The following is a 56,176-nucleotide window of genomic DNA, read 5'->3' as shown; positions in this document are numbered from 1 at the left end:
CATGAGCGCGGGCATCGGCGGCGGCGGGGCCGACCGGTCGGAGTACATCGCCTACCTCGTCCCGGGCCTGCTGCTGATGACCATCGGCAGCACCACGATCGGCACCGCGGTCTCCGTCTCCAACGACATGACCGAGGGCATCATCGCCCGCTTCCGCACGATGGCCATCCACCGCGGGTCGGTGCTCGTCGGGCACGTCGTCGGCAGTGTGCTGCAGTGCGTGATGAGCGTGGTGCTCGTCGGCGCCGTCGCCGTGGTCATCGGCTTCCGCTCCACCGACGCCACGGCCTGGGAGTGGCTCGCCGCGTTCGGGCTGCTCGTGCTCTTCGCCACGGCGCTCACCTGGATAGCGGTCGGCATGGGCCTGATCAGCCCGAACGCCGAGGCCGCCAGCAACAACGCGATGCCCCTGATCCTGCTGCCGCTGCTGTCCAGCGCCTTCGTCCCCCTCGACGCCATGCCGGGCTGGTTCCAGCCGATCGCCGAGTACCAGCCCTTCACCCCGGCCATCGAGACCCTGCGCGGCCTGCTCCTCGGCACCGAGATCGGCCACAACGGATGGCTCGCCGTCCTCTGGTGCCTGGGCCTCGCGGCCCTCGGCTACCGCTGGTCCACCTCGAAGTTCAACGACGACTCGAAGTAACCGGCATGACCACGCGGGCCCCCTCCCGCACCCCGTCCCGCCCCAGGGCGGCGTACCCCGACACCTCGTCGATGTACGCCGCCCTGTTCGTGTGCGCCGCCCGCCGCCCGCCGCCCGCCGCCCGCCGGGCACTGACGCCGGACGCCCGAAGCCGGAGGCAGGGATGCCGGACCCCGGGACGCCGCCCACCGCGACGACAGGGGTGACAGGGGTGACACAAAAGCAACTGGGACGGCAGGGACGGCAGGGACGACAGAAGGGGCTCCCCGGGTGTCCGGGGAGCCCCTCTTCTCCACACCCTGTGGATCAGAACGTGCCCAGCTTCACGATCGACAGCAGGGCGACCAGTTGGATCGCCGACGCGCCCAGCGCCTTCGGCCACGGCAGGTCGTGGGAGCGGCTGACCATCAGGGTGAGCAGCGCGCCGGCCGCGATCCAGGTGCCCCAGCCCAGCACCTGCACGAACGACGCGTCGCCGCCGAGGAACATCGCGACGACCAGACGCGGGGCGTCGGTGAGGGACGTGATCAGCATCGACAGTCCGACCGTGGGCTGCCAGGCGCCGTCGCCGCCGAGCTGACGGGCCAGCGTGTGGGTGACCACGCCCAGCACGAACGCGCTCAGCACCATCGCGACGGCCGTCGTCAGGACGATCGGGATCGCGTTGGAGAGCGTGGCGTTGATCGCGTCCTCGCGGGCGCCGTCGAAACCGAAGACGGCGAGCAGTCCGTAGAGGAAGGTGACGACGAGGGCGGGGCCCCACATCGTGTAGTCCCGCATCTGCAGGAAGGTCGGGGCGGGGGCGGTCACGACGCCCTTCAGCAGCGCCTTCCAGTGCAGGCGCGGGCCGACCGGGGCCGACGGCGCCCCGGAGCCGGCGTGGTAGGTCCCACCCTGGTTGTACTGCTGGTGGTCGTCGATCGAGAAGGCCTGCGTGTGCCCCGGGTTGTTGGCCGCGTACGGGTCGTGCGGGGCGCCCGGGTCACCGGGGGCGCCGTAGGGGTCGCCGCCGAAGTACTCGGGCTCACCGCCGCCCTGACCGCCGTGGCCGCCGCTGTTCGGCGAGGGCCACGGCCCCGGTCCGCCCCGGCCGCCTGTGCCGCCACCGCCGTACGGCGGCTGCCCGCCGCCGCGGTACTGCGGCCGCGCGGGCTGCTGGGGCGGCGGCGGGTAGCCGTACGACGGCCCCTGGGGCGCCTGCTGCCCGTACGGAGGGTTTTGAGGTCGCGCTTGCGGGCCGCGGCCGTCCCGGCCGCCGCGTCCGATCCTGAATCCAGCCACGTCATCGAACGTACCTGGTCCCGGTGAGCCGCGTGCCGGACCTCGCCCTCCGGGAGCGGCTTTGCGGCCGACCTGTGACATCCCTTAAGGGCAGACCCGTACGACCCTTGAGGGACCCCCTACAACCTGCGCGGGACGGCTGCCGCACCGCGCCCCGCTGCCGCTGACGACCGGCCCGCAGGCCCGACGGCGACGCCCCCCGTCCGCACAGGACGGGGGGCGTCGCAACGCACCGACGGTGCCGGTCACTTGACCGGCTGCGGCTCCGGTTCGTCCTCCGTCTCCGACGTGCCCGCCGGGGGCTCGTCGTCGACCGGCGTCTTGACCGACTCCAGGAGAAGCTGGGCGACGTCGACGACCTGGATGGACTCCTTGGCCTTGCCGTCGTTCTTCTTGCCGTTCACGGAGTCCGTCAGCATGACCAGGCAGAAGGGGCAGGCCGTCGAGACGATGTCCGGGTTCAGCGACAGGGCCTCGTCGACGCGCTCGTTGTTGATGCGCTTGCCGATCCGCTCCTCCATCCACATGCGCGCACCGCCGGCGCCGCAGCAGAAGCCGCGCTCCTTGTGACGGTGCATCTCCTCGTTGCGCAGGCCGGGGACGTTGGCGATGATCTCGCGCGGCGGCGTGTAGATCTTGTTGTGGCGGCCCAGGTAGCACGGGTCGTGGTAGGTGATGATGCCCTCGACCGGGGTCACCGGGATCAGCTTGCCCTCGTCCACCAGGTGCTGGAGCAACTGGGTGTGGTGGATGACCTCGTAGTCGCCGCCGAGCTGCGGGTACTCGTTGCCGAGGGTGTTGAGGCAGTGCGGGCAGGTGGCGACGATCTTCTTCGCCGACTTCGGCTTCCTGGTCGACTCGTCCTCGTCGTCCTCGCCGAACGCCATGTTCAGCGCCGCCACGTTCTCCATGCCGAGCTCCTGGAACAGGGGCTCGTTGCCGAGGCGGCGGGCGGAGTCACCGGTGCACTTCTCGTCGCCGCCCATGATCGCGAACTTCACGCCGGCGATGTGCAGCAGCTCCGCGAAGGCCTTGGTGGTCTTCTTGGCGCGGTCCTCCAGGGCGCCGGCGCAGCCGACCCAGTACAGGTACTCGACCTCGGACAGGTCCTCGAGGTCCTTGCCGACGACCGGGACCTCGAAGTCGACCTCCTTGGTCCACTCGAGGCGCTGCTTCTTCGCCAGGCCCCAGGGGTTGCCCTTCTTCTCCAGGTTCTTGAGCATCGTGCCCGCCTCGGACGGGAACGCGCTCTCGATCATCACCTGGTAGCGACGCATGTCGACGATGTGGTCGACGTGCTCGATGTCGACGGGGCACTGCTCGACGCAGGCGCCGCAGGTGGTGCAGGACCACAGGACGTCCGGGTCGATGACGCCGTTCTCCTCGGCGGTGCCGACCAGCGGGCGCTCGGCCTCGGCGAGCGCGGCGGCGGGCACGTCCTTCAGCTGCTCCTCGGACGCCTTCTCCTCGCCCTCCATGGTCTTGCCGCCACCGGCGAGGAGGTACGGGGCCTTGGCGTGCGCGTGGTCGCGCAGCGACATGATCAGCAGCTTCGGCGAGAGCGGCTTGCCGGTGTTCCAGGCGGGGCACTGCGACTGGCAGCGGCCGCACTCGGTGCAGGTGGAGAAGTCCAGCAGGCCCTTCCAGGAGAACTGCTCGACCTGGGAGACGCCGAAGACGTCGTCGTCACCGGGGTCGGTGAAGTCGATCGGTTTGCCGCCGGAGGTCATCGGCTGGAGGCCGCCCAGGGCCGTCCCGCCGGTCGCCTCGCGCTTGAACCAGATGTTCGGGAAGGCGAGGAAGCGGTGCCAGGCCACGCCCATGTTGGTGTTGAGCGAGACGACGATCATCCAGATGAACGAGGTGCTGATCTTCACCATCGCGGTGAGGTAGATCAGGTTCTGCAGGGCGCCGACGCTCAGTCCCTTGAACGCCAGGACCAGGGGGTACGAGGCGAAGTACGCGGCCTCGTAGTGCTCCACGTGGTGGATGGCGCCCTCGAGGCCCCGCAGCACGTAGATGGCGAGGCCGATGGTGAGGATGACGTACTCGACGAAGTAGGCCTGGCCGGCCTTGGAGCCCGCGAAGCGGGACTTGCGGCCCGGGCGCGACGGCAGGTTGAGCAGGCGGATCACGATGAGCACGGCGATGCCGAGGATCGTCATCACGCCGATGAACTCGATGTACAGCTCGAACGGCAGGAACCCGCCGATGACCGGCAGCGTCCAGTCGGCTTCGAAGAGCTGCCCGAAGGCCTGGGCCAGGGTCGGCGGCAGGGTGAGGAAGCCGACGGCGACGAACCAGTGGGCGAAGCCCACGATGCCCCAGCGGTTCATCCGCGTGTGGCCGAGGAACTCCCTGACCAGGGTCACGCTGCGCGCGTAGGGGTTGTCCGTCCGGCTGCCGGCCGGCACCGGCTGGCCCAGCTTGAAGTACCGGACGAACTGGCCGATCGCGCGTGCGAGCAGCGCAACGCCGACCACGGTCAGGACCAGCGACACGATGATCGCGGCGAGTTGCATGGGGGCTCCTCGGGCCTGCGAGGTGAGGGTTTCGACATTACTGAGCGGTAGCTTATGCAGTCCGTCTGAGACTACCCCTATCCTCCGCCGCACTGTAGCCGGGCGTGCGGTGATCTGCGTCGCTGAGGGTTGCCTCAGGACGCGCCCCGCGACGCGCCTCCGGATACCCCGCGGAATGCCCCTCCGCACTCCTCGGGACGTGCCTCGGAGTGCCCTCGGGGCGTCCTCGGCGCGCACGTCCGGGTGCTCCTCCGGGTGCACCCCGGAGTGCTCGTCCTGGGTGCGCCCCGGGAGGCGCCTCCGAACGGCTCTCCGGACGGCTCTCCCGACCCCTCCGGGGGTCGCCTTCGCGCACCGTCCGGAACGCGGCGGCGATCTGATCGTGTTACTCGTACCAAATTGGTACATTTGAGGCTAATTTATATCCGTGCTCTACGGGATCGTCGCCGCCACCTCCGCCCTGCTCCTCACCGCCCTCCTCGCCGCAGTCCTGCGCGGGCCCGCCCTGCGCCTCGGGCTGCTCGACCGACGCCAGCGGCAGCGTCGCGTGCCGCTGTCCGGGGGCGTCGCCGTCGTCCTCGCCACCTGTCTCGTCGCGGGCACCGGCGACCGGACCGGGATCGCCCCGCTCGGCCACGGCATGGGGGTGCTGCTCGGGGCCGCCGCCGGGGTCGCCCTGCTCGGGCTGCTCGCGGACGTCTGCCGGCTGAACGTCCGCATCCCGGCCTTCGGCACGGCGCTCGCGTCGGCCTTCGTGGTGCCGTTCGACGACACCGGCCCGGTCGTGGGGGTGCTGGCCGTCGCCTGGATCGTCCTGGTCGCGCTCGCCTTCCGGGCCCTCGACCACGCGGACGGCGTGGCCGGCACGGTCGGGGTCGTCACCGCCTTCGGTGTGGGTGCCTGCGCGGCGGCCGAGGTGATGGACGGGCTCGCGGTGCTGCTGAGCGTGCTGGCCGCCGCGCTGACCGGGTTCCTCATGCACAACTGGCCTCCCGCGCGCGTGGCGCTCGGCGGGTGCGGCTCGCTGTTCGCCGGTTTCCTGCTCGCGGCGGCGGCCGTCACCGCGCGCGGGGGGCAGGACCCGGCGGTCGGATCGGGGGTGCTGTTCGCGCTGACGGCGGTGGCCGTCCTCGACGCCGTCCTCGTCCTGGCCGGACGGCGTCTGGCCGGACGGCCGCTGCTGCGCGGCGCCCCGGACCACCTCGTCCACCGGCTGCGGCGGCTCGGCCTCACCGCGCGGGGCGCGGTGGTGCTCGTCGGTGTGGCGGCGTTCGCCGGGGTACTCGTGGGGGTCCTGGTGCACGTCGGCTGGACGGGAGGGCGGGCCGCGCTCTGGGTCGCGGGGGTGGTGGCGGTCGTCGCCCTCGGTCTGCTGCGGGTCCCGGTGCACGGGGCGCGGCGGCAGGGCGGTGCGGGGTCCCGGCGTCAAGCCGTGTCCTCGGTGCGCCCCCCTCGGAGGTCGGCCGAGTCACCCGCGCGAGCGGTCCGGCGTATGGCGTCCGCACCGGTCGAACCGCAGGTCAAGCCAGAGGTCGGGGGATCCTTGCGTGTAAGGAACGGATAAGAGTTGAGTCCGCTCGACTCAGGTCTGTTGACCGGGCGGTGGTCGTCGTGCACACTTGAGTCCGTTCCACTCAAGTCAGCTGGAGGAAGATCACCATGGCACGTGCGGTCGGCATCGACCTGGGCACGACTAACTCCGTCGTCAGCGTTCTGGAGGGCGGCGAGCCCACCGTCATCACCAACGCCGAGGGTGCCCGGACCACGCCGTCCGTCGTCGCCTTCGCCAAGAACGGCGAGGTGCTGGTCGGCGAGGTCGCCAAGCGCCAGGCGGTCACCAACGTGGACCGGACCATCCGCTCGGTGAAGCGTCACATGGGCACCGACTGGAAGATCGAGCTCGACGGGAAGCCCTTCAACCCGCAGCAGATCTCCGCGTTCATCCTGCAGAAGCTGAAGCGGGACGCCGAGGCCTACCTGGGCGAGAAGGTGACCGACGCGGTCATCACCGTCCCGGCCTACTTCAACGACTCCGAGCGCCAGGCGACGAAGGAGGCCGGCGAGATCGCCGGTCTGAACGTCCTGCGCATCGTCAACGAGCCCACCGCGGCGGCGCTCGCCTACGGCCTCGACAAGGACGACCAGACGATCCTCGTCTTCGACCTCGGCGGCGGCACCTTCGACGTGTCCCTGCTGGAGATCGGCGACGGCGTCGTCGAGGTGAAGGCCACCAACGGTGACAACCACCTCGGTGGTGACGACTGGGACCAGCGCGTCGTCGACTACCTGGTCAAGCAGTTCGCCAGTGGCCACGGCGTGGACCTCGGCAAGGACAAGATGGCGCTCCAGCGCCTGCGCGAGGCCGCCGAGAAGGCGAAGATCGAGCTGTCCTCGTCCACCGAGACCTCGATCAACCTGCCCTACATCACCGCGTCCGCCGAGGGCCCGCTGCACCTGGACGAGAAGCTCACCCGCGCCCAGTTCCAGCAGCTGACCGCCGACCTGCTGGAGCGCTGCAAGACGCCGTTCCACAACGTCATCAAGGACGCCGGCATCTCCATCAACGAGATCGACCACGTCGTCCTCGTCGGCGGTTCCACCCGCATGCCCGCCGTCGCCGAGCTCGTGCGCGAGCTGACCGGCGGCAAGGAGGCCAACAAGGGCGTCAACCCGGACGAGGTCGTCGCCATCGGCGCCTCGCTCCAGGCCGGTGTCCTCAAGGGTGAGGTCAAGGACGTCCTGCTCCTCGACGTGACCCCGCTGTCCCTCGGCATCGAGACCAAGGGCGGCATCATGACCAAGCTGATCGAGCGCAACACCACGATCCCGACCAAGCGCTCCGAGATCTTCACGACGGCCGAGGACAACCAGCCGTCCGTGCAGATCCAGGTCTACCAGGGCGAGCGCGAGATCGCGGCGTACAACAAGAAGCTCGGGATGTTCGAGCTGACCGGTCTGCCGCCGGCGCCCCGCGGCGTCCCGCAGATCGAGGTCTCCTTCGACATCGACGCCAACGGCATCATGCACGTGACCGCGAAGGACCTGGGCACGGGCAAGGAGCAGAAGATGACCGTCACCGGCGGCTCCTCGCTGCCGAAGGACGAGGTCGACCGCATGCGCCAGGAGGCCGAGCAGTACGCGGAGGAGGACCACCGCCGCCGCGAGGCCGCCGAGGCCCGCAACCAGGGCGAGCAGCTCGTCTACCAGACCGAGAAGTTCCTCAAGGACAACGAGGACAAGGTCCCGGGCGAGATCAAGACCGAGGTCGAGTCCGCCGTCGCCGAGCTGAAGGAGAAGCTCAAGGGCGAGGACACCGCCGAGATCCGCACCGCCACCGAGAAGGTCGCGGCCGTGTCGCAGAAGCTCGGCCAGGCCATGTACGCCGACGCGCAGGCCGCGGGCGGTCCCGAGGGCGCCACCGCCGGCGGTGCCAAGGCCGCCGACGACGACGTCGTCGACGCCGAGATCGTGGACGACGAGCGCAAGGACGGTGCCGCGTGACGGAGGAGACCCCGGGCTTCGAGGAGAAGCCCGACGTCCCCTCCGGCGCCACCCCCGACGACGCCGAGCCGAAGGCCGACTCCTCCGCCGCGGCGGAGGAGTCGGCCCCGGCCGGGGACGCGAACCAGACAGCCGGGCTGGTGGCCCAGCTGGACCAGGTGCGCACCGCGCTCGGCGAGCGCACCGCGGACCTCCAGCGGGTCCAGGCCGAGTACCAGAACTACCGCCGCCGGGTCGAGCGCGACCGGATCGCGGTCAAGGAGATCGCCATCGCGAACCTCCTGACCGAGCTCCTGCCCGTCCTCGACGACATCGGCCGCGCGCGCGAACACGGCGAGCTCGTCGGCGGTTTCAAGTCCGTCGCCGAGTCGCTGGAGACCGTCGCGGCCAAGATGGGCCTCCAGCAGTTCGGCAAGGAGGGCGAGCCCTTCGACCCGACGATCCACGAGGCCCTGATGCACAGTTACGCGCCGGACGTCACCGAGACGACGTGCGTGGCGATCCTGCAGCCCGGGTACCGGATCGGCGAGCGCACCATCCGCCCCGCGCGGGTGGCCGTCGCCGAGCCCCAGCCCGGCGCCCAGACGGTCAAGGCGGAGGACGCCGAGCAGGCCGACGACAAGGAGAGCGGTGGCCCGGACGAGGGCTGACGTTGAACTGAGAAGAGAGGAGGGACGTCGAGGATGAGCACCAAGGACTTCATCGAGAAGGACTACTACAAGGTCCTCGGCGTCCCCAAGGACGCCACCGAGGCCGAGATCAAGAAGGCGTACCGCAAGCTCGCCCGCGAGTTCCACCCGGACGCCAACAAGGGCAACACCAAGGCCGAGGAACGCTTCAAGGAGATCTCCGAGGCGAACGACGTCCTCGGCGACCCCAAGAAGCGCAAGGAGTACGACGAGGCACGCACCCTCTTCGGCAACGGCGGCTTCCGCCCGGGGCCGGGCGCGGGCGGCGGCTCCTTCAACTTCGACCTGGGCGACCTCTTCGGAGGCGGCGCCCAGGGCGGCGGGGGAGCCGGCGGCTTCGGCGGCGGACTCGGTGACGTCTTCGGGGGCCTGTTCAACCGCGGCGGCACGGGCACGACCCGGACCCAGCCCCGGCGCGGCCAGGACATCGAGTCCGAGGTCACGCTGAGCTTCACGGAGGCCATCGAGGGCGCGACGGTACCGCTGCGCATGTCCTCGCAGTCCCCGTGCAAGGCCTGCTCCGGCACCGGCGACAAGAACGGCACACCGCGTGTGTGCCCGACCTGCGTCGGCACCGGCCAGGTGGCGCGCGGCTCGGGCGGCGGCTTCTCGCTGACCGACCCCTGCCCGGACTGCAAGGGCCGCGGCCTGATCGCCGAGCACCCCTGCCCGGACTGCAAGGGCAGCGGCCGGGCCAAGTCGTCCCGCACCATGCAGGTGCGCATCCCGGCGGGCGTCACCGACGGGCAGCGCATCCGGCTGCGCGGCAAGGGGGCACCCGGCGAGCGCGGCGGCCCGGCCGGCGACCTGTACGTCGTCGTCCACGTCGGCGCCCACCCGGTCTTCGGCCGCAAGGACGACAACCTGACGGTGACGGTGCCCGTGACGTTCTCGGAGGCGGCGCTCGGCGGCGAGATCCGCGTTCCCACCCTCGGCGGCCCGGCGCTCACGCTGAAGCTGCCGCCCGGCACCCCCAACGGGCGCACCATGCGCGCGCGGGGCAAGGGAGCGGTCCGCAAGGACGGCACCCGAGGCGACCTCCTGGTCACCGTCGAGGTGAGTGTTCCGAAGGACCTGCCGGGGAAGGCTCGTGACGCGCTGGAGGCGTATCGCGAGGCGACCGCGGACGAGGACCCGCGGGCGGAGCTGTTCGAGGCCGCGAAGGGAGCATGAGAGTGATGGACGGCCGTCGACGTAACCCGTATGAGCTGACCGAGGAGACCCCGGTCTACGTCATCTCGGTGGCGGCCCAGCTCTCCGGCCTTCACCCGCAGACGCTGCGCCAGTACGACCGTCTGGGCCTGGTCTCCCCGGACCGCACCGCCGGCCGGGGCCGCCGCTACTCGGCCCGTGACATCGAACTGCTGCGCACCGTGCAGCAGTTGTCGCAGGACGAGGGCATCAACCTGGCCGGTATCAAGCGGATCATCGAGCTGGAGAACCAGGTCGCCGCGCTCCAGTCCCGCGTCGTGGAGCTGGAGGCCGCGCTGGACGGCGCGGCGGCGGCGATGCAGCAGCGCGAGGCCGCCGTCCACGCCTCCTACCGGCGGGACCTGGTCCCTTACCAGGAGGTCCAGCAGACGAGCGCGCTGGTGGTGTGGCGGCCGAAGCGGCAGCAGGCGTCGGACTGACGACCCGTGCATTCCCCTGGCGAGGAGAGGTGGACGTACCGCGGATGATGCCGCCGTACTGTGGCGTGTGCAACGCCTCCATGCAGCGTGGTGATCTCGCCTTCGAGGACTTCACCCTGGTGTACTTCCGCGCCACGCGGACGTATCCGGACGACTGGGTCGGCCACCCGGAGAACGCCGTGTGGTTCTGCGCCGACCACGTCTCGCTCGCGGACGGCCTGAGGGACCTGACCGCCGCGGAGGCCTTCGAGCGGATCCGCGCGAAGGTGGAAGCGACCGCGGAAGGCCGGGGCGGGAAGCCCGAGACCTCGGGACAGGAAGCCTGAGACCCTCCCGGGGCCGGGAAGCCGAGACCTGGGGACAGGAAGCCTGAGACCCCGGGGCCGGGAAGCCCGATACCTGGGGCAGGGAACCCGAGACGCGTGCGCGAGGGCCCGGAGGAACCTTTCCTCCGGGCCTTTTCGCCTCCCTGCGGGCTGAGGGGTCCTCGCGCCCTCGCCCGTCAGGGGGGCCAGTAGTCGCTCAGCACGCAGCCGTCGACCAGAGCCGGCTCGGTGCGGTAGCCGGACGGCGGGGAGAAGTCCGGGTCGCAGGTGAAGAAGACCAGCTCGGAGTGGGAGAGCGCCTCCCCCTGGTCGTCGCCGACCGGGACGACCGCGATGTTCTCGCCGATGGCGAACTTGTCGCCGCTCGCCTTGGCCGCGGTCTGGAACTTCCTCATGTCCGACACGGTCAGCAGGGCGATGGGATGCCGGGAGTCCTTGCAGACGGCGCGTTCCGCGATGCCCCAGGCCGGGTCCGACGCCTCCTCGGTCCCCCACGCCTCGGCCGTGCCGTCGTGCCCCCTGTCGTAGGCGTCGCCCGGCTCCACCTCCTTGCAACTGGTGTAGAGGTCGACGTACCGGGCGAGGGTGGCGGTGTCCGCCGCCTCGGGCAGGGCGCCGTCGAAGCCCTGCTCGGAGCTGCCGCCGCCGTCGGACGGCTTGCCGCCCGCGCCGTCGGCCGATCCGGTGGGGCGGAGCCAGTCCGGCGTGGCGAGGGCCTTGTCGGCGCCCTCCGTGCCGCTGCCGCCGGTGTCGTCGTCGCACCCCGTCAGCGTCGCCAACGCGACGACGGCGACGCCCACCGTGAGTGCTCGCTTGATGCGCATGATGTCCGTTCTCCTGCTGCCGATCCGACCGGGCGGACCCTACCTGGCGTCCTGGTCGGGGTGTTCGGGCCGGGGTACGGCCGAGAGCCACGGGTTCTGCCGTTGGGGCGCCGGCTGCCGGGGCGGGAGCGCGTGCGGCTGGGGCGAAGGCGCCGGCAGGGGCCGCGGGGCGGGGGCGGGCTCCGGGGCGGGGACCTCCTGCTGCGGCCCGGGAGCCGCCGCGGGGCCCGCGGGCGGAGCCGTCGGCGGCTCCGTGGCGTCCTGGAGGACGATGTGCGGGTTGCAGTCGCCGGCGTGCACCCGCACCGCGCCGGTCGGCTCCCGTTCCACCACCAGCAGGCCGAACTCGGCGAGCGCCTGGAGTTGGGTGGGTTCCAGGGCGTACTCGTAGACGCGCTGCCGGCCGAGGGCGTGGCTGGTGCTGTCGCTGTCGCCGGTGGTGCGGGTCGCCGCCTCGTTCGTACCGTGGGTGAGGCTGTCGGAGGTGCCGGTCGTCTCGCCGTGGCTGCCGCCCGAGTTGGCGGACCGTCCCGTGGACAGCGGGTTGAAACCGCCCTGGTCTCCGCCCACCACGCCGTCCACCCCCACGACCCCGCCGGCGGTGCCGTGCTCGTCGGCTGGGCACGGCACGCCGCGGACCGGCCGCTGGACGTGGTCGTCGGCGGCGGCGCGCTGCTGGGCGGCCCCACCCAGGAGGGCGCGGGGCCCGACGTCCTGCTGCGGCTGCCCGCCGGGGCACGCGGCACCCGGCAGGAGCCCGGAGCCGCGGCCGCCCTGTTCGGCGCCTTCCCCTGCTGGAGCGCCGTGGCGGTCGTGACGGACGGCCTGCTCGTCGACGACGCCCCGGGCCCGGCCTCTTCCGCGGCCGCCCGGCAGCGGCCCGCCCTCGAGGACTGTCTGCTCGGCGTGTGGCAGGAACCGTTCGCCTGGCTGGTGTTCGCCGAACCGGTCCCGGCCGCCGAACTCGACGAGCTGACCGGGCAGGTCTCCGACGACCGCCGTCGCGCGCAGTCCCGCGCGGACGGCTCGCCCGACCACGCCCTCGCCGCCGCCCGTCTGGAGCGCCGGCACAAGGAGCTGGCCAGGGCGTCGGCCACCGGCCTGTGGCGGATCCGGCTGCTGGCGGGCGGCCGGACGCCCGAGGAGGCGACCCGGGTCGCGGCGCTGCTGTGCGCGTCGGCGGACCTGGAGGGACTGCCGTACGCGCTCCGGCCGACCGGGCGGGTCGGGGACCTGGCCACCGCGCTCGGCGGCGTGCTGCCACCGCCCGAGAAATACCCCGTCCACGCTGGCTCCGACCTGCTGGCCGCGCTGGCCCGGCCGCCGGCGCAGGAGATACCCGGGGTGCGGTTCGCGCTGCGTCCCGAGTTCGACGTCTCCCCGGAGACCGCGGGCCGCCCGGCACCGGCCGGGGCCCCACCGGTGCGGCTCGGCGCGGTCCTCGACCGCAACCGCAGTCCCGTCGGCGACCTCGAACTGTCCCGCTCCACCCTCAACCGGCACACCTTCGTGTGCGGGGCCACCGGTGGCGGCAAGTCGCAGACGGTGCGCGGCCTGCTGGAGTCGGCCACGCACGCGGGCGGCAAGGTGTACCTGCGCAACCCGTGGAACACGGACCATGTCGAAGGGCTGGCCGAGGAGGACTTCATGGACGCGTTCCAGGCCCGTGGCAGTCGAGGCGATTACACCACCCTGTTCTAGAGAGGACGAAGGCGAGTGGCATTCGAGGAAGTAAGGGTGAACCGGGGCACGGTCGCCAGGGCCAGGAACGGAAGGATCGGTGGCAAGGGCAGCAGCCGGGCCACCGAGGAGCGTCCCGCCCAGGTGCAATTGTCCCTCATCCCGAAGGACGGGGAGTCCCGCGAGGTCGTGCTCGGTGAAGGAGAGACCTTCGAGCTGGGCGGCGACACCTACCAGGTCGTGGAGATCAAGCACCACACCTCCTGGACCGCCACCCTGCGCCTGGTCCCGTGACGACGAAGAGCACGGGAGGGCGTCTCGTGGCGATCGACTACCGCAGCGGCACCAACTGGGCCGCCGTCCTCCACCGGCTCCCGTAGGCGTCGACGGCCGGGTGGGGCCGGCCGTCGCCCCTCGGTCCGCCGGGGCCGGGGGCGTGCGGTTCGGCGTCGGGATGGCCGGAGCGGGGGTGGTCCGGCGTCGGGGTGGCCGGAAGCGTGTGGTGCGGCGGGCTCTCGGGGGCCCGTAGCGTGAAGGGTTCGTAGGGCGGTGTTCGCAGGGGTTCCGCTTCGTCTCCATGCGTCTTCACAGGTCGAGCGGAGCGTGATGTTGTTACTTCGTTAAGTAGTTCCGCTTGACGTCGGCGGGCGCTGCCGCGTTGTCTTTTCAGACACCTGGGTCACCATGTCGCACCCATGTCCGAAACGTACCTGAAGTGAGCTCCCGAATGCGTCGTATCGCCATAGCTGTGGTCGCCTCCACGATGACCCTCTCGCTCGCCGGATGCGGGATGCTGAGCGCGACGGAGGACGGCAGCGACGCGACCCCGACCAAGGGCAGCGACATCACCGTGGGCGTGCTGATGCCGGAGAAGACGAACACCCGGTACGAGGAGTTCGACTACCCCATCATCCAGGCGAAGGTCCGCTCCCTCACCCAGAACAAGGGCAGGACGGTGTACGCCAACGCGGGTTCCGAGGCGGACGTCCAGGCATCCCAGATGCAGAAGATGATCGACGACAAGGTCGACGTCATCCTGCTCGACGCGGTCGACTCGAAGTCCATCGCGGCCATGGTGCAGAAGGCCAAGGACGCCGCCATCCCGGTCATCGCCTACGACCGCCTGGCCCAGGGCCCGATCGACGCGTACGTCTCCTTCGACAACGAGCTCGTCGGCCAGGTGCAGGGCCGCTCCATCGTGGAGGCGCTCGGCTCGGCCGACACCAGCGACCAGATCGTCATGATGAACGGCTCGCCCACCGACCCGAACGCCGCGCAGTTCAAGCAGGGCGCCATGGAGGAGCTCAACGGTCAGGTGACGATCGCCGAGTCCTTCGACACCAAGGCCTGGAGCCCGGAGGTCGCCCAGGCCAACATGACCCAGGCGATCGAGAAGATCGGCAAGAAGAACCTCTCCGCCGTCTACTCCGCCAACGACGCCATGGCCGGCGGCATCATCAAGGCCCTGAAGGCGGCGGGCTTCGACAGCGGCGACCTGCCGCCGATCACCGGCCAGGACGCGGAACTGTCGGCGGTGCAGCGCATCGTCAGCGGCGAGCAGTACATGACCGTGTACAAGCCCTACCCGCAGGAGGCGGAGGCCGCCGCGGAGATGGCCGTCGCCAAGGTCCAGGGGCGGGACATCCAGTTCGACGCCCTCACCCGCGACAGCGTGGACAGCCCCACGAACAAGGGCATTCCGGCCCAGTTGGTGCCCGTGGTCGCGATGACGAAGACGAACATCAAGGACACCGTCGTCGCGGACGGCATCTACAAGGTGTCCGACATCTGCACCGCCAAGTACGAGGCCGCCTGCCGGGCCATCGGCCTGAAGTAGTCCCGCGAGGCGGTCACCGGGGGCACACGACGCACGTGCCCCCTTCCCACGCGTCCGGCGCGCGCCCCCGCCTTCCGCGCCCGCGGCGCACGTGTCGTCTTCGCGCACGTGCGCCCTTCGCGCACCCGTTCGCCCCGGGAGGAACCCGGGCGCACGGGGGGTTTTCCCGGGTCCTGGCGGGGGGAGCCGTGTTGCGGAGCCGGTCCGGGGCCGCGCATAGTTGCGCTGCGGAAGAGGCCGACAGCGGGGGTGGGATGGGCGATGGCCGGGCGCGGGACGCAGGAGCATCCACACGGCGCTGACCGACTGTGCGAGGCCGGGGACCGCGTGTACTCGCGGGCCGTGCGGCGGGGGCGGGTGTCGCGCCGGGACGCCGAGCCGGTTCCCTGTCTGCTGGAGCTCGCGCTGCTGCACCCGGACCCCGACGACATGGACTGGCTGGTGCCGACCTCCCCGCAGGAGGTGATGACCCGGCTGTTGCGGGGGCTGTACGACGAGGTCAGCGCGAGCCAGCGGCGGATGGGTTCGGCGGTGGCGGCCTTCGAGTGGTACGCCGGTCTCGGCGGCCCGGCGCCGGCCGGCGGCCCCGGCGAGGGCGCGGCGATCCGCGTCCTCGACGGCGACCTGCGCATCCAGGCCGCCCTGGACGAGGCGACGGACGCGTGCACGACCGAGGTGCTGACCGTGCAGCCCGGCGGCATCCGGCGCGAGCACGAACTGTCGGAGGGCCTGCACCGGGCGCTCGCCCTGCGCGGGCGGGGCGTGCGCATGCGGGACCTGTACAACCACGTGGCGCGGCACGGACAGGGCCTGCTCAACTACCTGGAGCTGATGGGGAACGCGGTCGAGGCGCGCACCCTCGACGAGGTCATCGACCGTCTGATCCTCTTCGACCGCACGGTGGCCTTCATCCCCGCCAACACCGAGCGCACGATGGCCCTGGAGCTGCGCCACCCGGCGCTGGTGGCCTATCTGGTGACGGTCTTCGAGCGCCTGTGGCGCCTGGCCGTCCCGCTGACGGCGCCGCTCCCGAAGACCCGGATCGAGGGTGTCTCGCACCGGGAGCAGTCGATCGCGGCGCTGCTGGCCGAGGGGCACCAGGACGCGGTCATCGCCGAACGTCTCGGCATCAGCGTCCGCACCTGCCGGGCCCATATCGCCCGGCTCTGCGAGACCCTCGGCGCGGCCAGCCGGACCCAACTGGGCGTGCGCATCGCCCAGGTGGGCCTGCACCGACCTCTGACGGGCGGTCCGGTCGGTGCGCCGGGGGCCGCGGGCGGCGCCGCGCAGGGGCGCGCAGGCGGCTCGGTCACTCCTGCCTGAGCAGCCCCGACTCCGCGATGAGGTAGCCCAGTTGCGCGCGGCTGCCGCTGCCGAGGAGGGCGGCCAGCTTGGCGATGTGGGCGCGGCAGGTGCGGACGTTCATGCCGAGGCGGCGGGCGATGGCCTCGTCGACGTGGCCCTCGACGAGGAGTTTGGCGATGGAGTGCTGGATGTCGGTGATGCCGCCGGCGGCGGTCTCGTAGGGGGCGCCGGCGCTCAGCGGAACCGCGCGGGCCCACATGAACTCGAAGACCTTGATGAGGTAGCGGACCAGGCCGGGGTGGCGCAGTTCGAGGGCGACCTGCTGGTCGTCGCGGGCGGGGATGAAGGCGACGCTCTCGTCGCAGACGATGAGGCGTTCCACCACCTCGTCGATGGTGCGGTACTCGGCCTTGCCGTTGGCGAGCTGGGCCACGTACCCCAGTTTCTCCGGACTGTAGCGGGCCGTGTGTTGATACAGCGTGCGTATGCGCACACCACGTTCGATCAGCGGGCGGTCGCGCTCCAGGCCCTGGACGAGGCTGTGCTCGGAGAAGCGGTCGTCGCTCGGCTGGATGGTGAGCATCTCGGTGCGGCACAGGGAGGTGGCCAGGTTGAGGGCCGCGTTGATGCGGGCGCCGCCCTCCAGCACGGTGATCGAGTGGTCGTTGCTCGCCGACTGGGCGCTCAGCGCGAGGAACGGCTCGAAGGCGTCCGCGAGTTCGACGGACATCCGCCGCCGCTCCGTGATCTCCAGCTCGATGGGGTGCAGCCGCTGTGCCAGGGCGACGCTCGGTGGAACCGGTCGCAGACAGTCCGCGTCATCCGGGTCGGGGAGGAGGAGGGCGAGCTCCACGAGACAGGGTGCCGACGCCACGTCCGCCCGGGCCACGCGGCCCGTTCGCAGGGCGTTGGCGTAAAGTCGGCCACCTTCCTCGCACAGCTCGGTCACCGCATGGGGATGCGTCACCTTAGTCCGATTTGCCACGAAATCTCCACCCCCCAGGGTCCTGAACATGCAGGAACATGATGCATCGATCGTGTGGCCATGACGTGCCCGAATGAGCCATCGTCTTATCCGACGGGGGAAGAGGAGACTTTCAAGTGAGGACGAAGCCGACCATGTGCCACAGAATGCTTCGCTCGGTGCTTGTTGCCACCCTCTCCGCCGTTGCGGTCCTCGGGGCGCTGAGTGGTCATTCCGACGCGGAGGACAGGGTAACGGCGGACAGTCACTGGCCGTCGGTCGTCCTGGCGGACAGCCACTGGCCGTCCGTGGTCGCCGACGAGGGTGACACCCGGGGCGTGCCGACTTCCACGGCGGACGAATCCGGAGTGCCGGCGTGACGACCCCACCCGACGACCGTTCCTTCCGGCGCGAGATGGCCACGGCCTACCGCTCCGGCTGGCACTTCATCGACCTGGTCACCGCCATCCCCCACAGCGGTGACTCGCTGATGGTGACCGTGTTCGGCGAGCCGGTCGTCGTCACGCGCGACGAGGACGACGACGTGCGGGCGTACCGGTGTCTGCGGCGGCCTCGGGGGGCGCCGCAGCCGGTCCGCTGTGCCATCCGGTACGGAATGATCTTCGTCAACCTCGACCAGCGCGACCACCGTCTGGAGGAGCCGACGAGCACGCCCGCTCCAAGGACCATTTCAGCCACCCCCCGCAGTGCCTGACGCGATTCCCCCGTCGTAACAGATCGCTCAGGTGCTTCCCCCCGCAGCGGCGTCACCGTGACCTGAACACGGTGACGCCGCTGCAGTTTGTGGCGACATTTCCGGCTACCGGCACTCTCGCGCGCGCGTGCGCGCTGGCTGGAAGCGGTCGGTGTGGATCCGGTCACCCCTTGCCCATCGCCCGTGTCAGTGTGATCTCGATCACCACCCGCGTCGGGTTGGGGCGCGGAGGGTGGCCGTAGCGCTCCGCGTAACGGCGCTCCGCCTCCGCGACCCGGTCGGGCTCCGCCCGGACGACGGCCCGTCCCTCCAGCGTGGCCCAGCGCCGTCCGTCCACCTGGCACACGGCCACCCGGGCCCCCGCCGCGCCCGCCGCCAGCACGTTGCGCACCTTCCTGCTCGCCCGGTCCGCGATCACCCGGGCCAGCCGTTCCCGCGGGTCGTACGTCACTCCGACCGGCACCACGTGCGGGCTGCCGTCCGGGCGGGGTGTCGTCAGGGTGCACAGGTGTCGTTCCCGCCAGAAGGCGAGGTACGGCGCGTCGGGGGCGCCCGGGTTCTGCGGGTATCCGGCCATGGTGCGCAACCTAACGGAACCGAACAGAATGCGGCCGCCCAGGACCCCGCGAGGCCCTTGAGTGGAATAGACTCAACTTTGTGTACGTTGTGCGAGTCAGTGCTGATGGCTGAAGCGAGGAGGAGACAGCGAACGTGGACGCAGAGCTGACCAACCGGAGCCGGGAAGCGATCCAGAGCGCCGGCAACCGCGCGGTGTCCGAGGGGCACCCCGACCTCACCCCGGCCCACCTGCTCCTCGCGCTGCTCCAGGGGCAGGAGAACGAGAACATCACGGACCTGCTCGCCGCCGTCGAGGCCGACCAGGCCGCCGTGCGGGCCGGCGCGGAGAAGGCGCTCGGGTCGCTTCCCAGTGTGGCCGGGTCCACCGTCGCGCCGCCGCAGCCCAACCGCGAGCTGCTCGCCGTGATCGCCGACGCGCAGGCGCGGGCCAGGGACCTCGGCGACGAGTACCTGTCCACCGAGCACCTGCTCATCGGCATCGCGGCCAAGGGCGGCCAGGCCGGCGAAGTGCTCACCCGGCAGGGGGCGAGCGCGAAGAAGCTGGTGGAGGCCTTCCGCAAGGCCCGCGGCGGCCGCCGGGTGACCACGGCCGACCCCGAGGGCCAGTACAAGGCGCTGGAGAAGTTCGGCACGGACTTCACCGCCGCGGCGCGGGAGGGCAAGCTCGACCCCGTCATCGGGCGCGACCAGGAGATCCGGCGGGTCGTGCAGGTGCTGTCCCGCCGCACCAAGAACAACCCGGTCCTCATCGGCGAGCCCGGCGTCGGCAAGACCGCCGTCGTGGAGGGCCTCGCCCAGCGGATCGTCAAGGGCGACGTGCCCGAGTCGCTGAAGGACAAGCGGCTCGTCGCGCTCGACCTGGGCGCGATGGTCGCGGGCGCGAAGTACCGGGGCGAGTTCGAGGAGCGGCTGAAGACCGTCCTCGCCGAGATCAAGAACTCCGACGGGCAGATCATCACCTTCATCGACGAGCTGCACACGGTCGTCGGCGCGGGCGCCGGCGGCGACTCGGCCATGGACGCCGGCAACATGCTCAAGCCGATGCTCGCGCGGGGTGAGCTGCGCATGGTCGGCGCCACCACGCTCGACGAGTACCGCGAGCGGATCGAGAAGGACCCGGCGCTGGAGCGCCGCTTCCAGCAGGTGCTGGTCGCCGAACCGACCGTCGAGGACAGCATCGCGATCCTGCGCGGCCTCAAGGGCCGCTACGAGGCACACCACAAGGTGCAGATCGCCGACAGCGCGCTGGTCGCGGCGGCCACCCTCTCCGACCGCTACATCACCTCCCGCTTCCTGCCCGACAAGGCCATCGACCTCGTCGACGAGGCCGCCTCCCGGCTGCGCATGGAGATCGACTCGTCCCCCGTGGAGATCGACGAACTCCAGCGCGCCGTCGACCGGTTGAGGATGGAGGAGCTGGCGCTCGCCAAGGAGACCGACCCGGCCTCCCGCGAGCGGCTGGAGAAGCTGCGCCGCGACCTCGCCGACAAGGAGGAGGAGCTGCGCGGCCTCAACGCCCGCTGGGAGAAGGAGAAGCAGTCCCTCAACCGCGTCGGTGAACTCAAGGAGAAGCTCGACGACCTGCGCGGCCAGGCCGAACGCGCCCAGCGCGACGGCGACTTCGACACCGCCAGCAAGCTGCTGTACGGCGAGATCCCGGCCCTGGAGCGCGACCTGGAGGCCGCGTCCGCCGCCGAGGAGGAGGCCGCGAAGGACACCATGGTCAAGGAGGAGGTCGGCTCGGACGACATCGCCGACGTCGTCGCCTCCTGGACCGGCATCCCCGCCGGCCGCCTGCTGGAGGGCGAGACGCAGAAGCTGCTGCGCATGGAGGACGAGATCGGCAGGCGCCTCATCGGCCAGACGGAGGCCGTCCGCGCGGTGAGCGACGCGGTACGCCGCTCCCGCGCCGGTATCGCCGACCCCGACCGTCCCACCGGGTCGTTCCTCTTCCTCGGCCCGACGGGCGTCGGCAAGACCGAACTGGCCAAGGCGCTCGCCGACTTCCTCTTCGACGACGAGCGGGCCATGGTCCGCATCGACATGTCGGAGTACGGCGAGAAGCACAGCGTGGCCCGGCTGGTCGGCGCCCCGCCCGGGTACGTCGGCTACGAGGAGGGCGGCCAGCTCACGGAGGCGGTGCGCAGGCGCCCGTACAGCGTCGTCCTCCTGGACGAGGTCGAGAAGGCCCACCCCGAGGTCTTCGACGTCCTGCTCCAGGTCCTCGACGACGGCCGGCTCACCGACGGCCAGGGCCGCACGGTCGACTTCCGCAACACGATCCTGGTCCTGACCTCCAACCTGGGCAGCCAGTTCCTGGTCGATCCGGTCTCCACCGAGGAGGAGAAGAAGGAGCAGGTCCTGGAGGTGGTCCGGACGTCCTTCAAGCCCGAGTTCCTCAACCGCCTCGACGACCTGGTGGTCTTCTCGGCGCTCGGCAAGGACGAGCTGGGCCGCATCGCGCGCCTCCAGATCGACCGCCTCGCCAAGCGGCTCGCCGAGCGGCGCCTCACCCTGGAGATCACCGACGCGGCCCTGGCCTGGCTCGCCGACGAGGGCAACGACCCGGCGTACGGCGCCCGGCCGCTGCGCCGCCTGGTGCAGACCTCCATCGGCGACCGCCTCGCCAAGGAGATTCTGGCCGGCGATGTCAAGGACGGCGACACGGTCCGGGTGGACACCTTCGGGGACGGACTCATCGTCGGCCCGGCCACGGGCAAGGAGCTCTGAGGGGTCCCTGCACTGTGAGGGCCTGAGGCCGCGCGGCCGAGGCGGGCGCGGTGCGAGGACCCCTGAGGCCCGCGCTCACGTCGTGAACGCCGAGAACCGCACCCGCGCGGTCTCGGCGTTCTCGTACGTCACGTCCAGGTCGACGTAGTGGGCGCCCGCCCCCGGGTGCCCGGTGACGTCCAGCTGGAGGCAGAGGTCCGCGCCCTCGGAACAGGTCCCCGCGCCGGGTGCCCCCGGCGCGGGCGCGTCCGGGTAGGTGGCCGTCAGCCAGTCCCGCACACCCTCGCGCGGCATCCGGAACCGGGCCACGTACTGGGTGTCCAGGAAGCTGCTGACCGTGCACCGGGCGTCCCGCGCGCCGGCCGGCAGGGCCGCCCCGCCGAAGGCCAGCGCCTCCGCGCACGGCGCCTCGGCCGGCCCGCGCTCGGCGCGGTCCCGCTCCTCCAGCCGGACGCCGGCCAGCACCAGGAGCCCGACCGCCACCAGCACCGTCAGCGCGAGCGCCGCCGCCACCGGACCCCACCCGGTCCGCCCCCGCGCGGGTGCCCCGCTTCGCCCGTTCGCCACACGATCCCCCTCCGCCCGTGACCGGCCCTTGGTGCAACAGGCCGGATCATGTCAGCTCAGGGCTGACAGGCCCCGGCGGGGCTTGCCACCCCCCTCCCCGCATGGGGGAGGATGGCAGGATCCGTACGAAGGGAAAATCACGGTGACCATCGACCCGTCCTCGATTCCGAACTTCGGGGGCCAGCCCGAGCCGCAGCCCCAGGGACCGGCCGGCCCCGTCGTTCCGGATCAGGACCTCGTGAAGCAGCTCCTCGACCAGATGGAGCTGAAGTACGTCGTCGACGACGAGGGTGACCTCGCGGCGCCGTGGGAGGAGTTCCGTACGTACTTCATGTTCCGCGGCGAGGGGGACCAGGCGGTCTACTCGGTGCGGACGTTCTACGACCGGCCCCACCAGATCGACGCCAAGCCGCAGGTGCTCGAGGCCATCGACGACTGGAACCGTCGCACCCTGTGGCCGAAGGTCTACACGCACACCCACGACGACGGCACCGTCCGCCTCATCGGCGAGGCGCAGCTGCTGATCGGCGGCGGGGTGAACATCGAGCTGTTCGTCTCCTCGACGGTGAGCTGGGTGCGCGCGGCCATCGAGTTCGACAAGTGGCTCGTGGAGCAGTTGGGCCTCGAGTCCGAGATCAACGAAGCGGAGAAGCCCGAGGAGGGCGACGAGTAGGGCGTTCGCCCCGTCGGCTGACGAGAGCCCGGCCAGGGCCGCGACCACCACGGTCGCGCGCCCGCGCCGGGCTCTTGCCGTTTCCGGGCGACTCCGCGCCTGCTCCTGAAACTACTTGCCAACCTGGAAAGTACTTGCCAAGATCGGAGCATGACCGAGAAGGAAGAACAGCAGGACGTCTCCGCCGCCGCGCAAGCGCTGCGCACCGCGCACACCGCCCGCGACGCCGCCGACCGCGCCGGGCGGGCCGTCCCGCGCCGCTACCTGGTCGCCCAGGGCGCGGCCTACCTCGTCGGCTTCACGGCGCTCGGCCTGTCCTTCGCCCACGAGCAGTGGTCGACGTGGCTGACGGGCCTCGGCGTCGCCGCGCTGGCCGCCTTCCTGGCGCTGGTGTGGGCCGGCCTGCGGCACGGCGGGACGGTGCCCTGGTTCCGGCGACGGCGCACCCGCCGCGACACCTGGACGCTGTGGCTGGCCCCCCTGCTCTCCTTGGGCGCCGGCGGCCTCGCCGCGATCCCCTACGGCGCCCCGGGCTGGCTCATCGCCTTCGGCGCGGGCGCCGCCCTGGAGCACTGGCTGCGCGCCGCCCTGCCGGGACGTCCGGCGTGAGCGGCGAGCCCCCGCCCGCCCTGGACCGGGAACTGCACCACCCCACCCGCCTGGCCCTGGTCGCCTACCTGTCCTCCTGCGCGGAGGCGGAGTTCGGCGTCCTGCGCGACTACCTGGGCGTCTCCGACTCGGTGACGAGCAAGACGGTCTCCGCCCTGGAGAAGCTCGAGTACGTGCGCGTACGCAAGGGCTACGTCGGCAAACGCCCCCGCACCTGGGTCTCCCTCACCCCCCGGGGCCGCCACGCCCTCGACACCCACCTGGCTGCCCTGGAAGCCATCGTCACGGCGGCCCGCAGAGCGGGCGCGGACCACGAGGGCCCCTCCTGACGGGAGCGGTCCCGTCACCCCGCCAGTGCCTTGAGGCGGCTCACCGCCTCCTGAAGCACGGCGGTCCGCTTGCGGAAGGCGAAACGGACGAAGGGGGTGCCGGCCTCGCGGTGGTCGTAGAAGACCACGTCGGGGACGGCGACCACGCCGGCGCGTTCCGGCAGGGAGCGGCAGAAGGCGAGGCCGTCGCTCTCACCCGGGGACGGACGTCGGTGGTGACGAAGTACGTGCCGGCGGGCCTAAGACGGAGAAACCGCCTCCGCCGGCCCCGCCGACAGCAGGTCCGGCTTGGCCCGCATGTCCGCGCGGAAGGCCTCGACGTACGCGTCGGGCAGCGCCGGGGCCTGGGCGACCGCGTACTGGAAGGGGCCCGAGGAGACGTACGTCAGGAACTGCCTGGCCGAGCGCACCGCCGCGACCAGGCCGGGGGCCGCCGTGACCCGGGGCTCCCCTGTGACGCTTCTCGCTTCCCGTGGGCGGTTCCCGGCGTCACGCCGTCCTGTTCACCCCACGGTGTCGCAGGACCGCCGAGCCTGCGCCGGGTGATGCTGGGGCCGACAGCGGCTGTGCCCGATCCCCGCGTCCTGTCAGCTCTCGTAGTGATAGCGGCACTGCGCGATCAGGACGCTGTCCTCGGTGGCCTTGTAGATCAGTCGGTGCTCGTCGTTGATGCGGCGGGACCAGTAGCCCTGGAACCCGTGCTTGAGCGGTTCCGGTTTGCCGATCCCCTCATTGCCGTTCCGGGCGATGTCCGCGATGAGTGTGTTGATGCGCTTCAGGACTTTCCGGTCCTGAAGCTGCCACCACAGGTAGTCCTCCCAGGCGCGAGAGGAGAAGGTGATCTTCAACTTCGTGGGCCTTATTCGTCGGTCGTCAGCTCGCGTACGGTGCCGCCACCGTTTTCCAGCTCGTCGATGGACGCGAGCAGACGCCGGGCGTTCGCCGGGCTCCGCAGCAGGTACGCCGTCTCCTTCAGCGACTCGTAGTCCTCAAGGGAGACGATGACGACCGGTTCATGCCCGGCCCGGGTGATGACGACCTCTTCACGGTCGTCGGTCACGGAGTTGAGTACCTCGGCGTACCGCGCGCGGGACTCGGAATAGGTCATGGTCTTCACAGTCGGCCCTCCTTTCACGTACAGGAAATTGTACGTGGACCCCTGTGGTGCGGCAAGGGCCGGAAGAGCCGGGACAGGTTCCGCAGGACAACGGTCAGTGCGCGAATGCCTTGCGGAGCCGTTCCGCCGCGTCCGTCAACACCTCGGTGCGTTTGCAGAACGCGAAGCGGACGAAGGGGGCGCCCTTCTCCCGGTGGGCGTAGAAGACCGCGTGGGGGATGGCCACCACGCCCGCGCGCTCCGGCAGGGCCCGGCAGAAGGCGAAGCCGTCGCTGTGGCCGAGGGGACGGACGCCGGTGGTGACGAAGTACGTGCCGGCGGGCCGAAGACGGAGAAACCGCCTCCGCCGGCCCCGCCGACAGCAGGTCCGGCTTGGCCCGCATGTCCGCGCGGAAGGCCTCGACGTACGCGTCGGGCAGCGCCGGGGCCTGGGCGACCGCGTACTGGAAGGGGCCCGAGGAGACGTACGTCAGGAACTGCCTGGCCGAGCGCACCGCCGCGACCAGGCCGGGGGCCGCCGCGACCCAGCCGACTCCGCGTTCACACGTCCGTTCGCGTGTCGCGAGGTGACCTGCCCGGACCGGGTTCACAGCCGTACCGCCGGGCTCGGTGACGCGGCACCGTCCGCCGTATCCTGACCACACACGGGAAGGAACCGTCCATGAGCGTCGACGCGATCGTGCACACCGAGTTCCCCAAGGGGTACACGGTCCTGTTCGGGGCCGACGGAAAGGTGATCACGACCCCGCAGAGCGAAGAGCACTCCAGCACCATCAGGTCGATGCAGATCGACTCCGCTCTCGCCCTCGGCCGTCACGCGAAGGTCATCTCCGACGTCTGCATCGACTTCCCCGCCGACGAGAACTCCGCCCCCGACCTCGCGATATTGCGCGAGGACGCACGCAGGCAAGGCAAGCGCTACAGCTTCGAGGACGTCCTGCTGATCTCCGAGGTCGTTTCGACCTCCTCCGCGCGCAAGGACTACGACGACTGCACAGCCAAGTACGGCCGCTACGGCATCCCGATCTACCTGGTCGTCGACCCGTACGCCCAGGAAGTCGTCCTTCACACCCAGCCGACCGCCACCGGTTACATCGCCGCACACACCCACAAGTACGGCACGGGCAAGCTCCCCATCCCCCTGGCCGACGGCCGCACCTTCACCCTCGACCTCGACGAACTCCCGCGCCCGGAGCCCGAGGCAGACGCCCGCTGACGAAGGACTCCCCGTGCGGCGGTGCGTGGCGGCTCGGGGCAGCCGTGTACGTGTGGCCGGTACGCCGGTCGGCTGTCATGCGGTCGGCGACTTGAGCCGAGCGGCCGCCTCCTCCAGCACCTCCGTCCGCTTGCAGAAGGCGAACCGCACGAAGGGCGCGCCCTGCTCGCGGCGGTGGCCGGTGGCGCTCTGACGCGCGGCCGTCGTGCACAACTCTCCGAGCGCTCTCACGGGCTACCCCTGTACCTGGAGGTGGCAGGGGCGCCACCTGGTTGAGACACGTCGCAACCGTTCCTCGGCATGCTTCGCCAGGCCGCCACGGGCTGCCTCGGGTAACGTCCGACCTTCTTGCTCGGGGGAGAGCCCGGCAGACAGCCCCGCATCGCTACAAGGCCGCCTTGAGTCGCTTGACTGCCTCCTGGAGGACCTCCGTCTGCTTGCAGAAGGCGAACCGTACGAAGGGTGCACCGGCCTCGCGGTGGTCGTAGAAGACGGCGTTGGGGATGGCGACGACGCCCGCTCGCTCCGGAAGCGCACGGCAGAAGGCGAAGCCGTCGGACTCGCCGAGCGGGCGGATGTCGGTGGTGACGAAGTACGTGCCGGCGGGACGGAAGACCCCGAAGCCGGCCTCCGCCAGACCCGCGGCGAGCAGATCACGCTTGGCCCGCATGTCCGCGCGGAAGGCCTCGAAGTACGCGTCGGGCAGCGCCAGGGCCTCGGCGACCGCGTACTGGAAGGGGCCCGAGGAGACGTACGTCAGGAACTGCTTGGCCGAGCGCACCGCCGCGACCAGGCCGGGGGCCGCCGTGACCCAGCCGACCTTCCAGCCGGTGAACGAGAACGTCTTGCCGGCGCTGCCGATGGTCACCGTCCGCTCCCGCATGCCCGGCAGCGTCGCCAGCGGCACGTGCTCGGCGTCGTCGAACACGAGGTGCTCGTACACCTCGTCGGTGACGACCAGCAGGTCCCGCTCCACCGCCAGCTCGGCGATCACCGTCAGCTCCGCGCGGGTGAGGACGGTGCCGGTCGGGTTGTGCGGGGTGTTGATCAACAGCAGCCGGGTCCGGTCGGTCACCGCGTCGCGCAGCTCGTCCAGGTCGAGCCGGAACCGCGCCGCCCCCGGGTCCGGCCGCAGCGTCACCGGCACCCGCGCGGCGCCCGCCATCGCGATGCAGGCCGCGTACGAGTCGTAGTAGGGCTCCAGGGCGACGACCTCGTCCCCCGGCTCCAGCAGCGCCAGCAGCGCGGCCGCGATGGCCTCGGTGGCGCCGGCCGTGACCAGCACCTCCGTCTCGGGGTCGACGGCGAGGCCGTAACGGCGGAGCTGGTGCGCGGCGATCGCCGTGCGCAACTCGGGGACGCCGGGACCCGGCGGGTACTGGTTGCCGCGCCCGTCGCGCAGCGCCCGCACGGCCGCCTCCCGGACCTCCTCGGGCCCGTCGGTGTCCGGGAACCCCTGGCCGAGATTGATGGAGCCGGTCCGCACCGCCAGCGCGGACATCTCGGCGAAGATCGTCGTCCCGAACGCGGCGAGACGGCGGTTGAGGAAGGGGCGTGCGGTGGAGGTCATACCGGTCATCCTGGGCCGAAGCTCTGGAGTTCCTCAAGTGTGCTTTGGCCGGAGAGCCGGACGGGCATCCCCCGTGCACGCGCCGCTCGCACGGTGCGCGAGGCGCCCACGGGGGGTCGCTTCGGGGATTCGAAAGGAGGGTGACGCCATGGTCTACGGCATCATCCTTGTGCTGTTCGCGGTCCTGGTCGTGGCGGTGATCGGCGCCCGGCGCCGGGCCGAGGCCACACGGCACCGCTCGCGCACCACCCGCGCGGGCCGGTCCCGCTCCTCCTCGTCCCACAGCGGCGACGGCGGAAGCAGCAGCTGGTGGGCCGGCGGGGGAGACTCCGGCTCGTCCTCGGGCGGGCACTCCTGCGGCGGCGGATCCTCGTCCTGCGGGGGAGGCGGCGGATGCGGGGGAGGCAGCTGACACGGGGCAGCTGAGCTCCCGAGGGGAAGCCGCATCCGGATCGCGGGGCCCGCTTCCGACCGCACGGGCCCCGCGGTCGCACCCGCTCCACCGCGCCCCGGCGCGCGGTCCCGTCCGCCCCGTCCCGTCCGCCTCGTCCCGTCCACCGCGCCCGGCGCGCCGGTCCCTGTGCGCGCCCCACGCCGTCCACCGCACCTCGTCCGTCACACGTCGTACGGCCGAACGGGGGCGCGTGGATGCATGTCCGAGCCGCACGGCGTACGCCCTGGTTGAACAATTGAGCTGTGGAGCCCCCTGAGGGATGGAAACCCCACGAAGTTGGGTAAAAACGCTGTGGCGGTGCCACCGTTCATGATTCCCTCTACATCACCAACGCAGCCCCTCGACTCCCGGACGTCCCGCGCGGACGCCCTTCACGGACCGGGCGGCCGGGGCCGAACTCCCGGCGACGACCGGGGTGCGCCGGACCAACCCCCTTTCTTATGCGTTCCAGCGGAGCCGATCCATGCTCACGACCCTGAACACGTCCTACACCGACACGCGCGCGGCCGACCTCGCCTGGGCACTGGGGCGTGAACCGCTGCCTGCCCTCGCCACGCTCGACCTCGAAATGTCCGGTGCCAAGCTCCAGTTGAGACTGCTCGGCGCGTCGCACCAGGTGCTGCTGGAGGGGGAGCAGGGCCGTTGTTCCGAGACGGTCGCGTGCATCCCCGGCAGCAGCACCCCCCTGCCGCTCGGCGTCGCCAAGCGGGTGGGCGACTGGGAGTACGAATTCGCCGCCCACGTCGAGGTGTTGACGCCGGGCCAGTTCGCGGGCCGCGCCCAGGAACTGCTGGCCCTCGTCTCCGACCACCCGCACGGACTCGCCGGCGTCTTCCCCGGCAGCCCGCACGCCTTCACCGCCCTGCTCGCCCAGCACCACGAGGGCCACGTGCACTGGCGCACCTGGCACGCCTACCCCCAGGACGGCCAGTTGGTGGCGACGAGGACCCGCGTGGGCGCCCGGGCGGCGGTGTGCGGAGCCGGCCCGACCGGCGTGTGAGCGACGTAAACCCCTCAGGCCCGGCCGTACCGGTGTTCCACACGTGTGGGTGACAGGGCGTCCCGCACCCGTGACGTAACGTCGCAGTCGTGATCGAACCGCACGCCCCCGCCCCGCCCGGTGCACCACCTTCCTGGCGCGGCTCCGCGCGGCTTCCGGTCCGGCCGGACACCGGGCGGTTCCTGGTCCTCGCGTGCGTCTTCGTCTGCGCGGCCTGCGGTCTGGTGTACGAACTCGAACTGGTCGCCCTCGCCTCCTACCTGATGGGCGACTCGGTCACCCAGGCGTCCGTCGTGCTGTCCGTCATGGTGTTCGCGATGGGCATCGGCTCACTCGCCGCCAAACGCCTGCGCCGGCTCGCCGCCGCCGGCTTCGCCGCGATCGAGGTGACGCTCGCCCTGGTCGGCGGGTGCAGCGCGCTCGCCCTGTACGCCGTGTTCGCGTGGACGGGCGACTGGGGCGGCCTGTGGGTGAACGGCCCGCGCGTCCTGCTGGTCGTCTTCTCCCTCGCCATCGGGCTGCTCATCGGCGCGGAGGTCCCCCTGCTGATGGAGCTGATCCAGCGCGTCCGCCGCCAGGAGGCGGGCTGCGCCGTCGCCGACCTGTTCGCCGCGGACTACGTCGGCGCGCTCGTCGGCGGCCTCGCCTTCCCCTTCCTGCTGCTGCCGCTCCTCGGCCAGCTCTCCAGCTCCCTGCTGACCGGCGCGGTCAACGTCGTCGCCGGCGGCGCCCTCGTCCTCGGCCTGTTCCGCCGCGACCTCACCCGCCGCGCCCGCTGGCTGCTGCTGACCGCCAACGTCACCGTGCTCGGCGTCCTCGCCTCCGCCGCCGTCCTCGTCGACGACTTCGAACGCGCCGCCCGCCACGCGGTGTACGGCGACGACGTACGGGTCGCCGTGCGCACCGGCGTGCAGGAGGTCGTCCTCACCGGCGGCACCCACGGCCGGCCCCTCGGCCTCTGGCTCGACGGCCGGCTCCGCGGCGGCGGCCCCGACCGGCACCGCTACCACCGGGCGCTGGTCCGCCCCGCCATGCAGGGCGCCCACACGCGCGTCCTGATCCTCGGCGGCGGCGACGGCCTCACCGCCCGCGAGGTCCTCACCCACCCCCGCGCCCACCGCGTCGACGTCGTCGACGCCGACCCCGGCCTGATCGCGCTGGCCCGCACCGACCCCGCCCTAGCCCGCCTCAACGGCCGCGCCCTCGACGACCCGCGCGTGACCGTCACCGTCGCCGACGTCTTCCGCCACCTGCGCGCCACGCCTCCCGCCGCGTACGACGTGGTCGTCACCGACCTGCCCGACCCGACGGTCACGGCGGGCACCAAGCTGTACTCGCAGGAGTTCTACGGCCTGGTCCGGCGCGCCCTGCGCCCCGGCGGCCGGCTCGCGGTGCACGCCGGACCACCCCTCACGCGCCCCCGCGTCTACTGGACCGTCGAGGCGACCCTGCGCGCGGCCGGCCTGCACACCGTCCCCTACCGGACCGACGGCGGCGACACCGACCGGGGTTTCGTCCTCGCCGCGCCGGACGCCCGCCCGGCTGCCCGCCTCGGCCCCGGCGAGCGGCCGATGCGCCCGCCGGCCTCGGGCCCGCGGGCCTCGACCCTGGTGCATCCGCGGTACTGAGAGCCGCGAACGGAAAGGGGCGGCCGGTCAGGTCGCGGCGTCCGGCGCCACACGGGCGTGCGTGCCGGGCGCCGCGAGCCCGTCCCCCGTTGTGTTCGGAGCTTGAGGACGGCTGCGCCCAGGGCGGGGAGGGTACGCCCCGCGGGGCGCGCGGACCGCGGGAATCCCGTTTCGGCAGGTGCTTTTCAGCGACCGCTGGGTAGGCTCCGCACTCATGGAGCAAGAGGTGTTCGTTCCGGTTCCGGCCGAGCGGCTGCGGGCGGCCCTCGGCGACCTCGCGCAGGTGGCCCGGGCCGTTCCCGGCCTCCAGCAGGACGCCGGCAGTGAGCCCGTCGCGGGCCGGCTGAAGCTGCGCGTCGGCGGCCACACCATCACCTACCGGGGCGCGCTGCGGATCACCGCGCGCGACGACGGCGCGTACACCGTCGACGGCGAGGCGTCCGAGGCCCGCGGCACGGGAACCGTCCGCGTCGACCTCACCCTGCGCCCGAAGGAGACCGACGACGGCACGACCCTGCGATTCGAGGGCACCGCCACGGCGGACGGCCGGCTGGCGGACCTGCCGGCGGAGGCGGTACGGGCGGCGGTCGCCCGGCTGCTGAACCGGTTCGCGGAGAACCTGGGCGCGGGCGCGGCGGACGGGACCCGGACCGCCGGCCCGCAGACCCCCTCCCCCGACGAGCCCGAACCCTCGACCGCCACCCCCGTCAGGGGCTACGAGACGGACATCCCCCCGCCGGGCCTCGACGACCTCGACGACGACGTGGACGCCGGCGACGGCGTGGGCGACGTCGTCGACATGGACGACCTCACCGAGTCCGGGAAACCGGCCGCCGAGGCCGCGCACGCCCGCCGCACGATGATCGGGCGCAGCGCGGAGGAGGTCGACCACGCCCCGCCGCGCGGCCGGTACGGACCCGTCCCGGCCCCGGAGACCGTCGCCCCCGGCAGCACCCTGCGCTGGGCGGCCCCGGCCGCCGCGTTCGTCGTCGCCTCGGCGATCGTCGTGGGCCGCGTCCTGCGCCGGCGCCGCTGAGGCGCTCTTGCCCGCGGTGATCACGCCAGTAGGGTCGTCCCGTGAGTAACGAAGACATCACGCTGACCGCGGGCGACGCGGAGGTGACCGTGCAGCCCGGCAACGGCGGACGGCTCGGAGGGCTGCGCGTCGGCGGGACCGAACTGCTGCGCCAGGGGGAACGGTTCGGGTGCTTCCCGATGGTCCCCTGGTGCGGGCGGATCCGGGACGGCCGGTTCCGCGACGGGGCGACCGTCCACCAGATGCCGCTGAACGCCCCGCCGCACGCCATCCACGGCACCGTCCGCGACGGCGCCTGGCGGGTGGCCCGCCGCTCGGCCGACGAGGCGGTCCTGACGTACGACCTGGTGGAGCCCTGGCCCCACGCCGGCCGCGTCACGCAGATCGTCGCGCTGAGCGAGGACGCCCTGACGCTCTCCATGGCGGTGGAGACGTACGACTCGTCGTTCCCGGCGCAGATCGGCTGGCACCCCTGGTTCAACCGCAGCCTCGGCGGCGCGGACGTGCGGGTCGACTTCGCCCCGGCCTGGCAGGAGGAGCGCGGCGACGACCACCTGCCCACCGGCCGGCGGATCGCGCCCGGGCCGGGGCCCTGGGACGACTGCTTCGGCATGCCGGACGGCGTCGCCGTCACCCTCACCTGGCCGGGCCTGCTGCGCCTCGAGGTGACCAGCCCCGAACAGTGGGTGGTCGTCTACGACGAGCAGGAGGCGGCCGTGTGCGTGGAGCCGCAGACCGGCCCGCCCGACGGCCTCAACACCCTCCCGCGCCTGGTCACGCCCCTGGAGCCGCTGGAGGCCACGACGACCTGGCGGTGGAGCCGCCTCTAAGCTGGTCGCCATGACGGACACACGCGGCGCGCTGCTGCAGCAGATCAAGGACAAGGCCGTGGTGCACGGCAAGGTGACCCTGTCGTCGGGGCTGGAGGCCGACTACTACGTCGACCTGCGCCGCGTCACCCTCGACGGCGAGGCGGCCCCGCTGGTGGGCCAGGTGCTGCTGGACCTCACCGCCGAGCTGGACTTCGACGCCGTGGGCGGTCTGACCATGGGCGCCGACCCGGTCGCCGCCGCGCTGCTGCACGCCGCCGCCGCGCGCGGCAAGAAGCTGGACGCCTTCGTCGTGCGCAAGGCGGCGAAGGCGCACGGACTGCAGCGGCGGGTCGAGGGGCCGGACATCGCGGGCCGCCGCGTCCTGGTCGTCGAGGACACCTCCACCACCGGCGGTTCCCCGCTCACCGCCGTGGAGGCCGTGCGCGAGGCGGGCGCCGAGGTCGTGGCCGTCGCGACGATCGTGGACCGGGCGACCGGCGCCGCCGAGAAGATCCGGGAGGGCGCGGGTGTGCCCTACCTGTACGCGTACTCCAAGGACGAGCTGGGCCTGGACTGACCGGCGGGCGGACACCCGCTGGAGCATCGGGCCATCTCTGGAAAGATGGGGACGACGATGACGTCGCACCCAAGGTCTAGGTCAGGGCCGTAAACGCAGAACGCCAACCCGCACACCCAAGGAGCGGACGAATGCCCATCGCAACCCCCGAGGTCTACGACGAGATGCTCGACCGGGCGAAGGCAGGCAAGTTCGCCTACCCGGCCATCAACGTCACCTCGACCCAGACCCTGCACGCGGCTCTGCGCGGCTTCGCGGAGGCGGAGAGCGACGGCATCATCCAGATCTCCACGGGTGGCGCCGAGTTCCTGGGCGGCCAGTACAGCAAGGACATGGTGACAGGCGCCGTGGCCCTCGCCGAGTTCGCGCACATCGTCGCCGAGAAGTACCCGGTCACCGTCGCGCTGCACACCGACCACTGCCCCAAGGACAAGCTCGACGGGTACGTGCGTCCGCTGCTCGAGCTCTCCCGCAAGCGCGTCGAGGCCGGTCTCGGCCCGCTGTTCCAGTCGCACATGTGGGACGGCTCCGCCGAGACCCTCGCCGACAACCTGGAGATCGCCCAGGAGCTGCTGGAGAAGGCCCGCGCCGCGAAGATCATCCTCGAGGTCGAGATCACCCCGACCGGCGGCGAGGAGGACGGCGTCACGCACGAGATCAACGACTCCCTGTACACGACGGTCGAGGACGCGATCCGCACCGCCGAGGCCCTCGGCCTGGGCGAGAAGGGCCGCTACCTGCTGGCCGCGTCCTTCGGCAACGTCCACGGCGTGTACAAGCCGGGCAACGTCGTGCTCCGCCCCGACCTGCTGAAGGAGCTGAACGAGGGCGTGGCCGCCAAGTTCGGCAAGCCGGCCGGTTCGCAGCCCTTCGACTTCGTCTTCCACGGCGGCTCCGGTTCCACGGAGGAGGAGATCCGCACCGCGCTGGAGAACGGCGTCGTGAAGATGAACATCGACACGGACACGCAGTACGCCTTCACGCGTCCCGTGGCCGACCACATGTTCCGCAACTACGACGGCGTCCTGAAGGTCGACGGCGAGGTCGGCGACAAGAAGACCTACGACCCGCGCACCTGGGGCAAGCTGGCCGAGGCGAGCATGGCCGCACGGGTCGTCGAGGCCACGCGGAACCTGCGCTCGGCCGGTACGAAGATCAAGTAAGCGGTTCGGGGGTCCGCCCCCGGGGTTCCGCTTCGGGCCCGGCGTCCGTGCTCCGGCACGGCGCCGGGCCTTCCGCGTGTCCGGGGGCGGGCGCGGGGTTGCCGGGGCGGGCGGGGTCCTCGGGGCGCGATCTCGCCGGGGGCGGTGCGAGGGCTCGGGTGGTCCGGGTGGTCGGGGCGGCGAGGGCTCGGGTGGTCCGGGCGTCGGAGCCGTCGGCCGTCGGGGTCGTCGGGGTCGTCGGGGAGGGCGGGAGCGGTGCCCGGGGTGCCCTGCATACCGGCGCGCGAGATGTCAGGGGCATGCTCTACGCTGCGGTCACCGCGTCCCGGTCTCGGGCCGCGAGGACCATTGGGGGGTCTCTTCACCGTGCGTAAGCGCACTCTCTCGGCCGCGACGGCGCTCGCGGTCCTCTTCAGCTCCGCTGCCCTGATCGTGGGCACCGCGGGCTCGGCGGCGGCGGACAGCAGCAGAGTCCTGCCGCTCACGACCACGGGTGACGTGGTGGTGGACGGCGTCCACCGGAAGATCTTCATCAGCGACCCGAACCTCGGCAGGGTCGTCGCGACCGACTACGCGGGCACGGTGCTGGCCACCGCCACCGGCCTGCCCGGTGTCACCGGCCTCGCGCTCTCCGCCGACTCCGGCAGCCTGTACGCCGCCGTTCCGGGCGCCGGGGCCGTCGTCGCCCTGGACACCGCCTCGGTCACCGAGCAGGCCCGGTACGCCACAGGCGAGGGCGTCGACCCGACGTACCTCGCGCTCGCGGGCGGCAAGATCTGGTTCGGCTACGGCGACCAGTACGAGGGCGAGATCGGCTCGCTCGACGTGTCCGGCGCCGAGCCCGTGGTGGCCCTGGACCAGGACACCGAGACGGACTACTCGGGTGCCCCGCGCCTCGTCGCCTCGCCGGCGAACCCGAACGCCATCGCAGCCGCCGGCTCGTACTACCACCGCTTCACCCTCGCCACGTACGACGTGACGACGGGCAGCGCGGTCCGCACCGCGCGCAACACCACCACGCTGACCGGGGTCACCAACGACCTCGCCTACACGCCGGACGGCGACCGCCTCATCACGGCCAACGCCGGCAACGTGCACCACGTGTGGCAGACCTCGGACCTCGCCGAGACCGGCACCTACCCGAGCGACCACCACGGCGCGGCCGTCGCCGTCGCCCCCGACGGCACCGTCGCGGTCGGCTCCGACTCGTCGTACGGCAAGGACGTCTACGTCTACCGCCCCGGTGCCGCGGACTCCGTGCGCCAGTACGACTTCCCCGGCACCGGCAGCAGCAGCGGCGGGGACGACCTCGTCGACGGCGGTCTCGTCTGGGAGCCGGGCGGCAGCCGGCTGTTCGCGGTGACCAGCAACTACGACAGCAGCGTCCGCCTGCACGTCCTGGACGAGCCGACCCGGTCCGCGCCGACGGTCACCGTCAAGGCACCGGCCACGGCCGCGCTCGCCAAGGCGCTCACGGTCTCCGGCACGGTCACCTCGAGCCTGCCGCTGCCCGCCGGGACACCGCTCACCGTGACCCGGTACGACGTCGAGGCCCCCCAGGGCAAGGCGCTCGGGACCAGGCGGCTCGGGACGGGCGGGACGTTCTCCTTCACGGACACCCCGACCGCCGCCGGGAACGTCACCTACAAGGTGGCGTACGCCGGGGACGCCGATCACTCGGCCGCCTCCGGGACCTCGCTCGTCAAGGTCTCCCACAACAAGACCGCGCTGACCCTGGACCGCAACGGCCTCACCGTCAATTACGCCACGACGGTGTCGTACACGGCGACCCTCGGCCCGACCTACCGCAACCGCGTCGTGGAGATCTGGGCCGACCCGTGGGGCCCGGAGCCGAAGCGGCTGCTCAAGCGTGGCACGGTCAACTCCCGGGGCAAGCTGTCGGCGTCCATGTGGATGAGCCGCGACACCACGGTCACCGCGGTCTTCACCGGTGACGCCCGCTACGGCTGGGCCCAGGCCAAGTCCGGCGTGCGCACCCGCGCGGGCGTCGCGACCACGCTGTCCCGCCACTACAAGTGGACGAAGTTCGGCACCACCTGGTACCAGACCTACCACCAGACGGCCGACCCGATGATCACCACCTGGCACAACGCCTACCCGGGCCGGCACACCCGCCTCGACCTCCAGTTCTACGTCCAGGGTGCCTGGCACTCCAGCGGCTCGGAGTACTTCGCGCTGGGCCGTGACGGCAAGTCGTACGTGACGCTCGACGGGGACGGCGCGGCCGGCTACCGCTTCCGGATCCGGTCCGTGTACGTCGACGGCTACAACGACGACAACGTGAACACCACGGCCTACGGGCCCTGGAAGTACTTCAACGTCACCCGCTGAACCGTCCGCACGCCGGTGCGCGTGGTGGTCGAGCCCGGCGTCCTGACACGTCAGGGCGCCGGGCTCGACCGGTACCGGTGCGGTGACAGACTGGAAGCCATGACGATCCACGAGAACCTCCTCGGGGGCCCGCCCCCGACCCACCTCCCCGACGACCCCGAGCCCCGCGAGCTCCTCGCGAACGGCACACCCCCCGCCGACGTCGCCGCCCAGCACCCCACGTCCTCCCTGGCATGGGCCCAGCTCGCGGACGACGCCTTCGAGCGGGGCAGCGTGGTCGAGTCGTACGCGTACGCCCGTACGGGCTACCACCGCGGCCTGGACGCCCTGCGCCGCAACGGCTGGAAGGGCCACGGCCCGGTCCCCTGGGAACACGAGCCCAACCGCGGCTTCCTGCGCGCCCTGCACGCCCTCGCCCGCGCCGCCGGGACGATCGGGGAGCAGGAGGAGTACGAGCGCTGCACGCAGTTCCTGAAGGACTCCTCGCCGACGGCGGCGCAGACGCTGGGCTAGAGGGTGCTGCGAAGGTCCCGGACAGCACCCGCGGCGCCCGGCACGCCCGCTCGCCCGGGACCTTCTGCCCCCTAGCGCTCCACGGCCTGCGCGGCCGCTACGGCCTTGGTGGCCTTGCGGGTCCGTGGCCTGCGGAGCCCCGGGTCGGCGGCACCTGCGGCCCCGGTCCGGGGCCTCCGCGGCCGCCGTGAGTCCGCGCGGAAGGGTGTTCGGGGCGGGGCCCGCCCGTGCGAGCGGGCGGGCCTTGCACTTTCGGGTGACGATTGCGGAGGATGCCCCTGGGGACCGGGGCCCCCGTGTCGATAACGGCAGGGGCGGACCGCTACCCGGAGTACACAACAGGAGACAGCGATGTCCCACGAGGCTCACGAGCCCGAGACCCCGCATCTCGACTTCGCAGGCACGACGCCGTACGAGGACTACGTCAAGGCGGACGTGCTCACCCACCTCCAGCACACCCTCTCCGACGATCCCGGAGAGATGGTCTTCCTGGTCACCACCCAGGTGATGGAGCTGTGGTTCACGGTGATCGTCCACGAGTGGGAGACGGCGGCGCAGGCGCTGCGCAGCGACGACGTCCCGGTGGCGGTCGCCGCGCTGAAGCGTTCCGTGCGGGAACTGGAGGCGCTGAACGCCTCCTGGAAGCCGCTCGGCCAGCTCACCCCGGCCCAGTTCAACGCCTACCGCTCAGCCCTCGGCGAGGGCTCCGGCTTCCAGTCGGCGATGTACCGGCGCATGGAGTTCCTGCTCGGCGAGAAGTCCGCCTCCATGCTGGTCCCGCACCGCGGCGCGCCCCGCGTCCACGCGGAACTGGAGAAGGCGCTGCACGAGCCGAGCCTGTACGACGAGGTGCTGCACCTGCTGGCCCGGCGCGGGCACGCGATCCCGGAGGCCGTGCTGACCCGTGACGTGGCGCTGCGCTACGAGCCGTCGCCGGAGGTCGAGGCGGTGTGGACCGCCCTGTACTCGGGCGACGACAACGACGAACTCGCCCGCCTCGGCGAGGCGTTGACCGATGTCGCCGAGCTGGTGTGGCGCTGGCGCAACGACCACCTCGTCGCCACCCGGCGCGCGATGGGCGCCAAGGCCGGCACGGGCGGCTCGGCCGGGGTGGCCTGGCTGGAGAAGCGGGCCCAGAAGAACGTCTTCCCGGAGCTGTGGACGGCGAGGTCCCATGTCTGAGCCGGCCGTCAGGGCGAGTGAGCTGGACGCCGGGGACGAACTGGCGGGCAAGCGCGCGCAGTTCGTCCTCGAGGACGAGGTCGTCTACCTCGACGGCAACTCGCTGGGCGCGCTGCCGACGTCCGTCCCCGGCCGGGTCGAGGACGTCGTGCGCCGCCAGTGGGGCGAGTTGCGCATCCGCTCCTGGGAGGAGAGCGGCTGGTGGACGGCGCCGGAGCGGATCGGTGACCGGATCGCGCCGCTGGTGGGGGCGGACGCGGGCCAGATCGTCGTGGGCGACTCCACCAGTGTCAACGTCTTCAAGGCCGTGGTGGCGGCGGTGCGGATGGCCGGGGTCGACCGGGACGAGATCCTCGTCGACGCGACCACCTTCCCCACGGACGGGTACCTGGCGGAGTCGGCGGCCCGGATGACGGGGTGCAGGCTGCGTCCCGTCACCCCGGCGCAGGTCCCGGCGGCCCTGTCGGACCGCACGGCCGTGGTGCTGCTGAACCACGTCGACTACCGCACCGGACGGCTGCACGATCTGCCGTCGCTGACCGCCGCCGCGCACGCCGCGGGCGCGCTCTCCGTCTGGGACCTGTGCCACAGCGCGGGCGCCCTGCCCGTCGGCCTCGACGAGCACGGTGTGGACCTCGCGGTCGGCTGCACCTACAAGTACCTGAACGGCGGCCCGGGTTCACCGGCGTACCTGTACGTCCGGCGCGACCACCAGGACCGCTTCGACTCCCCGCTGCCCGGCTGGAACTCGCACGCCGAACCGTTCGGCATGCGCCCGGCCTACGAACCGGCGCCGGGCGCGGTGCGCGGGCGGGTCGGCACGCCCGACATCCTGTCCATGCTCGCGCTGGAAGCGGCACTCGAGGTCTGGGACGGCGTCTCGATCGACGCCGTCCGCACCAAGTCCCTCGCCCTGACGGACTTCTTCCTGGAGTGCGTGGCGCAGTACGTCCCCGACGGCCGCGTCGAGTCCCTCACCCCCCTCGCCCACGCCGAACGCGGCAGCCAGGTCGCCCTGCGCTGCGACGACGCCGGCAAGGTGATGAAGCGGCTGATCGAACGCGGAGTGGTCGGCGACTTCCGCTCCCCGGACGTCCTCCGCTTCGGCTTCACCCCGCTGTACGTGAGCTTCGGGGACGCGGAGCGGGCGGCACGGGTGCTGGCGGAGGTGGTGGCCGGTTAGGGGGTGTCCGGTTGGGCGGATGTCCTGGCGCGGAGGCGGTGTCCGGTTGGGCGGATGCCCTGGCGCGGAGGTGGTGTCCGGTTGGGCGGATGCCCGGCGCGTGGGTGGTCGGGGTAGGCGGACGGCTGGTGTGTGGAGGCGGGGGTTGGTCCTCCCCTCCCCGCGCTACGACGAGCCCCGTGCCTGACCCCCACCGCCGGTAAACCGTCGTCTTCCCCAGCCCCGCCCGCCGTGCGACGTCCGCGAGGGCGAGGAGGCCGAACCCCTCCTCGGCCTCCGGAGTGCCGGACACAACGGCTTCCTCGGTGCACTCGAGGGCGACTGCGGGGGGACGTCCGGGACCAGAGCGTAGGCGCAACGGAACTGCAGAACCGTTTGACCCTCACCGTGCGTGACATCCTCGTGTCCGCGCACGTCACCGGCCTGATACCGTCCCCGCCAACGGCCGAATCCCCACCTGGTCCGCCGTACCGTTCCGTCCAAACCCGTTTTGTCGCTGAGAGGTTGGAGCATGCCGGACGACGTCGTCGCAGCCCGGGCCGCCGCCGAAGAGGAGTCGGCCTTCTCGCACCCGGCGGTCGATCCCGACTCCACCGCCGCCTACGGCGACCACCCCGACCAGGTGATCGACTTCTACGCGCCGCGCGGACCGCAGGGCACTGCGGGAGCGGGAGACCTCGCCCCGCTCGTGGTCGTCCTGCACGGCGGCGCGTGGCGGGCCCCCTACGACCGGCGGCACGTCACGCCGTTCGCGGGCTTCCTGGCGCGGCGCGGGTTCGCCGTGGCCAACGTGGAGTACCGGCGCGGAGCGACGCCGGACGAGCCGGCCGGCGCATCCCCGGTCGCCGGCCGCTGGCCCGACACCTTCGACGACGTGGCCGCCGCGCTGGACGCGCTGCCCGCCCTCGTCCGCGAGGTCCTTCCGCAGGCCGACCCGCGCCGCACGGTGGTCACCGGGCACTCGGCGGGCGGCCACCTCGCCCTGTGGGCCGCCGCCCGGCACGTCCTGCCCGCCGACGCGCCCTGGCGCACCGGCGGACCCGCCCCGCTGCGCGGCGTCGTCGCGCTCGCCCCGATCGCGGACTTCGAGGTCGCCGAGAAGCTGGAGGTGTGCGGGGGAGCGTCCCGCCAACTGCTGGGCGGCGACGACCACTTCGCCGAGCGGCGGCCGTACGCCGACCCCGCGCTGCTGCTGCCGACCGGCATCGCGACGACGCTGGTCCAGGGCCGTACCGACCTGGTCGTCCCGCAGGCGGTCGCCGAGTCCTACGCGGACGCGGCGGCGAAGGCGGGAGAGGTGGTGGGCCTGACCCTGCTGGAGGAGGTCGGCCACTTCCCGCTGATCGATCCGGCGGCGGACGCGTGCGCGGTGGTGGCCGAGGAGATCGCCCAGTTGGCGTGGTGAACGGGGGGCGGCCGGGCGGACCGGCCCGGTCGAAGCCGCTCACCTCACGCTGACCGCCCCGTCGAAGCCGGTGGCGCGCGGGTGTCGGCCCGGTCGAAGCCGGTTGCCGGGGAGCCGTCCCGGTCGTGCCCGCAGTGGTGGTGGCGACTGTGATCGTGTTCGCCCCGGGGTGCCGACTGCGGTCGTGCCCGCCGGGGTGGTGGCGACTGTGGTCGTGTTCGCCGAGGTGGTGGCGACTGTGGTCGTATCCGCCCGGGGTACGACCGCGGTCGTACCTCCCCCGGTCATACCCGTAGTACCTGAGAGCTACCTGCGAGGACAGTTCCCCGGCGGGACGCGAGCGATGGCCGCCGGTCCGTAACTTCCCTGCTGGCGAAGCCCGACGGCGGGCGGCGCGACCGGACGGGGAGGGGCGGGGGATGGTGCTCGACAGGGGGAGTGGGCGAGGCCGCGCGCGCGGACGTACGCACGGCGGCGAGGGGGGAACGGGCAGGGGGCGCCGTTGGTTCCGCTTCCTCCTCGGCGTGCTCGTCACCGCCGCCGTGGTCGTCCCCCTCACGGCCGCCGTCCGGCCGTACACCCCCGCTCCGCCGCCCGCCGCCCTCGCCCCGTTGACGGCGGCGACGCTGGAGCGGGCGTACGCGGGGAACCGGGCCAACGCCGAGCTGGCCTCCCGGATGGCCGCCGATCACGGGGACCGTCGCCGCGCGGCCGCGGACCGGGCGCTGGCGGCGCCGTCGCGCAGACTGCTCTCCTTCGACGGCCGGGGCGCCGGCCGGGCGACCGAGGTATTCGGCGACCTCGCCCACGCCGACCGCGTCGCGGTCCTCGTCCCGGGCTCCGACACCTCGCTGGACAGCTACGGCCGTCTCCACGCGGCGGCGACCGCCCTGTACCGGCGGCTCACCACCCGACAGCCCGCCGGCCCGGCCGGTGCCGCGGGGAGCCGTGCGGCGGTGGCGCCCCGTACGGCGGTGGTGGCGTGGCTCGGCTACACCACCCCGGGCACGGTCAGCTCGGCGGTGGCCACCACGGGCCGGGCGGACGAAGCCGCCCCGGACCTGCGGGACTTCGTCCGTGACCTGCGCCGCGTCACCGGCCCCCACACCCGCGTGGCGCTCCTGTGCCACTCCTACGGCTCGGTGGTGTGCGGCCGGGCCGCCCCCGGCCTGGCGGTGGACGACCTGGTCCTGCTCGGCAGCCCGGGCACCGGCGCGGACACGGCCGCCGACCTGCGCACCCGGGCGCGGGTGTGGGCCGCCCGGGGCGGCGACGACTGGGTGGCGAAGGTGCCGCACGTCAGCGTCGACCTGTTCGGGACCACGGTCGGCTTCGGCGCGGACCCGGTGTCCCCGTCCTTCGGCGCCGACGTCTTCGCCGCCGGCCACGGCGGACACAGCGACTACTTCCGACCCGGCTCGGCGTCCCTGGCCAACCTCGCCCGGATCGTCCTCGGCGAGACCACGGAGGTCACCCGTGCGTGAGACCACCCCTCCCCCCGCCCCCTCCGCGGTCCGCCCCCGCCGCCCGCACCACCCCCGGACCGGCTCGGAGCTCCGAACGAGAGCGGGCGGCGTTCAGACGCCGCGCGTCGGGCTCCCCTTCTGTTCGGGGTTCCTGCGGCGGGCAGCCGTCCGCCTCGACGCGGCCACGCCCGCGGGACGCGACCGGGCCGTGGACGCCCTGCGCGCCCTGGCGATCCTCGGTGTCGTCCTCGGGCACTGGCTGGTGACCGCCCTCGTCGCGGACGGCGGTGCCCTGCGCGCCGCGAGCCCGCTCGGACCCATGCCGTGGCTGGCTCCGGTGTCCTGGATCTTCCAGACGCTGGCGGTGTTCTTCATGGTGGGCGGCCACGTGGCGACCCGGAGCCACGCCGGCGCCCGTGCGCGGGGCCTCGGCTACGGCGTGTGGCTGAGAGCCAGGCTGGCCCGGCTGTTCGCGCCGGTCGCCGTCGTGCTGGCGGTGTGGACGGTGGCGGCGCCGGCGCTGCTGCTCGGCGGCGCCTCGTTCGTCACCGTGCGCACCCTGGTGAAACTCGCGCTCTCCCCGCTGTGGTTCCTGCTGGTGTTCGCGGTGCTGACGGCGGCCACCCCGCTGCTGGCCCGGCTCAACCCCCTGTGGCCACTGGCCGTCGTCCTCGCCGTGGACCTGCTGCGCTTCGGCCTCGACGGGCCGTCCTGGCCGGGCTGGGCGAACGTGGCGGCGGGCTGGCTCGTGCCCTACACCCTGGGCGCGGCCTGGACCCGCGGCGAACTGGAGCGCCCGCGGACCGGCTGGATCCTGCTGGCCGGCGGGGCGGCGGCGACGACGGTGCTCGTCGTGAGGGCGGGCTACCCGGCGTCGATGGTGGGCGTGCCCGGGGCGGGCGTCTCCAACCTGAACCCGCCGACCGCCGCGGTGGTCGCCTTCGGTCTGGCCCAGTGCGGTCTGGCGCTGCTGCTGCGCGACCGTCTGCGCCGGGCCCTGCGCCGTCCGGTGCTGTGGGCGGCGGTGGTCCTGGTCAACCTGGCCGCCATGACCGTCTTCCTCTGGCACCAGACGGCCCTGATGGCGACCACCGCCACCGGCCTGCTCGCCGGCCGTCTGCCCGGTCTGCACACCGCCCCCGAGACAATGAGCTGGGTCGGGGCCCGGCTGCTGTGGCTGCCGGTGTTCGCCCTGGTGCTGACCGTCTGCCTGGCGGCGTTCCACGGCTTCGAGCAGGGGACCCGCCGGCGCGGCCGGCGCCGGTCCCGGGTGGTCCGTGCCCACGACCGCGTCGAACCGGGGGAAACGAAGGTGGTCGGCAGTGCCTAGGGTTGAGCCCGTGACCGGTGAGGAGAGCAGCAGCCCGCGCGTCCCCGCCACCCCCGCACCCGGACCTTCCGGCGTCCTGCACCGTCTGCGCGCGGCCTTCGGCGCGACCGGCTCCCCGACCGCACGGCGAGGGCGCGTCCTGCGCTGGCTGCGCGTGCCGGGCTACGTGGTGCTGTGCTGGGTCGCACTCGGCATCGCCCTGGCCGGCACGGAACAGCTGGGCCGCTACGCCCTCGGCACGGAGCTGGGCGTGGTGATCGCGTTCGCGCAGGGCGCGGCCGTCGTCCTCGCCCGGTGGCGGCCGGTGCCCGCGTGGGCGCTGTCCCTGGCCGGCACGGTCGTCGCGGCGACGGCCGCCCGGCCGACCCTGGTGGGTCATCCCCTTCCGGGGCCCTCGTGGCCGTGGAACGCCTCCGAGATCCTGGCCCACGCCCTCGTGCTGCTGTTCCTGGCGCTCCGTGTGCCCAGCAGGGTGTCCGTCGCGGTGCTGGCCGGCACCGGCCTGACGACCTGGGTGGTCCAGGGCCTGATCGGCGGGGCGACCTACACGTCGACCGGGGTCCCGGCCGTCGCGATCTTCGCCGCGGTGGTTCTCGCCGGGACCGCCTTCCGGGGCCTCGGCGAGGCCCGCACCCAGCTCGTCGAGCAGGAGACGATCACCGCCGAGGAACGGGCCCGCCGCACCCTCCTGGAGGAACGCAACCGCATCGCGCGCGAACTGCACGACGTGGTCGCCCACCACATGTCCGTCATCTCCATCCAGGCCCAGGTCGCCCCGCACCTGGTGGAGAACCCCTCCGAGGAGCTGCGGGAGAACCTGGACGGCATCCGGCAGAACGCGCTGGAGGCGCTCGCCGAACTGCGCCGCGTCCTCGGCGTCCTGCGCTCCGAGAACCCCGAGGACCCCTACGGTCTCGGCGCCGCCGGCACCGGAGCCGCCCCCGACACCCCGCAGCCCACCCTCGACCGGCTGGACGGACTCATCGCCAACACCCGGGCCGCCGGGCTGCGCGTGGTCACCGAGGTCCGCGGCGAGGCCCCGGCCTACCCTCCCGGCGTGCAGCTGTCGGCGTACCGGATCGTCCAGGAGGCGCTGAGCAACGCCCTGCGGCACGCCCCCGGCTCCCAGGTGCGGGTCGCGGTCACCCACGACCCGCGCGGCGTGCACCTGGAGGTCACCAACTCACGCCCCCACGGGCCCGTGCGGCCCTCCCCTGGCGCGGGGCACGGTCTGCTCGGCATGCGGGAGCGGGCGATGATGCTGGGCGGCCACGTCACCGCGCACCCGACGATGCACGGCGGCTTCTCGGTGATCGCCTTCCTCCCGAGACACGGCACGGCGAGCCCGCCCCCCGAGGCCCCGCCCCCGGCCGAGGCGCTCGAACTGTCCTTTCCCGCCCATCCCCCGACACCCCCCGGAGACGACACCCCATGACGAGCGGCACCATCCGCGTACTGATCGCCGACGACCAGCAGATGGTCCGGCAGGGCTTCACCGTGCTGCTCAACGCCCACCCGGGGATCGAGGTCGTCGGTCAGGCGGTGGACGGTTTCGACGCCGTGGCGAAGGTCGCCGAGCTCGCCCCCGACGTCGTCCTGATGGACATCCGCATGCCCGATCTCGGCGGCATCGAGGCCACCCACCGGATCACCGTCGCCACCCCGCACATCAAGGTGCTCGTGCTGACCACCTTCGACCTCGACGAGTACGTGTACGAGGCGCTGCGCGCCGGGGCGTCGGGCTTCCTGCTGAAGGACGCCTCCGCCGACCAGCTCGCCGAGGCGGTGCGGATCGTGGCCGCGGGTGACGCCCTGCTCGCGCCCGGCATCACCCGCAAACTGATCGCCGAGTTCTCCCGGCTGAACGGCACGCCCCGCGCCCCGCTGAAGGAACGCGTCGGTGACCTCACCGAGCGCGAGACGGAGGTGCTCAGCCTCATCGCGCAGGGTCTGTCCAACGCGGAGATCGCCCGCCACCTCGTCGTCGCCGAACAGACGGTGAAGACGCACGTGGGCCGCATCCTGGTGAAGCTGGGCCTGCGCGACCGCACCCAGGCGGCGGTGTTCGCCTACGAGTCGGGTCTGGTGAGACCCTCCGGATACTGACCCGGCGCCACCTGCCGTACGTGAGTCGCGGACCCTCGCCACCCGCTGGAGACGAGACGTCGGCCCCCGCCACCCGTAGGACGTCGGCCCCCGCCACCCGTAGTACTTCAGGCGGAGGCGGTGGAACCCCCCTCACTGGTGATGACCGCGACACCGCCCCCGCCTACCGTTTTCCACGTGACCGAGACGACGCAGACGCACATGACGCCCCCGGACGACCCTTACGGCGCCTATCGGCCGAGCAGCCCGGAGTTCAGGGCTGCCATGGACGCCCTGCGCGGGCTGCGGCAGGACCTGTTCCACGACGCCTTCGCCTACCGCCCGCTGCCCCGCAGGGAGCCCTCCGGCCCCCTGACCCGCCGGCTGACCGGCCGCAAGCGTGAGTACGCGGCCTGGCGTTCGCACGTGCTGGTCGGGGCCGGCGGTGTGCTGGCGATGCTGACCGCCTGGGCCTACGGCGGCGGCGAGACGACGGCCGTCCTGTGCGGCCTGTTCGCCCTGGCCCCCGTCCTGCTGACCCTGGTCCGCCCGGTCGGCGCGTTCTGGCTGTCGCTCGTGTCGACCACGCTCGTCGCGGTCCTCGGCACCACCTGGGGCAACTGGCCGTGGCTGCCGGGCAGCTTCGTCTCCCACCTGGTGGTCCTGACGGTCGTGGCCATCCGCACCCGCCCGCGGACGGCGGCGTGGATGTGGCTGCTGACCGCCGCCTACGGCTTCACCGCCGAGACGGCCTTCAGCTGGGGCCACTACACAACCAACGTCGCGCCCATGCTGGTCACCTCCGCCATCCTCCTGCTCGCCGTCACCGTGTGGCACATACGCCGGCAGGCCGAGCAGGAGGTGACGGCCCAGCAGAGCGTCACCGCGCACGAGCGGTCCCGCCGCACCCAGCTCGAGGAGCGCACCACGATCGCCCGCGAGCTGCACGACGTGGTCGCCCACCACATGTCGGTGGTCGCCATCCAGGCGGAGGCCGCCCCCTACCGGGTGGAGAACCCCCCGGAGGAGCTGGAGAAGGCCTTCGCCACCATCCGGGAGAACGCGGTCGCGGCACTCACCGAACTGCGCAGGGTGCTGGGCGTGGTCCGCGCCGAGGACTACGAGGCACCCGACACCCCACAGCCCACGCTCGCCGAGCTGGACGCGCTGCTCGCCAATGTGCGGGAGGCCGGCGTGGAGGTGGAGAAGGTGGTGACGGGCGCGGTGCGCGAGCTCCCGCAGGGCGTGGAGCTGTCCGCGTACCGGATCGTCCAGGAGGCCCTGAGCAACACCCTGCGGCACGCGCCGGAGGCGGGCGCCCGCGTGGAGATCGGGTACGTCCTCGGCGGCCTGGGCCTGCGGGTCCTCAACGGCCCGCCGCCCAACCCGTCCCTGGTGAAGCCCTCGCCCGGCGCCGGACACGGCATCACGGGAATGCGCGAGCGCGTCTCCATGCTCAACGGCGAGATGACGGCGGACCCCACTCCGGAAGGAGGCTACGAGGTGACGGTGTTCCTGCCGGTGCCCGTCGCGGGCGAGGGGGGAGCATGACGATCCGGGTGCTGGTCGCGGACGACCAGATGATGGTCCGCGAGGGCTTCTCCGTCCTGCTCAACGCGATGCCGGACATCGAGGTCGTCGGGGAGGCGGTCAACGGCCGCGAGGCGGTGGAGCGGGTCCGCGAACTGACCCCCGACGTCGTCCTGATGGACATCCGCATGCCCGAGATGAACGGCATCGAGGCGACGAGGGAGATCGTCGCGGCCGACGGCACGGCGAAGGTCCTGGTCCTGACCACGTTCGACCTCGACGAGTACGTCTACCAGGCGCTGCGCGCGGGCGCCTCCGGCTTCCTGCTGAAGGACGCCTCCGCCCGCCAACTGGCCGACGGGGTCAGGGTGGTGGCCGCCGGGGAGGCGCTGCTCGCGCCGTCCGTCACCAAGCGGCTCATCACCGAGTTCTCGAAACTGACCGACGGTCCCCGCCTGTCCCGCACCGCCCAGGCGGCCTACGGCGACCTGACCGAACGCGAGACCGAGGTGCTGGTCCTGATCGCCCAGGGCCTGTCCAACGCGGAGATCGCCGAGCGGCTGGTGGTCGCCGAGTCCACGATCAAGACCCATGTGAGCCGGATCCTGGTGAAACTGGGGCTGCGCGACCGCACCCAGGCGGCGGTGTTCGCCTACGAGGCCCGACTGGTGACGCCGGGGTAGGGCCAGGGAGGGAGGGCGGAGGAAGAGGCCCCTGGTCAGGACCCCGGGTGTCGGGCTAGCGTCCGTGCATGGCAGCTGCTTCCGACCTCGCGTTCGACCCCTGGGACCCGGCGTTCGTGGCCGACCCCTACCCGGCCTACGCCGAGCTGCGCGCCCGGGGCCGGGTGATCCGGTACGAGCCCACCGACCAGTGGCTGGTACCGCACCACGCGGACGTCTCGGCGCTGCTGCGAGACCGCCGCCTCGGCCGGACCTATCAGCACCGGTTCACGCACGAGGACTTCGGACGGACGCCGCCGCCGGCGGAGCACGAGCCGTTCCACGTCCTCAACGACCACGGGATGCTCGACCTGGAACCGCCGGACCACACCCGGATCCGGCGCCTGGTGTCGAAGGCGTTCACGCCCCGCACGGTGGAGCGGCTCAAGCCGTACGTGGAGAAGCTGGCCTCGGAACTGGTGTCCGCCCTGGTGGCGCAGGGCGGCGGAGACCTGCTGACCGATGTGGCGGAGCCGCTGCCCGTCGCGGTGATCGCGGAGATGCTGGGCATCCCGGAGCCGGACCGGGCGCGGCTGCGGCCCTGGTCGGCGGACATCTGCGGGATGTACGAGCTGAACCCCTCACCGGGGACGGCGACGAAGGCCGTGCGGGCGTCGGTCGAGTTCTCCGACTACCTGCGCGAGCTGATCGCCGCCCGCCGCAGGGAACCCGGCGACGACCTGATCTCCGGGCTCATCGCGGCGCACGACGAGGGCGACCGGCTGACCGAGCAGGAGATGATCTCCACGGCGGTCCTGCTGCTGAACGCCGGCCACGAGGCGACGGTGAACGCCACGGTCAACGGCTGGTGGGCGCTGTTCCGCAACCCCGGCCAGCTGGCCGCCCTGCGCGCGGACCACTCCCTGGTCCCGTCCGCCGTCGAGGAGCTGATGCGCTACGACACCCCGCTCCAGCTCTTCGAACGCTGGGTGCTGGACGAGATCGAGATCGACGGGACGACGATCCCGCGGGGCGCGGAGATCGCGATGCTCTTCGGTTCCGCCAACCACGACCCCGCGGTGTTCGCGGCCCCCGACCGTCTGGACCTCACCCGTGCGGACAACCCGCACATCTCCTTCAGCGCGGGCATCCACTACTGCATCGGCGCGCCGCTGGCCCGCATCGAACTGGCCGCCTCGATGAAGGCGCTGCTGGAGCAGGCCCCGACGCTGACCCTGGCGGCGGAGCCCCGACGCAAGCCGAACTTCGTGATCCGCGGCCTGGAGGGCCTCCCGGTGACCCTGGCCTGACCCCCGGCCGGCGCCCACCCGGCCGGGCCCGTGCGAGGAGAGCAGGACCGTGCGGCCCCGGTCGTTTCCTCGGGCACGCACCGCTGGAAGACCTCCTCCATCAGCGGGTCCCGGGCCCGAGGTCGGCTCGCCGGTACGAGGCCCTGACCAACCGCGAGGCGGTGATCAGGCGCGCGAGGGCGCCCTGCGGGAGGGTGTCACCAGCCTCGGCCCCGACACCCCGGCGGGCCGGCGCATGGTCGGGACGCTCGCCTTCTCCGAGTTCGTCGAGGGCGAGACCGCGGCCATGGTGGAACGCTGGCGCGTCCACCGGGACCGCGCCTTCGGCGCCCCGACCCCACGGCCGCGGGCGTCACCCGACCGCTCACGGCTCACGACCAGGTGGGCAGCACCAACCCCAGCGCCCCCTCCCGTACCGTCCACGTCCGCCGGCGGACCGGCCCCGCCACGCCCGCGTCCGCGCGGTAGCGGAAGTCCGTCCCGGAGACGGTTACCGTGCGGCCCCGCGCCTGGAGCGGGGACGCCTCCGCTCCCACGGACAGCGGCCGTACCTCCACCACGGCCGTGCCGTCGGCCCCCGGCGTCACCGACACCGCCTCCACCGGCTGGTCCAGGTCGACGAGGGTCTCCCCGTCCACCTCGACCCGCAGCCGGGCCGGACCGGGCGGGACGGGGGCGGACGCGGGACGGGCCGGCCGGGACGGCACCAGCGTCCGCACCAGGGACTGGCAGCCGCGCAGCCAGGGCCGGAGCCCTCCCGTGAGCGACGCCTCGGCGTCCGGGCCGCCCGTCAGGGCCGGGATCCGCAGCGCTCCCAGCACCACCCCGTCGCTGTCGTCGACCAGCACGTCCAGGCGCCGCGCGGAGCCGTCCAGGACGGCCCGCGCCGCCGCCACCGTGCCCGTGGGCACCCCCAGGGCGTGGGCGACGCCCAGCGCGCTGCCCACCGGAACCACCGACAGCACGCATTCGGCCAGCGCCCGCTGCCGGTGCAGCAGGGCCACCGCGCGGCTCAGCGCACGGTCGTCCCCGATGACGACCGGCCGTCGGGAGCCGCGCCGGGCCAGAGCCCGGGCGAATTCCTCCGGGCCCTCCGGCAGACACACTTTCGCGGCCGCACCCGCGCTGAGCACGTCTTTCGCGATCCTGACGGACTCCCCGTCCGTCCTCCGGGCGACCGGATCGATGATCACCAGCAGCTGATCCGGCGTCGCGAAAGTCGCCACCTCGGTCCTGCCTCGCTTCCTCGGGTAGCATCTTTGTGCAAGAGCCCCTTGCGCTATTGCGCCAGGGGCTTCGTCTATTCCGGGGCATCCGGGTCCGACGGTGTGCGGCCGGCGACGGTCGCGTGGCGGCCAATGACGGTCGCGGTACCGCGACCGACGACGGTCGCGGTGCACGCGGTGGTGAAAAGCGCCTCCGCGTACGCCCCTGACCCTGGACATGCCCCACCCGGAAGGGGTGTACGCGCGTGCCCGCACTTGTGCTGCTCGGTGCTCAGTGGGGTGACGAAGGCAAGGGGAAGGCGACCGACCTGCTCGGTGGCTCGGTGGACTACGTAGTGCGCTACCAGGGCGGCAACAACGCCGGCCACACGGTCGTCGTGGGCGACCAGAAGTACGCACTCCACCTCCTCCCTTCCGGAATCCTCTCGCCCGGATGTACGCCGGTCATCGGCAACGGAGTCGTCGTCGACCCCTCGGTCCTGCTCTCCGAGCTGAGCGGTCTGAACGAGCGCGGCGTCGACACGTCGAAGCTGCTGCTCAGCGGCAACGCGCACATCATCACGCCATACAACGTGACTGTCGACAAGGTGACGGAACGCTTCCTCGGAAAGCGGAAGATCGGCACCACCGGGCGGGGCATCGGCCCGACCTACGCCGACAAGATCAACCGCGTCGGCATCCGGGTCCAGGACCTGTACGACGAGTCGATCCTCCAGCAGAAGGTGGAGGCGGCCCTCGACGTCAAGAACCAGCTGCTCACCAAGCTCTACAACCGTCGGGCGATCGCCGTCGACCAGGTCGTCGAGGAACTGCTCGGGTACGCCGAGAAGCTGGCGCCGTACGTCGCCGACACCGTCCTGGTCCTCAACCAGGCCCTGGAGGAGGACAAGGTCGTCCTGTTCGAGGGCGGTCAGGGCACGCTGCTGGACATCGACCACGGCACGTACCCCTTCGTCACGTCGTCCAACCCGACCGCGGGCGGCGCCTGCACCGGCGCCGGCGTCGGTCCGACGAAGATCAGCCGCGTCATCGGCATCCTGAAGGCCTACACGACCCGCGTCGGTGCCGGTCCCTTCCCGACCGAGCTGTTCGACGAGGACGGCGACGCGCTGCGCCGCATCGGCGGCGAACGGGGCGTCACCACCGGCCGCGACCGCCGCTGCGGCTGGTTCGACGCGGTCATCGCCCGCTACGCGACCCGCGTCAACGGCCTCACGGACTTCTTCCTCACCAAGCTGGACGTGCTGACGGGCTGGGAGCAGATCCCCGTCTGCGTCGCCTACGAGGTCGACGGCAAGCGCGTCGAGGAACTCCCCTACTCGCAGTCGGACTTCCACCACGCGAAGCCCGTCTACGAGATGCTGCCGGGCTGGTCCGAGGACATCTCCAAGGCCAAGTCGTTCTCCGACCTCCCGAAGAACGCCCAGAGCTACGTCAAGGCCCTGGAGGAGATGTCCGGCGCCCCGATCTCCGCGATCGGCGTGGGTCCGGGCCGTGACGAGACGATCGAGATCAACTCGTTCATCTGAGGCCCGCGCCGGCCCGGCCCCCGGCCAGTCCGGCCAGTCCGGCCCCCGGCCGCCTTCCGCTCACGCGGGAGGCGGCCGCCGTGCTCACCGGGAGATGTGCCGCGAACGGGCATAGTCTGAAGCCCTGATCCCGCGTGCGTCGACCAGAAGAAGGTGAGTGCGATGCGCGTCATGCTGAAGGTGTGCATGGACACGGAGAAGGCGAACGACGCCATCCGGAACGGCACCCTGACCAAACTGATCCAGGAGTCGGTGGAACAGATCAGGCCCGAAGCCGCCTACTTCACCACCGAGAAGGGGCACCGCACCGCTTTCCTCTTCTTCGACATGCAGGAGAGCTCCCAGATGCCGGTGATCAGTGAGCCGTACTTCATGGACCTCGGCGCCGAGATCTCCTACACCCCCGTGATGAACCTGGAGGACGTGCAGAAGGGCCTGTCCCAGCTGGGGCGCTGACCGCCGGCGCCGCCCGTCGCGTCAGCTGAAGACGATCATCGACCCCTGCGCCAGACTCCGCGTCGCCGCCGCGTGCAGGCCGAGCCACACGTGCCGTTCGCGGGCGAAGGGGCTGGGGTCGTACGGCGCCGGGACCGCCGGTTCCTCCAACTCGGTCGGCTCCGACGGCGGTCGGGGAGCGGCCGGCGGGTTGGCCGGGTCGATGCCGATGGACGGCGCGACGTACTCCAGCTCACGCAGGAGGGACTGGGACGAGCCCAGGGGGCCGCCCCCGGCGAGGAGTTCGTCGTTGGACAGCGGCTGCGGGAAGTCCACGGGGACGTACGCGCCCGCGTGGTCGTAGTGCCAGACCAGGTGCGACTGCTGGGCCGTCGTCTCGAACATCTCCAGGAGCTGCTCGTAGTCGCCGCCCAGGGCGTCCACCGGCGTCACCGGCAGCCCGCACACCTGGAGGAGGTAGACGCGGCGCAGGAAGTGCAGGGCGTCGTAGTCGAAACCGGCCACCGGGGCGACGTCGCCGGACAGGCCCGGCATGTACTGGTACACCGGCACGGGCGGCAGTCCGGACTCGGCGAGCACCTTGTTGTACTGCGCGAGTTCCTCGGCGAACGGGTTGTCCGGGGTGTGGCACAACACGTCGACGAGCGGTACCAGCCACAGGTCACAGGCCAAAGAAGAGCTCCTCACTCAGCGCGTTGCTCGGTCCATGCCGGTCCTTTTGCCCGGTCAGGGAAGGGTAGTCGGTACGGCTCGGGTCGGCTCCCCCCTTGCGCTCCTCGCGCGCGCTGCGCGCCCTGGTGCAGGTCCCATACCCACACACCGTCCACCCACCTCCCGGAACGGCCCACGAGCTTGTCCACGGTCGCCCGCAGCACCCCGGCGCGCGGTTGCGGGGCCAGCACCAGCGCACCCGCCCGCCAGTGCGCGAGATCCCGGCGGGCCGCCGCTCGGGCCGCCCCGTCGATCACCGGCGCGACGCCCGTGGCCCGCACGTCCCCCAGCAGGCCCGCGGTGAAGTTCAGCGGGACGCCGTAGACGCCCGAGCGGTCGCCGTCGCCGTAGGGGCCGTTGAAGTAGCCGCCCGGGACGCGGAAGCCCAGTCCGGCGGCTGTCTGCCAGTGCAGGGCCTCGGCGGCGGACGGCTCGGGCAGCGGCACCGGGACGAGGGACTCGCCGGGGCGGACGTAGGCCTTCCAGGTGCCGTCGGTGAAGAAGGCGGGCACCTCGGCGCGCGGCTCGGACCGCAGCGGGGCCGGGACGAGGGGGAGCAGGGCGAGGCAGACGGCGAGGAGTCCGGCGTACTGGGCGCCCAGGGAGCGGGCCGTCGCCAGCCGGCCGATCGCGAGGGCGAGCAGCATGCCCAGCACGGGAGCGCAGACCATCGCGACCCGGCTCTCGATGACCGACTCCAGCAGCGGGCGGTCGGCGAGCAGCGCCCACGGGCCGGGTGCCTCGACGCCGGTGAACGGGACGTGGACGCTCGGGCCCAGCGACAGCAGGGCGGCGGCCGCCGCCGTGACGGCCAGGGAACGGACGACGGGGCGCCGCCACAGCGCCACGGTGATCCCGAGGGCGAGCAGCAGCAGCGGCCAGCCGTAGAAGGCGTTCTGCTCGGTCGGGTTGAGGGAGAGGGCGTCGGCGCGCCCGGCGTCGCCGGCGATCAGGGAACGTTCGGCGAAGGTGAGCAGCGCGCGCACGGTGTTGGCGGTGCCCGGACCGTGGTCGATGTGGGTGTAGCTCTGCGGGCCCGAGAACTGCCAGGCCAGCGGATACAGCACCAGGGGCAGGCAGACGGCCGCGGCGGTCGCCAGGCCGCGCAGCAGCGGCGGTGCCGCCCGCCGGGCCACGTCGGGGCGCACGGCGGCGTGGGCGAGGGCGAACAGGAGCATGCCGAGCGCGGCGAGCAGCAGCGCTTCCTCGCCGAGGAGGAGCTGGTAGGCCGTCATCAGTCCGAGGACGACCGCGTCCCGGGTGACCCGGGTGCCCGCGCACAGCCTGAGGGCCCGGTCGACGATCAGCGGGATCATGAACAGGACGACGAAGTTCGGGTGGGCGTTGGCGTGGCTCACCATCGGCGGCGCGAACGCGGCGAGCGCGGCCCCGACGAAGGCCGCCGCGCGCTGGCGCACCAGTCGGCGCACGATCAGCCAGTACCAGGCGGCGGCGGTGGCGGCCAGCCCCAGCGTCGTCACCAGACTGAGGGTGAGGGCCGGCCCGCACAGCAGCGTCACCGGCGTCAGCGGCACCGACAGGCCCAGCATCGCCGTGTTCGCCATCAGGTTGACGCCGTCGGGCACGCCCTGGAGGTCGCTGAAGAGCGGGTTGCGCAGATGGGCGACGTTGTCGGCGGTCACCGCGAAGAACCACTCCCACTGGTTCTGGTCCTGGAGGGAGTCGGTCAGATAGCGGTGGGCGGGGTCGAAGAAGCGGCCGGAGTACAGGGCGACGGCCATCGCGAGGAACAGCACGGCGGCGACGGCGTCGGCGGGCCCCAGCGCCGGGATCCGCACCCGGAGCAGGTCGCGCAGGACCCTCGGGTAGTCCAGCGGGCGGACCTTCGACCCGCTCCGGTGCGACCAGTGCACGGGCACCTCGGCGACCGGCCAGCCGGCCCGCCGGAAGTGGCGCAGCACCTCCACGTCGATGGCCCAGCCGTTCAGCCGCGAGGCGGCGAACGCTGCGCGCGCCTTGTCGCCGTCGAACAGCTTGAACCCGCACTGGGTGTCACGGATCCCGCGCACGGTCGTGGCGCGGATGAGTAAGTTGCCCGCGGCGCCGACGAGCTCGCGGACCCGGTGCTGCCGCGCGCCGAGCGTCGCCCCCGGCACCGCGCGCGAGCCGACGGCCGCCGCCCGGCCGCCCTGGGCGAGCGCCTCCTCCAGCCGCTCCAACTCGTCGATCGGTGTGGCGAGATCGGCGTCCGTGAGCAGGATCAGGCGCCCCCGGCTGGCGGCCACTCCCAGCCGCAGCGCATGGCCCTTGCCGCGGTTGCGGGGGCTGGTGACGAGCCGCAGCCGGGGGTCGCGGCGCAGGGTGACGATCTCGCGGGTGGCGTCGGTGGAGCCGTCGTCGGCGATGATCACCTCCCAGGAGGCGTGGCCCGAGGTGTGCAGGTAGCGGGTGACGGCGTCGAGGGTGGGACCGAGCCGTCGCTCCTCGTTGAAGGCGGGGACCACCACCGACAACTCGACGGCCCCGGCCGTCCCGGCCCTGTCCGTCCCCGTCCGGCCCGCCTCCGTCGCCGTCTTCCGCATCCCGCCGCCGGCCGTCCCCGTCCCGTCCGCCTCCGTCGCCGTCTTCCTCATCCCGCCGCCGGCCGCTCGATCAGTGCGAGCGAGTGGTCGTTGTAGGCGGTGAGGATCGCCCGGGCGGTGGTGTTGTCGCCCCGGTACAGGGCGTCGACCAGTTCGGTGTGGCCGGACCAGAGGTGGCCGCGCAGTTCGCTCAGCCGCCGCAGGTGCTGCACCAGGCAGACCCAGGTCTGCACCCGCAGCCGGTGCAGGAAGTCGGTGAGGTAGGGGTTTCCGAACAGGGCGCTCAGCTCGCGCCAGAACCGCAGGTCGTAGCCGATGAGGACGGTGAGGTCACCGGCGGTCGCGGCCCGCTGGGCCTCCTGCCCGCGTCGGCGCACGCCCGCGACGGCGGCGGCGATCCGCGGGTCCTCCGGGTTCCGGGAGCGCTCACGGCCCTCCTCCAGGGCGAGGAACATGCCCTCGATGACCAGGGTGCGCGCCTCGATCATGCCGCGGAAGTCCTCGACCGAGTACTCGTGCACCCGGAAGCCCCGGTGCTGGTCGGCTTCCAGCAGCCCCTGGGCGGACAGGTCCACGAGCGCCTCGCGGACGGGGGTCGCGGAGACGCCGTACTGCTCGGCGATCTCCTTCACCGTGAACTCCTGGCCCGGCTGGAGCCGTCCCGCCAGCACCTCGTCGCGAAGCGCGTCGGCGATCTGCTGCCGCAGGGTGCTGC

Annotated in this window: 54 protein-coding genes and 2 pseudogenes (2 of these 56 cut by a window edge); 38 read left to right on the top strand and 18 right to left on the bottom strand. The window is 72.4% G+C overall.

Annotation, left to right across the window (positions count from 1 at the left end):
* Positions 1-643, top strand: the 3' portion of a protein-coding gene (locus ACZ4YY_RS17230; protein ID WP_468290128.1) for an ABC transporter permease. It extends 149 nt beyond the left edge of the window; the window shows 643 of its 792 coding nt (coding positions 150-792); its start codon lies beyond the left edge, outside the window; it ends in the stop codon at positions 641-643.
* Positions 644-949: 306 nt separating this feature from the next.
* Here ACZ4YY_RS17230 and ACZ4YY_RS17225 read toward each other — a convergent pair whose 3' ends face one another.
* Complete coding sequence (locus ACZ4YY_RS17225) at positions 950-2,005, bottom strand: Yip1 family protein (protein ID WP_468290125.1); 1,056 nt, start codon at positions 2,003-2,005, stop codon at positions 950-952.
* A gap of 164 nt (positions 2,006-2,169) precedes the next feature.
* The gene (locus ACZ4YY_RS17220; RefSeq protein WP_468290122.1) at positions 2,170-4,446 is read right to left on the bottom strand and encodes a (Fe-S)-binding protein; all 2,277 of its coding nucleotides are present in this window, start codon (positions 4,444-4,446) and stop codon (positions 2,170-2,172) included.
* A 427-nt stretch (positions 4,447-4,873) separates the two neighbouring features.
* Here ACZ4YY_RS17220 and ACZ4YY_RS17215 point away from each other — a divergent pair, with 427 nt between their 5' ends.
* The 6 genes from ACZ4YY_RS17215 to ACZ4YY_RS17190 all read left to right on the top strand — a co-directional run bounded on the left by ACZ4YY_RS17215 (position 4,874) and on the right by ACZ4YY_RS17190 (position 10,593).
* Positions 4,874-6,010 carry an MraY family glycosyltransferase gene (locus ACZ4YY_RS17215; RefSeq protein WP_468290119.1) on the top strand — a complete coding sequence of 379 codons (1,137 nt, stop codon included), beginning with the start codon at positions 4,874-4,876 and terminating at the stop codon, positions 6,008-6,010.
* A gap of 95 nt (positions 6,011-6,105) precedes the next feature.
* Positions 6,106-7,947: a molecular chaperone DnaK gene (gene dnaK / locus ACZ4YY_RS17210; RefSeq protein ID WP_468290116.1), complete on the top strand. Its 1,842-nt coding sequence runs from the start codon at positions 6,106-6,108 to the stop codon at positions 7,945-7,947.
* Positions 7,944-8,597, top strand: coding sequence for a nucleotide exchange factor GrpE (gene grpE / locus ACZ4YY_RS17205; RefSeq protein ID WP_468290113.1), 654 nt, complete (start codon positions 7,944-7,946; stop codon positions 8,595-8,597). Before dnaK ends, grpE begins: the two co-directional genes overlap by 4 nt.
* A gap of 33 nt (positions 8,598-8,630) precedes the next feature.
* Positions 8,631-9,809: a molecular chaperone DnaJ gene (dnaJ, locus tag ACZ4YY_RS17200; RefSeq protein WP_468290110.1), complete on the top strand. Its 1,179-nt coding sequence runs from the start codon at positions 8,631-8,633 to the stop codon at positions 9,807-9,809.
* A gap of 5 nt (positions 9,810-9,814) precedes the next feature.
* Entirely contained in the window at positions 9,815-10,267 is a 453-nt protein-coding gene (locus ACZ4YY_RS17195) for a heat shock protein transcriptional repressor HspR (RefSeq protein WP_391646192.1), read from the top strand.
* Between the two features lie 80 nt (positions 10,268-10,347).
* Positions 10,348-10,593: a hypothetical protein gene (locus ACZ4YY_RS17190; RefSeq protein ID WP_468290106.1), complete on the top strand. Its 246-nt coding sequence runs from the start codon at positions 10,348-10,350 to the stop codon at positions 10,591-10,593.
* A 176-nt stretch (positions 10,594-10,769) separates the two neighbouring features.
* On the opposite strand, the gene ACZ4YY_RS17185 is transcribed toward ACZ4YY_RS17190, so the two are convergent.
* Positions 10,770-11,417 carry a hypothetical protein gene (locus ACZ4YY_RS17185; RefSeq protein WP_468290104.1) on the bottom strand — a complete coding sequence of 216 codons (648 nt, stop codon included), beginning with the start codon at positions 11,415-11,417 and terminating at the stop codon, positions 10,770-10,772.
* Positions 11,418-11,456: 39 nt separating this feature from the next.
* Complete coding sequence (locus ACZ4YY_RS17180) at positions 11,457-12,047, bottom strand: hypothetical protein (RefSeq protein ID WP_468290102.1); 591 nt, start codon at positions 12,045-12,047, stop codon at positions 11,457-11,459.
* Here ACZ4YY_RS17180 and ACZ4YY_RS17175 point away from each other — a divergent pair.
* The 4 genes from ACZ4YY_RS17175 (at position 12,024) to ACZ4YY_RS17160 (ending at position 16,257) form a co-directional block, all read left to right on the top strand.
* Positions 12,024-13,118 (top strand): hypothetical protein, encoded by a 1,095-nt coding sequence (locus ACZ4YY_RS17175; RefSeq protein WP_468290099.1) that lies wholly within the window; start codon positions 12,024-12,026, stop codon positions 13,116-13,118. The genes ACZ4YY_RS17180 and ACZ4YY_RS17175 overlap by 24 nt on opposite strands.
* A 36-nt stretch (positions 13,119-13,154) precedes the next feature.
* Positions 13,155-13,391 carry a DUF6406 domain-containing protein gene (locus tag ACZ4YY_RS17170; RefSeq protein WP_468290096.1) on the top strand — a complete coding sequence of 79 codons (237 nt, stop codon included), beginning with the start codon at positions 13,155-13,157 and terminating at the stop codon, positions 13,389-13,391.
* A gap of 421 nt (positions 13,392-13,812) precedes the next feature.
* Positions 13,813-14,934, top strand: a complete 1,122-nt coding sequence (locus tag ACZ4YY_RS17165) for a sugar ABC transporter substrate-binding protein (protein ID WP_468290093.1) — start codon at positions 13,813-13,815, stop codon at positions 14,932-14,934.
* Positions 14,935-15,195: 261 nt separating this feature from the next.
* Positions 15,196-16,257, top strand: a complete 1,062-nt coding sequence (locus ACZ4YY_RS17160) for a helix-turn-helix transcriptional regulator (protein WP_468290090.1) — start codon at positions 15,196-15,198, stop codon at positions 16,255-16,257.
* Here the strand turns inward: ACZ4YY_RS17160 and ACZ4YY_RS17155 are convergent.
* Positions 16,244-17,254, bottom strand: coding sequence for a helix-turn-helix transcriptional regulator (locus tag ACZ4YY_RS17155; protein WP_468290087.1), 1,011 nt, complete (start codon positions 17,252-17,254; stop codon positions 16,244-16,246). The two genes, ACZ4YY_RS17160 and ACZ4YY_RS17155, sit on opposite strands and share 14 nt — an antisense overlap.
* Before the next feature lie 325 nt (positions 17,255-17,579).
* Here ACZ4YY_RS17155 and ACZ4YY_RS17150 point away from each other — a divergent pair, with 325 nt between their 5' ends.
* On the top strand, positions 17,580-17,918 hold the full coding sequence (locus tag ACZ4YY_RS17150; RefSeq protein ID WP_468290085.1) for a hypothetical protein: 339 nt from the start codon (positions 17,580-17,582) through the stop codon (positions 17,916-17,918).
* Positions 17,919-18,081: 163 nt separating this feature from the next.
* Here the strand turns inward: ACZ4YY_RS17150 and ACZ4YY_RS17145 are convergent, their stop codons facing one another.
* Positions 18,082-18,495: a TIGR03618 family F420-dependent PPOX class oxidoreductase gene (locus ACZ4YY_RS17145; protein ID WP_468290082.1), complete on the bottom strand. Its 414-nt coding sequence runs from the start codon at positions 18,493-18,495 to the stop codon at positions 18,082-18,084.
* A gap of 134 nt (positions 18,496-18,629) precedes the next feature.
* Here ACZ4YY_RS17145 and clpB point away from each other — a divergent pair, with 134 nt between their 5' ends.
* The gene (clpB, locus tag ACZ4YY_RS17140) at positions 18,630-21,227 is read left to right on the top strand and encodes an ATP-dependent chaperone ClpB (RefSeq protein ID WP_468290080.1); all 2,598 of its coding nucleotides are present in this window, start codon (positions 18,630-18,632) and stop codon (positions 21,225-21,227) included.
* A 75-nt stretch (positions 21,228-21,302) separates the two neighbouring features.
* Here clpB and ACZ4YY_RS17135 read toward each other — a convergent pair whose 3' ends face one another.
* Positions 21,303-21,740, bottom strand: coding sequence for a hypothetical protein (locus tag ACZ4YY_RS17135; protein WP_468290077.1), 438 nt, complete (start codon positions 21,738-21,740; stop codon positions 21,303-21,305).
* A 196-nt stretch (positions 21,741-21,936) separates the two neighbouring features.
* Between ACZ4YY_RS17135 and ACZ4YY_RS17130 the strand changes: the two genes are divergently transcribed.
* The 3 genes from ACZ4YY_RS17130 to ACZ4YY_RS17120 all read left to right on the top strand — a co-directional run bounded on the left by ACZ4YY_RS17130 (position 21,937) and on the right by ACZ4YY_RS17120 (position 23,405).
* Positions 21,937-22,467, top strand: coding sequence for a YbjN domain-containing protein (locus ACZ4YY_RS17130; RefSeq protein ID WP_468290074.1), 531 nt, complete (start codon positions 21,937-21,939; stop codon positions 22,465-22,467).
* Between the two features lie 150 nt (positions 22,468-22,617).
* Complete coding sequence (locus ACZ4YY_RS17125) at positions 22,618-23,076, top strand: hypothetical protein (RefSeq protein WP_468290073.1); 459 nt, start codon at positions 22,618-22,620, stop codon at positions 23,074-23,076.
* Entirely contained in the window at positions 23,073-23,405 is a 333-nt protein-coding gene (locus tag ACZ4YY_RS17120) for a winged helix-turn-helix domain-containing protein (RefSeq protein WP_468290070.1), read from the top strand. The genes ACZ4YY_RS17125 and ACZ4YY_RS17120 overlap by 4 nt, the downstream gene beginning before the upstream one ends.
* Before the next feature lie 14 nt (positions 23,406-23,419).
* Here ACZ4YY_RS17120 and ACZ4YY_RS17115 read toward each other — a convergent pair.
* The 4 genes and pseudogenes from ACZ4YY_RS17115 to ACZ4YY_RS17100 form a co-directional block, all read right to left on the bottom strand.
* A pseudogene (locus ACZ4YY_RS17115) lies at positions 23,420-23,845 on the bottom strand (aminotransferase); the annotation flags it as partial.
* A gap of 147 nt (positions 23,846-23,992) precedes the next feature.
* Positions 23,993-24,253, bottom strand: coding sequence for a Txe/YoeB family addiction module toxin (locus ACZ4YY_RS17110; protein ID WP_468290068.1), 261 nt, complete (start codon positions 24,251-24,253; stop codon positions 23,993-23,995).
* Positions 24,254-24,264: 11 nt separating this feature from the next.
* Positions 24,265-24,522, bottom strand: coding sequence for a type II toxin-antitoxin system Phd/YefM family antitoxin (locus tag ACZ4YY_RS17105; protein ID WP_307164531.1), 258 nt, complete (start codon positions 24,520-24,522; stop codon positions 24,265-24,267).
* A gap of 94 nt (positions 24,523-24,616) precedes the next feature.
* A pseudogene (locus tag ACZ4YY_RS17100) lies at positions 24,617-25,055 on the bottom strand (aminotransferase class I/II-fold pyridoxal phosphate-dependent enzyme); the annotation flags it as partial.
* 128 nt (positions 25,056-25,183) lie between these two features.
* On the opposite strand from ACZ4YY_RS17100, the gene ACZ4YY_RS17095 reads away from it, so the two are divergent.
* Complete coding sequence (locus tag ACZ4YY_RS17095) at positions 25,184-25,738, top strand: Uma2 family endonuclease (protein ID WP_468290064.1); 555 nt, start codon at positions 25,184-25,186, stop codon at positions 25,736-25,738.
* A 75-nt stretch (positions 25,739-25,813) separates the two neighbouring features.
* On the opposite strand, the gene ACZ4YY_RS17090 is transcribed toward ACZ4YY_RS17095, so the two are convergent.
* Together ACZ4YY_RS17090 and ACZ4YY_RS17085 are read right to left on the bottom strand one after the other, a co-directional pair.
* A complete protein-coding gene (locus ACZ4YY_RS17090; RefSeq protein WP_468290061.1) occupies positions 25,814-25,969 on the bottom strand; it encodes a hypothetical protein in 156 nt (51 codons plus the stop codon).
* Positions 25,970-26,123: 154 nt separating this feature from the next.
* A complete protein-coding gene (locus ACZ4YY_RS17085) occupies positions 26,124-27,317 on the bottom strand; it encodes a pyridoxal phosphate-dependent aminotransferase (protein WP_468290058.1) in 1,194 nt (397 codons plus the stop codon).
* Positions 27,318-27,456: 139 nt separating this feature from the next.
* Between ACZ4YY_RS17085 and ACZ4YY_RS17080 the strand changes: the two genes are divergently transcribed.
* The 11 genes from ACZ4YY_RS17080 (at position 27,457) to kynU (ending at position 39,208) form a co-directional block, all read left to right on the top strand.
* Positions 27,457-27,720 (top strand): hypothetical protein, encoded by a 264-nt coding sequence (locus ACZ4YY_RS17080; protein WP_468290056.1) that lies wholly within the window; start codon positions 27,457-27,459, stop codon positions 27,718-27,720.
* A 505-nt stretch (positions 27,721-28,225) separates the two neighbouring features.
* Positions 28,226-28,762, top strand: a complete 537-nt coding sequence (locus ACZ4YY_RS17075; protein ID WP_468290054.1) for a DUF2617 family protein — start codon at positions 28,226-28,228, stop codon at positions 28,760-28,762.
* Positions 28,763-28,851: 89 nt separating this feature from the next.
* Positions 28,852-30,390 (top strand): polyamine aminopropyltransferase, encoded by a 1,539-nt coding sequence (locus tag ACZ4YY_RS17070; RefSeq protein ID WP_468290052.1) that lies wholly within the window; start codon positions 28,852-28,854, stop codon positions 30,388-30,390.
* Between the two features lie 214 nt (positions 30,391-30,604).
* On the top strand, positions 30,605-31,426 hold the full coding sequence (locus tag ACZ4YY_RS17065) for an SRPBCC family protein (RefSeq protein ID WP_468290049.1): 822 nt from the start codon (positions 30,605-30,607) through the stop codon (positions 31,424-31,426).
* Between the two features lie 41 nt (positions 31,427-31,467).
* The gene (locus ACZ4YY_RS17060; protein WP_468290048.1) at positions 31,468-32,256 is read left to right on the top strand and encodes an aldose epimerase family protein; all 789 of its coding nucleotides are present in this window, start codon (positions 31,468-31,470) and stop codon (positions 32,254-32,256) included.
* Between the two features lie 10 nt (positions 32,257-32,266).
* The gene (gene pyrE, locus ACZ4YY_RS17055; RefSeq protein ID WP_468290045.1) at positions 32,267-32,815 is read left to right on the top strand and encodes an orotate phosphoribosyltransferase; all 549 of its coding nucleotides are present in this window, start codon (positions 32,267-32,269) and stop codon (positions 32,813-32,815) included.
* Positions 32,816-32,946: 131 nt separating this feature from the next.
* Positions 32,947-33,978, top strand: a complete 1,032-nt coding sequence (gene fbaA, locus ACZ4YY_RS17050; protein ID WP_468290042.1) for a class II fructose-bisphosphate aldolase — start codon at positions 32,947-32,949, stop codon at positions 33,976-33,978.
* 366 nt (positions 33,979-34,344) lie between these two features.
* Positions 34,345-36,330, top strand: coding sequence for a WD40 repeat domain-containing protein (locus ACZ4YY_RS17045; protein ID WP_468290039.1), 1,986 nt, complete (start codon positions 34,345-34,347; stop codon positions 36,328-36,330).
* A 99-nt stretch (positions 36,331-36,429) separates the two neighbouring features.
* Entirely contained in the window at positions 36,430-36,843 is a 414-nt protein-coding gene (locus ACZ4YY_RS17040; protein ID WP_468290036.1) for a DUF3151 domain-containing protein, read from the top strand.
* Between the two features lie 351 nt (positions 36,844-37,194).
* On the top strand, positions 37,195-38,025 hold the full coding sequence (locus ACZ4YY_RS17035; RefSeq protein WP_468290033.1) for a tryptophan 2,3-dioxygenase family protein: 831 nt from the start codon (positions 37,195-37,197) through the stop codon (positions 38,023-38,025).
* Positions 38,018-39,208, top strand: a complete 1,191-nt coding sequence (gene kynU, locus ACZ4YY_RS17030; RefSeq protein ID WP_468290031.1) for a kynureninase — start codon at positions 38,018-38,020, stop codon at positions 39,206-39,208. The genes ACZ4YY_RS17035 and kynU overlap by 8 nt, the downstream gene beginning before the upstream one ends.
* Here kynU and ACZ4YY_RS17025 read toward each other — a convergent pair.
* Complete coding sequence (locus ACZ4YY_RS17025; protein WP_468290028.1) at positions 39,135-39,500, bottom strand: TetR family transcriptional regulator; 366 nt, start codon at positions 39,498-39,500, stop codon at positions 39,135-39,137. The genes kynU and ACZ4YY_RS17025 overlap by 74 nt on opposite strands.
* Before the next feature lie 219 nt (positions 39,501-39,719).
* On the opposite strand from ACZ4YY_RS17025, the gene ACZ4YY_RS17020 reads away from it, so the two are divergent.
* The 8 genes from ACZ4YY_RS17020 (at position 39,720) to ACZ4YY_RS16985 (ending at position 48,996) form a co-directional block, all read left to right on the top strand.
* On the top strand, positions 39,720-40,613 hold the full coding sequence (locus tag ACZ4YY_RS17020) for an alpha/beta hydrolase (RefSeq protein ID WP_468290025.1): 894 nt from the start codon (positions 39,720-39,722) through the stop codon (positions 40,611-40,613).
* Positions 40,614-41,032: 419 nt separating this feature from the next.
* Complete coding sequence (locus ACZ4YY_RS17015; protein WP_468290022.1) at positions 41,033-42,097, top strand: alpha/beta hydrolase; 1,065 nt, start codon at positions 41,033-41,035, stop codon at positions 42,095-42,097.
* A gap of 133 nt (positions 42,098-42,230) precedes the next feature.
* A complete protein-coding gene (locus tag ACZ4YY_RS17010) occupies positions 42,231-43,409 on the top strand; it encodes an acyltransferase family protein (protein WP_468290209.1) in 1,179 nt (392 codons plus the stop codon).
* Positions 43,410-43,419: 10 nt separating this feature from the next.
* On the top strand, positions 43,420-44,844 hold the full coding sequence (locus ACZ4YY_RS17005) for a sensor histidine kinase (protein ID WP_468290019.1): 1,425 nt from the start codon (positions 43,420-43,422) through the stop codon (positions 44,842-44,844).
* The gene (locus ACZ4YY_RS17000) at positions 44,841-45,515 is read left to right on the top strand and encodes a response regulator (protein WP_468290016.1); all 675 of its coding nucleotides are present in this window, start codon (positions 44,841-44,843) and stop codon (positions 45,513-45,515) included. The genes ACZ4YY_RS17005 and ACZ4YY_RS17000 overlap by 4 nt, the downstream gene beginning before the upstream one ends.
* A gap of 141 nt (positions 45,516-45,656) precedes the next feature.
* Positions 45,657-47,045 carry a sensor histidine kinase gene (locus ACZ4YY_RS16995; RefSeq protein WP_468290014.1) on the top strand — a complete coding sequence of 463 codons (1,389 nt, stop codon included), beginning with the start codon at positions 45,657-45,659 and terminating at the stop codon, positions 47,043-47,045.
* The gene (locus ACZ4YY_RS16990; protein WP_468290011.1) at positions 47,042-47,707 is read left to right on the top strand and encodes a response regulator; all 666 of its coding nucleotides are present in this window, start codon (positions 47,042-47,044) and stop codon (positions 47,705-47,707) included. Before ACZ4YY_RS16995 ends, ACZ4YY_RS16990 begins: the two co-directional genes overlap by 4 nt.
* 68 nt (positions 47,708-47,775) lie before the next feature.
* Positions 47,776-48,996, top strand: coding sequence for a cytochrome P450 (locus tag ACZ4YY_RS16985; RefSeq protein ID WP_468290009.1), 1,221 nt, complete (start codon positions 47,776-47,778; stop codon positions 48,994-48,996).
* 371 nt (positions 48,997-49,367) lie between these two features.
* Here ACZ4YY_RS16985 and ACZ4YY_RS16980 read toward each other — a convergent pair whose 3' ends face one another.
* On the bottom strand, positions 49,368-50,222 hold the full coding sequence (locus ACZ4YY_RS16980) for a diacylglycerol kinase family protein (protein WP_468290008.1): 855 nt from the start codon (positions 50,220-50,222) through the stop codon (positions 49,368-49,370).
* A gap of 245 nt (positions 50,223-50,467) precedes the next feature.
* Here ACZ4YY_RS16980 and ACZ4YY_RS16975 point away from each other — a divergent pair, with 245 nt between their 5' ends.
* The gene (locus ACZ4YY_RS16975; RefSeq protein WP_468290005.1) at positions 50,468-51,751 is read left to right on the top strand and encodes an adenylosuccinate synthase; all 1,284 of its coding nucleotides are present in this window, start codon (positions 50,468-50,470) and stop codon (positions 51,749-51,751) included.
* Between the two features lie 162 nt (positions 51,752-51,913).
* Positions 51,914-52,207, top strand: a complete 294-nt coding sequence (locus tag ACZ4YY_RS16970) for a hypothetical protein (RefSeq protein ID WP_468290003.1) — start codon at positions 51,914-51,916, stop codon at positions 52,205-52,207.
* 21 nt (positions 52,208-52,228) lie between these two features.
* Here ACZ4YY_RS16970 and ACZ4YY_RS16965 read toward each other — a convergent pair whose 3' ends face one another.
* The 3 genes in view from ACZ4YY_RS16965 to ACZ4YY_RS16955 are tightly spaced (at most 47 nt apart) and all read right to left on the bottom strand, a layout consistent with a single transcriptional unit that may run on beyond the window.
* Positions 52,229-52,879, bottom strand: coding sequence for a hypothetical protein (locus tag ACZ4YY_RS16965; RefSeq protein WP_468290000.1), 651 nt, complete (start codon positions 52,877-52,879; stop codon positions 52,229-52,231).
* 11 nt (positions 52,880-52,890) lie between these two features.
* On the bottom strand, positions 52,891-55,461 hold the full coding sequence (locus ACZ4YY_RS16960; protein WP_468290206.1) for a dolichyl-phosphate beta-glucosyltransferase: 2,571 nt from the start codon (positions 55,459-55,461) through the stop codon (positions 52,891-52,893).
* 47 nt (positions 55,462-55,508) lie between these two features.
* Positions 55,509-56,176, bottom strand: partial view of a GntR family transcriptional regulator gene (locus ACZ4YY_RS16955; protein WP_468289997.1) — the 3' portion only. It continues 34 nt past the right edge of the window; only the last 668 of its 702 coding nucleotides appear in the window; the start codon falls outside the window, past its right edge — the gene reads right to left on this strand; it ends in the stop codon at positions 55,509-55,511.

This window comes from Streptomyces sp. NPDC030143 (assembly GCF_055573695.1).
The sequence above is the reverse complement of the archived record's forward strand: the minus strand, read 5'-3'. Positions and strand labels throughout refer to the sequence as shown.

What these genes read in the sequence shown, in the direction of transcription:
- ACZ4YY_RS17085 (WP_468290058.1), bottom strand. Translation starts at nt 27,317, where the DNA reads ATGACCGGTATGACCTCCACCGCACGCCCCTTCCTCAACCGCCGTCTC.
- kynU (WP_468290031.1), top strand. Translation starts at nt 38,018, where the DNA reads ATGTCTGAGCCGGCCGTCAGGGCGAGTGAGCTGGACGCCGGGGACGAA.
- ACZ4YY_RS17155 (WP_468290087.1), bottom strand. Translation starts at nt 17,254, where the DNA reads ATGTTCAGGACCCTGGGGGGTGGAGATTTCGTGGCAAATCGGACTAAG.
- ACZ4YY_RS17015 (WP_468290022.1), top strand. Translation starts at nt 41,033, where the DNA reads ATGGTGCTCGACAGGGGGAGTGGGCGAGGCCGCGCGCGCGGACGTACG.
- ACZ4YY_RS16985 (WP_468290009.1), top strand. Translation starts at nt 47,776, where the DNA reads ATGGCAGCTGCTTCCGACCTCGCGTTCGACCCCTGGGACCCGGCGTTC.
- ACZ4YY_RS17065 (WP_468290049.1), top strand. Translation starts at nt 30,605, where the DNA reads ATGGAGCAAGAGGTGTTCGTTCCGGTTCCGGCCGAGCGGCTGCGGGCG.
- ACZ4YY_RS17145 (WP_468290082.1), bottom strand. Translation starts at nt 18,495, where the DNA reads ATGGCCGGATACCCGCAGAACCCGGGCGCCCCCGACGCGCCGTACCTC.
- ACZ4YY_RS17080 (WP_468290056.1), top strand. Translation starts at nt 27,457, where the DNA reads ATGGTCTACGGCATCATCCTTGTGCTGTTCGCGGTCCTGGTCGTGGCG.
- ACZ4YY_RS17190 (WP_468290106.1), top strand. Translation starts at nt 10,348, where the DNA reads ATGCAGCGTGGTGATCTCGCCTTCGAGGACTTCACCCTGGTGTACTTC.
- fbaA (WP_468290042.1), top strand. Translation starts at nt 32,947, where the DNA reads ATGCCCATCGCAACCCCCGAGGTCTACGACGAGATGCTCGACCGGGCG.
- ACZ4YY_RS16960 (WP_468290206.1), bottom strand. Translation starts at nt 55,461, where the DNA reads ATGCGGAAGACGGCGACGGAGGCGGGCCGGACGGGGACGGACAGGGCC.
- ACZ4YY_RS17035 (WP_468290033.1), top strand. Translation starts at nt 37,195, where the DNA reads ATGTCCCACGAGGCTCACGAGCCCGAGACCCCGCATCTCGACTTCGCA.
- ACZ4YY_RS17125 (WP_468290073.1), top strand. Translation starts at nt 22,618, where the DNA reads ATGACCGAGAAGGAAGAACAGCAGGACGTCTCCGCCGCCGCGCAAGCG.
- dnaK (WP_468290116.1), top strand. Translation starts at nt 6,106, where the DNA reads ATGGCACGTGCGGTCGGCATCGACCTGGGCACGACTAACTCCGTCGTC.
- ACZ4YY_RS17160 (WP_468290090.1), top strand. Translation starts at nt 15,196, where the DNA reads ATGGCCGGGCGCGGGACGCAGGAGCATCCACACGGCGCTGACCGACTG.
- ACZ4YY_RS16970 (WP_468290003.1), top strand. Translation starts at nt 51,914, where the DNA reads ATGCGCGTCATGCTGAAGGTGTGCATGGACACGGAGAAGGCGAACGAC.
- ACZ4YY_RS17095 (WP_468290064.1), top strand. Translation starts at nt 25,184, where the DNA reads ATGAGCGTCGACGCGATCGTGCACACCGAGTTCCCCAAGGGGTACACG.
- pyrE (WP_468290045.1), top strand. Translation starts at nt 32,267, where the DNA reads ATGACGGACACACGCGGCGCGCTGCTGCAGCAGATCAAGGACAAGGCC.
- ACZ4YY_RS16995 (WP_468290014.1), top strand. Translation starts at nt 45,657, where the DNA reads ATGACCGCGACACCGCCCCCGCCTACCGTTTTCCACGTGACCGAGACG.
- ACZ4YY_RS17195 (WP_391646192.1), top strand. Translation starts at nt 9,815, where the DNA reads ATGGACGGCCGTCGACGTAACCCGTATGAGCTGACCGAGGAGACCCCG.
- ACZ4YY_RS17225 (WP_468290125.1), bottom strand. Translation starts at nt 2,005, where the DNA reads ATGTCACAGGTCGGCCGCAAAGCCGCTCCCGGAGGGCGAGGTCCGGCA.
- ACZ4YY_RS17020 (WP_468290025.1), top strand. Translation starts at nt 39,720, where the DNA reads ATGCCGGACGACGTCGTCGCAGCCCGGGCCGCCGCCGAAGAGGAGTCG.
- ACZ4YY_RS17220 (WP_468290122.1), bottom strand. Translation starts at nt 4,446, where the DNA reads ATGCAACTCGCCGCGATCATCGTGTCGCTGGTCCTGACCGTGGTCGGC.
- ACZ4YY_RS17075 (WP_468290054.1), top strand. Translation starts at nt 28,226, where the DNA reads ATGCTCACGACCCTGAACACGTCCTACACCGACACGCGCGCGGCCGAC.
- ACZ4YY_RS16990 (WP_468290011.1), top strand. Translation starts at nt 47,042, where the DNA reads ATGACGATCCGGGTGCTGGTCGCGGACGACCAGATGATGGTCCGCGAG.
- ACZ4YY_RS17185 (WP_468290104.1), bottom strand. Translation starts at nt 11,417, where the DNA reads ATGCGCATCAAGCGAGCACTCACGGTGGGCGTCGCCGTCGTCGCGTTG.
- ACZ4YY_RS17040 (WP_468290036.1), top strand. Translation starts at nt 36,430, where the DNA reads ATGACGATCCACGAGAACCTCCTCGGGGGCCCGCCCCCGACCCACCTC.
- dnaJ (WP_468290110.1), top strand. Translation starts at nt 8,631, where the DNA reads ATGAGCACCAAGGACTTCATCGAGAAGGACTACTACAAGGTCCTCGGC.
- ACZ4YY_RS17000 (WP_468290016.1), top strand. Translation starts at nt 44,841, where the DNA reads ATGACGAGCGGCACCATCCGCGTACTGATCGCCGACGACCAGCAGATG.